Genomic DNA, 57,157 nt, shown 5'->3' on the forward strand with positions numbered 1-57,157 from the left:
GGTGTGCTTGACCCGGGTGTCGACGACCAGGAGCCGCAACCCCTCGGCGGCGAGATCGAAGGGTATCTGCCGCCGGGTCTGCTCACGGGTGTCCAGGTGCAGCACATGGCCCTCGGTGCAGCAGGCGGAGGCCGTCTGGTCCATGATTCCGCAGGGCATGCCCACGAAGTCGTTCTCGGCCCGCTGGCACAGCCGCGCCAACTCCTGCCGGGACAGCTCCAGCCCGTACAGCTCGCTCAGCGCGAGCCCGGTGACCACCTCCAGGGCAGCCGATGAGGAGAGCCCGGCGCCGGTCGGCACGGTGCTGGTCAGGTGCACATCCGCACCGCCGACCGGCAGCCCCGCCTCCCGCAGCGCCCAGCCGACACCGGCCGGATAGCCGGCCCAACCGCCGTCCGCGCCGGGCCGCAGGTCGTCCAGCCGGAGCCGGTGGGCGGGGCCGGGTACATCGGCCGAGTGCAGCCGCAGGACGCCGTCGTCGCGCCGCGCGGCGGCCGCGTGCACGGTGTGCGGGAGGGCGAGCGGCATCACGAAGCCGTCGTTGTAGTCCGTGTGTTCGCCGATGAGGTTGACCCGGCCCGGCGCCGCCCAGGCGCCCTCCGGTGCGGTGCCGTAGATCTCCCGGAACCCGTCCCGCACGTCCCGGGTGTGCTGCCCGGTGTCGTCGCTCACGCCGTGGCCTCCGGGGCGCGCTCCCGCTCGGTGTGCCGCGCGAACCGCCAGGCGTCGGACACGATCTCCGCCAGTCCGGCGCGCCGGGGGCGCCAGCCCAGTTCCCGGTGGGCCCGGTCGGCGGAGGCCACCAGTACGGCCGGGTCTCCGCCGCGGCGCGGCCCGACCTGCTCGGTGACCTCGTGCCCGGTGACTTTGCGGACGGTCTGGACGACCTCGCGGACGGAGAAGCCGCTGCCGTTGCCGAGGTTGCAGATCAGGTGCTCGCCCGAGGCGGCCCGGTCGAGGGCCAGCAGATGCGCGTCGGCGAGGTCGGCGACGTGGATGTAGTCGCGCACGCAGGTGCCGTCGGGGGTGGGGTAGTCGTCGCCGTACACCGAGATCGCCGGGCGCCGCCCCTGCGCGACCTGGAGCACCAGCGGGATCAGATGCGACTCGGGGTCGTGGCGCTCGCCGTAGGCGGTGCCGTCGGCGGCGAAGTAGGCGCCGGCGACGTTGAAGTAGCGCAGCGAGACCGCGGCCAGGCCGTGTGCCCGGCACTCGCCGCCGATCATGTGGTCGACGGCCAGCTTGGACGCGCCGTAGGGGCTGGTGGGTGCCGCGGGGTCGGTCTCGGTGATCGGGGTGCGCTCGGGTTCGCCGTAGACGGCTGCGGTGGAGGAGAAGACGAGGGTGCGCACGCCGGCCGCGCGCATGGCGGCCAGCAGGTCGACGGTGCCGCCGACGTTGTTGCGCCAGTACTTCTCGGGCTGCTCGACCGACTCGCCCACCCGGGAGTGCGCGGCGAAGTGCAGGACGCCGTCGTAGGAGGAGTCCAGCACCCGGGCCGCTTCGCCCAGCCCGCCGCTCACGAACTCGGCGCCGCCGGGGACGGCCCGCGCGAAGCCGGTGTCGAGGTCGTCCAGGACGGTGACGGTGTGGCCCGCCTCCAGCAGGTGCGCCGCCACGACGCTGCCCACATATCCGGCCCCGCCGGTCACCAGGTACTTAGCCATTGCGCCTGTCCTTTGCTCGGGTCGCTTCCGGGCGCACGCGGGCGCCGGGTGCGCCGGGTGCACCGCACACGAAACCACCTCTTGCTGTGCGCTTCACGACGCCACCTCGCGGAGCCGCGCGGCCGCGGACTCCGGCGGCACGTCGTTGATGAACACGTCCATTCCGGACTCGGAACCGGCGAGGAACTTCAGCTTCCCGGGAGCCCGGCGGATGGTGAACAGCTCCAGGTGGAGGGCGAACTCCGCGCGGCTCGCGAGGCCCGGTTCCGGGTCGGTGCCGAACGGTGCCTGATGCCAGGCGGCGATGTAGGGGGTGCGGACCGCGGTTTCGCCGAAGAGGCGGTCGAAGCGGCGCAGCAGTTCCAGGTAGATCCCGGGGAACTCGGCGCGGGCCGGTTCGCTCAGCCCGAGCAGGTCGGGCACCCGGGAGGTGGGGTGCAGGTGCACCTCGTAGGGCCAGCGCGCGGCGTGCGGGACGAAGGCGATCCAGTGCTCGCCCTCCAGGACGATCCGCTCTCCGGCGGCGCGTTCGGCGGCGACCAGGCTCTCGAAGAGGTTGCCGCCGGGGCCCGCGGCGTGTTCGGCCAGGGAGCGCAGCATCCGGGCGGTCCGCGGGGTGGTGAACGGGTAGCCGTAGATCTGGCCGTGCGGGTGGGAGAGGGTCACCCCGATCTCCTCGCCGCGGTTCTCGAAGCAGTACACCTGCTCGACGCCGGGCACATGGGACAGCTCGGCCGTGCGGTCGGTCCACACGTCCAGGACGAGGCGGGCCTGCTCCTCGTCCAGGTCGGCGAAGGAGGCGCGGTGGTCGGAGGTGAAGCTGACGACCTCGCAGCGGCCGGCGCCGGGCATCTGCCGGAAGACCCCGGCGGGGCCGTCGGCCCGCTGCGGGCCGGGTGCCCCGTGGAAGGAGGGGAAGCGGTTCTCGAAGACGGCGACGTCGTAGTCGGACTCCGGGATCTCGCTCATCCGCCCGTCGCGGGAGGGGCACAGCGGGCACTCGTCGGCCGGCGGGTGGTAGGTGCGGGCGTTGCGGTGCGCGGTGACGCCCACCCACTCGTCCAGCAGCGGATCGTGCCGGGCCTGGGCGTGGGCTTCCATGGCGGGCATCGGGCGCCGGTCGGCGGCGGTGCGGACGGCGTCGTCGTGGAGGTCGTAGTAAACGATCTCGCGGCCGTCGGCCAGACGGCCTGAGGTCTTCTTCACCGGGTGGCTCCTCGTTCCTGGACCTCAAACATAATCACACACAAGGAACCACGAGCCAACAGAGTCTTCAACAGGGGGCAGCGCCCGATCCCAGCCCCTACCGGCCGAGAACAGGACAGGCGAAGTGGGGCAAAGTGCCGCCGTCAACCGTCGACATTCATCACAATCAAACAAACTCCCGCAACAGGACCTTTCAAAAACTGAAACCTCGGCGGTACGTTCACGTGCGTTCCGATCGCGCAATGAAGCGAGTGACCCATGTTGCACTTGGCCGAAGGGCTACGGCTCCCCACCAACGGACTCGACTACACACTCCTCGGCATCTACTTCGCCGTCGTGCTCGGGATCGGCTTCGCCGCCCGGCGCAGTGTGAAGACCAGTCTCGACTTCTTCCTCTCCGGCCGGTCGCTCCCCGCGTGGATCACCGGCCTCGCCTTCGTGGCGGCCAACCTCGGCGCCACCGAGATCCTCGGCATGGCCGCCAACGGCGCCCAGTACGGCGTCTACACCGTGCACTGGTACTGGATCGGCGCCATCCCGGCCATGGTCTTCCTCGGCCTGGTGATGATGCCGTTCTACTACGGCTCCAAGGTCCGCTCGGTGCCCGAGTTCCTGCTGCACCGGTTCGGCCCCTCCTCCCACCTGCTCAGCTCGATCATCTTCGCGGTCTCCTCGGTGCTGATCGCGGGCGTGAACCTCTACGCGCTCGCGCTCGTGCTGAAGGCGCTGCTGGGCTGGGAGCTGTGGATCTCCATCGTGGTGGCGGGCTTCTTCGTGCTCGCCTACATCACGCTCGGCGGCCTCTCCTCGGCGATCTACACCGAGGTGCTGCAGTTCTTCGTCATCCTCGCCGCGCTGATCCCGCTCACCGTCGTGGGCCTCAAGCGGGTCGGCGGCTGGGGCGGCATCAGCGACACCCTCTCCGGCGAGAAGGGCGGCGCCTTCATGACCGCCTGGGACGGCACCGGCATCGGCTCGGCCAACCCACTGGGCGCCAACTGGCTGACCATCGTGCTGGGCCTGGGCTTCGTGATGAGCTTCGGCTACTGGACGACCAACTTCGCCGAGGTGCAGCGCGCGCTGTCCGCCAAGAACCTCTCGGCCGCCAAGCGCACCCCGTTGATCGCCGCCTTCCCCAAGATCTTCATACCGGCGGTCGTGGTCATACCCGGCCTGATCGCGCTCGTGATGGAGCCGACCCTGGGCAAGCACGAGGATGGGCTGCAGTACAACGACGCCATCCCGGTGCTGATGCGCGACCTGCTGCCCAACGGGGTGCTGGGCATCGCGGTCACCGGTCTGCTGGCGGCGTTCATGGCCGGTATGGCGGCCAACATCTCCTCCTTCAACACCGTCTTCACCAACGACATCTGGGCGGCGTACCTGAAGAAGGACCAGCCGGACGAGCACTACGTCAAAACGGCCCGCTGGGTCACCGCCGTCGGCGTGCTGATCGGCATGGGGACCGCGTTCATCGCATCCTCGTTCAGCAACATCATGAACTACCTGCAGACGCTGTTCTCCTTCTTCAACGTGCCGCTGTTCGTCGTGTTCATCATCGGCATGTTCTGGAAGAAGACCACGCCGGCCGCCGGCTTCTGGGGCCTGCTGAGCGGCACCGCCGGCGCGATGGTGAACTACTTCTGGTTCTACAAGCACGGCGTCATCGACATCCCCAGCGACCAGGGCGCCAACTTCGTCTCCTCGATCGTCGCCTTCGTGCTGGGCGCCGCGGTGATGGTGGTCGTCACGCTGTTCACCCGGTCCAAGCCGGTCGAGGAGCTCGCGGGGCTGGTGTACGGCACCCGGTCGCCCGGCGCGGAGGAGCCGCCCGGCGAGGGCGACGACGCCTGGTACCGCAGGCCCGCGCTGCTGGGCTGGGGCGCGGTGATCCTCGCGGCCCTCTGCTACATCCCCTTCTCCTTCTGAGCCCCGACGCGAAGGACACTGAAGCGCAATGAACGACAACAGCACCGAAAAGCCCGCCGCCCAGCAGGTGGCCACGAACGTCGAGGAGCTGGAGCGGCGCTCCCGCACCGCGGCCCGCCTCTTCGACGTACGGCGCATCATCGGCGGCCTGTTCGTGGTCTACGGCGTGCTCGTCACCCTCGCGGGGATCTTCGCCTCGGAGGAGGACCTGAAGAAGGCCCAGGACATCAACATCAACCTGTGGACCGGACTCGCCATGCTGGTCCTGGGTCTGGGATTCCTGCTGTGGCTCCGCCTCAGCCCCACGATCCCGCCGCCGGCGCCGGAGGACGAGGAGTAGGCGGCTCCCGCCCCCGTCCGCGGCGCCCGGAGCCGCGGACGACCGGAGCCACCGGCCAACAGAGCGCGGACGGCACCTGCTCCCGGCGTGCGCAGCGCGTGCGCCGGGCTCAGCCGCCCGCGCCGCCGACCCGCTCCAGCAGTCCCGTGCGGGCGGCGAGCGCGGCCGCCTCCAGCCGCGAACCGACTCCCAGCTTCATCAGCACCCGCTGCACATGGGTGCGTGCCGTGCTGGGGGCGATCCGCATCCCGGCCGCGATCAGCCGGGTGTCCTCGCCCTCGGCGACCCGCACCAGCACCTCCACCTCCCGCGGGGTGAGCATCTGCAGCAGCCGGGCACCCTCGTCGTCGGGCTCGGCGGCCGGGTTGAGCAACTCGGCGAACGACTGGCTCAGCAACTGCGGTGCCACGGCCGCCTCACCGGCCCGCGCCTTGACCATGGCCCGCTCGACGCCCTCGATCCGCTCGTCGTGCCGCACATAGCCGGACGCCCCCGCCGCGAAGGCGGAGGCGATCCCGCGCGGGTTCGGCACCGGGCCGAGCACCACCACCGCGATCTGCGGCTTCTCTCTCTTGATCCGCACCACCGGATCGAAGACGCCCGGCTCGGCCGGCGTCGCCGTGCCCAGCAGGCACACCTCCGGTGCCCTGCTGATGACCAGTTCGGCCGCGCCGCCGCTGGGCGCGGCCGCCGCGAGCACGCGGTGCCCGCGCAGCTTCAGTGCCGAGGCAAGGGCCTCGGCGAGCAGGCGGTGATCGTCGACCACCATGAGCCGCACGCTCATCAAGCTCGCTCCCCCCACACACGCTACGGATGGCCCCGCACCCCCCTGCGCAGCCCGTCTCTTGTTCCCCGGGAAGCTACACGCTCACTCGGCGTTCCGCGCCCCTTACGGGCTGAAATCCCCAAGGGAGGGCTTGAAGACGGCCCCCGGAACGGCCGACGGCCCGCCACGGGGTGCCGTGGCGGGCCGTCGGGTGTGGGTCAGAACGGGGACGGTTCCCCGTCCCCGCGCCGCGGCTGCGCCGCCGCGCGGGGGTCCGGCGGGTTCACTGCGGTCCGAAACCGGCCGCCAGCTTGTCGAAGGGGTCGTCGTAGTCGCCGTCGGGCTTGGAGACGGTCGAGGAGTTCAGGAAGAGCCTGCCGCTCTCGAAGCGCAACGGCTCCCGCAGGCTGCTCGCACTGATGTTGAACGCCTGCTCGCCCTCGCCCTGCTCGACCCGCGGCATCTTCAGCAGCAGCGTCTGCTTCCCCTTGCCGGGCTCGATGCTGACGACCTCGCCGCCCGCGTCGTAGTCCGGCAGCTTGTAGGCGAGGAGATTGGGACCGTCCATCCGGATCGGCACGAAGCTGCGCTTCTCCCCGGCCTCGGCCTTCCACTTGGTGTTCCCGCTGTTGAAGTCGAACGCCATGATCTCGTTCGTCCGGCCGTACTCGGCCTTGCCGCTGTGCTCCTCCGTCGCGAGGTAGACGGTGTCCTTGCCCACCGCGATGTTGTAGCAGCTGTCGACCTCGACGCCGCAGGGGCGGACGTAGTTGTCGTCGATCGAGATCCGGGCCTTGAGCTTCTTGTCCTCACCGACCGTCATGACGTCGCTGGTGAGTTCGCTTCCGGCGCCGACCACCAGGACGAGCGGATCGGTGGAGGCGATCCGTACGTTCTTCGCGCCCTTGGGCACGTCGAACTTCCAGGTGGCCTTGCCCTTGTTCTTCGGGTCGAGCCGCTGCACGCTGATCTGCGGCTTGGAGAAGCTGCCGCACTCGGTGACGGCGTACAGCTCCTTGCCGCCCGAGTAGCCCTCGTCCCGGCAGTTGCTCGACTTGCTCTTCCACAGCTGCTTGCCCGAGGGGATGTCGTAGGCGGCGGAGCCGCCGATCCACGCGGAGGCAACGGTGTCGCCGCTGATGGCCACGTTGTCGTTGGACGACTCGTCCTTGGCGCCGGACATCTTCTCGTCCATGACGATCTTCCCGGTGTCCACGTCGACCGCGACCATCCGGTTGCAGGAGGCGTTGCTGGAGATCGTCTCGCGCACGACCATGGCCACCTCGTGGCGCTCCGTCATGCCGTTCGAGGCGCTGCACACCTCGCCCTTCAGCGAGACCGGCGACTTCTGCTCGTTGGTCTTGAGGTCCACGATCAGGAGTTCCTTGACGGAGACCTTGGCGAACACCTTGTCCGTGGCCCAAGCCCCGGGAACCTTGGTGTAGTCCTTGACCTTGGGGTCCTTGATGCTGAACAGCTCGTCGCCCTTGGTGCTCTTGGGCTTGGTCTCCAGACCGTCGCCCTTGGACTTCTGCGAACCGCCCTTGGACTCGTCCTTCTTCCCGCCCTCGTCATCGCCGCGGGTGAACAGGAACACGCCCGCACCGGCGATCAGCACCACCGCGACGGCGGCCGCGATCAGGGCGATGAGCTTGGTGTTCTTCTTGCCGCCCCCCGGGCCTCCGGGAACGGGGCCGCCGGGACCTCCGGGCCCCTGGTATCCGGGCGGCGGCTGCTGACCGTAGGGGCCGGACTGACCGGACTGACCGTAGGGCGCCGCGGGCTGGCCGTAGGCCATCGTCGGGGCGCTGTGCTGGCCGCCGGCCGGCGGACCGGCGGGTCCGGGCGGGCCAGGCGGCGGGCCGGGCGGCCCCGGTGGCGGTCCGGGCGGGCCGGGCGGGCCCGGCTGCTGCGGATAGCCGTAGCCGCCCGGCGGTGGCGACTGCGGGGGCTGCGGCGGCTGCTGAGGCGGCTGTCCGGGCTGCTGCGGATAGCCGTAGGCCGGCTGCCCCTGCGGATCGCGCGGGGGCTCCTGGGGTGTGCCGAAGCCCCCGGACGGCGGCTGGCTCGGTGGCGGAGGCGGCTGCGACATGACATTCCCTTGGTACGGGCAGACCGGGCGCCCGGCGCCTCAAACCCCCGTAGGGCCGAGCGAATCGGACATCATGGCCCACCATCGGCAGACTTCTGAGCGGACATTCTTTCTACCACCGGACTCCCGGGACCCGGATCCCGGTTCCGTCACCGTCCGGTACCGAACCCCATGGCCAGCGGAGCCTTCTCCTTGGCGTCGGTGTCGTTCTTCCCGTACAGCAGGCTCCGTTGCAGGAAGAGCCGGCCGCCCACGTAGAGCGCGGGGGCGCTCCTGCTCATCGTCGGCACCCGGAAGCGGCTCTGCTGCTCGGCGGTCTCGTCCGGCAGCCGCAGCAGCCCGTGCTGCTCCCCGTCCCCCGGGGACACGCTGACGACCTGGCCGCCCTTGTCGTAGGTGGGGGTCACGTACGCGATCGCCTTGTCGCCCCGCGTCCCGATGGGGAAGACCGTGCGGCCCTCGCCCGCACGGGACTTCCACTTCGGCTCACCGCTGTGGAAGCCGAAGCCCATGACCTCGTTGGTGCGGGACAGGGAGTCGTCGCTCTTGCCCGAGTGCTCCTTGGTCGCGATGTAGACCATGTCCTCGGTCGCCACGACGTTGAAGCACGCCTCGCTGCCCAGATCGCCGATGCCGCAGCCCGGTTCGTAGCGGTCGCCGAGACTGAAGGTGGCGGCGATCGAGCCCTTGTCGTCGATCGTCATGACCTCCGACTCCGATGCGTCTCCCGTGCCCAGCACCAGCACGATCGGATCGGTGTCCACGACGCGGACGGCGCGCCCGTCCCGCAGGTTGTGGGGCAGCCGCATGTCCCAGGTGGAGTGGCCGGTCTTCGGGTCGAGTTGGTTGAGCGTGAGCGAATTGTCACACTCCAGGACCACCAGCAGCCGGGCACCGCCGCCGTACCGGCTGTGCTCGCAGGTCTCGCCGGTCTCCTTGCTCTTCCACAGCGGGTCGCCGCCCTCGATGGGGAACGCGGCGAAGCCGCCGATCCAGGAGAGCGCGACCGTGTCCTGGGCGACGGTCAGGTTCACGTCGCCGCCGCCGAAGATGGTGTCGCCTATGGGAATGGGCTGGTCCCACAGCTTCTTGCCACTGTCGACGTCGAAGACGGCGACGGAGTTGCAGCCGCCGCTCCCCTTCTCGAAGGCGACGGCCGTGCGGTGGTCGTCGGTCATGTGCGGCGACGCCGCGCAGACCGGGCCGCCCAGCGGGATGCGCCAGGCGCGTTTGCCGTTCATGCGGTATCCCTCGATCGCGTTGATCGAGGACTTGGCATAGATCTTCTCGGTGACCCAGCTCCCGTCGGCGCCCTGGGCGTCCTTGACATGAGTGTTCGGCTGCTCGAGAGAGAAGAGCTGCTTCGCGTGGCTGCCGCCCGCCACGGCCGGCCCGGAGCCCCCACCGCCCTTGTCGTCCCCGCCACCGGAGGAGAAGAGCCATATGCCGCCCGCGACCAGCACCACGGCGACCACCGCCGCGAGGATGCGCACCGCTTTGGGGCTGCGGCCGCGCGGCGCGAACGGCCCACCGGCTCCCGGCGGCGGAGGCGGCAGTTGCGGGCCGGCCGGGTAACTGCCGTGCGACGGCCGGCCGAAGCCCGGGCCGGACGGCGGCGCCGCGGGCGGCGCGGCGGGAGGTGCCGGCGGCTGCTGCGGTACCGGTGGCTGCTGCTGCGGTGGCGCCGGCTGCTGTGCCGGTGCCTGCGGCGGTGGCGGCTGCGCGGGTGGATTCCAGCCACCCTGGGGAGGCGGACCGGACGGTGGAGGCGGCGGCTGTGTCATCGCGGTTCCTCAGGAAGGAGCAGGGCGCCCCTTTCTACCACCATCACCGAAGCAGTTGTCATGCACCCTCGGTATCGGCCAGTTCCAGCCAGCGCATCTCCAACTCCTCGCGCTTCTCGCGCACCTCGCGCAGTTCGCCGTCCAGCCCCGCCACCCGCTCGAAGTCGGTCGCGTGCTCGGCCATTTCGGCGTGCAGAGCCGCCTCGCGCTGCTCCGCCTTCTCCAGTTGGCGCTCGATCCGCTGCATCTCCTTGTGCGCCGCGCGGGAGAGCGCGGCCGGCTTGGCCGGCTCCTTGGCCGACCGGTCCGACCCGCCCGCGGTCCGGTCCGCCGCGGCGGCGGGCGCCGACGCGGCGGCCGCGGTCTCCATCCGGGCCCGGCGCTCCAGATACTCGTCGATGCCCCGCGGCAGCATCCGCAGGGTGGCGTCGCCCAGCAGCGCGTGGACGCGGTCGGTGGTGCGCTCGACGAAGTACCGGTCGTGCGAGATGACCACCAGCGAGCCGGGCCAGCCGTCCAGCAGGTCCTCGAGCTGGGTGAGGGTCTCGATGTCCAGGTCGTTGGTCGGCTCGTCCAGGAAGAGGACGTTGGGCTCGTCCATCAGCAGCCGCAGGATCTGCAGCCGCCGCCGCTCGCCGCCGGAGAGGTCGCCCACCGGCGTCCACTGCTTCTCCTTGGCGAAGCCGAACCGCTCGCACAGCTGCGAGGCCGTCATCTCCCGCCCCTTGCCCAGGTCGATGCGGGAGCGGACGGCTTCCACGGCCTCCAGGACCCGCAGCGCCGGGTCCAGTTCGGCGACCTCCTGGGAGAGGTAGGCCGGCTTCACCGTCCTGCCGACCTTGATCCGCCCCTCGGTGACCAGCGGCGAGGGCTGTTCACCTCCGGTGGCGGCGGTGTCGGCCAGGGCACGCAGCAGCGAGGTCTTGCCCGCACCGTTCACGCCCACCAGGCCGACCCGGTCGCCGGGGCCCAACTGCCAGGTGAGCTGCTTGAGCAACAGCTTCGGACCGGCCTGCACGGTGACGCCCTCCAGGTCGAAGACCGTCTTGCCCAGCCGGGAGTTGGCGAAGCGCATCAGCTCCTGGCTGTCCCGGGGCGGCGGCTCGCCCTCGATCAGCGCGTTCGCCGCCTCGATCCGGAAGCGCGGCTTGCTGGTGCGGGCCGGGGCGCCGCGCCGCAGCCAGGCGAGCTCCTTGCGCATCAGATTCTGCCGCTTGGACTCCTCCTGCGCGGCGATGCGCTCCCGCTCGGCGCGGGCGAAGACGTAGTCGGAGTAGCCGCCCTCGTACTCGTGAACCGCGCCGCGCTGCACGTCCCACATGCGGGTGGCGACCTGGTCGAGGAACCAGCGGTCGTGGGTGACGCACACCAGCGCGGAGCGGCGGGCACGCAGGTGTCCGGCGAGCCAGGAGATGCCCTCCACGTCGAGGTGGTTGGTCGGCTCGTCCAGCACGATCAGGTCCTGCTCGGCGATGAGCAGCTTGGCAAGCGCGATCCGCCGGCGCTCGCCGCCGGAGAGCGGGCCGATCACGGTGTCCAGGCCCTGCGGGAAGCCGGGCAGGTCCAGGCCGCCGAACAGTCCGGTGAGCACGTCGCGGATCCGCGGGACGCCCGCCCATTCGTGGTCGGCCAGGTCGCCGACCACCTCGTGCCGGACGGTGGCCTGCGGGTCGAGGGAGTCGTGCTGCGTCAGCACGCCGACACGCAGCCCTCCCGCGTGGGTGACCCGGCCCGCGTCCGGTTCCTCCTCGCGGGCCAGCACCTTGATCAGGGTGGTCTTGCCGTCGCCGTTGCGGCCCACGACTCCGATCTTGTCCGCCTCGTTGACGCCCAGCGAGACGCTGTCGAGGAGGGCGCGGGTGCCGTGCACCTTGTCGACGGTTTCCATGTTGACGAGGTTGACGCGGTTGCCAGCCATCTCTCTCCTGTTGGGGGCCGGACCCCAGGGTAGCTCTGTCCCGGCCGCCGCCGGGCAGCGGCCGGGTCCCTCCCGGGCGGCACCGCCGGGCACCGGGCCGCGGGCCGGTACCCGGGGCTTCAGGTGCCGTGCAGCATCAGCGCTATGCCGCCCACCATCAGCACGCTCGCCGCGGTCCTGGGCCAGCCGAAACGCTCCTTGAAGAAGAGGGCGCCGATCGTGGCCCCGGCGATGATCGACGACTCCCGCAGCGCCGCCACCGGTGCCAGCGGTGCCCGGGTCTGCGCCCACAGCACCAGCCCGTAGGCCAGCACCGACAGCGCCCCGCCCAGCAGCCCGCGCAGAGCCACCGGGCGCAGCTCCGCGACCAGGGCGCGGCGGCGGGTGAGCAGGGCCCAGGCCGGGATCGCCAGCCCTTCCAGCAGCATCAGCCAGGCGATGTAGCCCAGCGGGCTGCCCGCGGCACGCACGCCGACCCCGTCCACGACGGTGTACGACGCGATGGCCAGGCCCGTGCACACGGCGGCGGTCAGCGCGGGCCACTGCGGACCGGCACCCGGGCCGGAGGCCGCCTCGCCGGAGCCGGAGGCCGCCTCGCCGGCGTCCGTTTCCGGAGAGCGCCCCGCACCGCGCAGTCCCCACAGCGCCACGCCGACCAGTCCGGCGGAGGCCAGCAGCACCCCGGCGAGCTGCCATCCGTCGGGCATCTCGTGCACGAAGACGGCCGCCAGCACCGTCACCACCAGCGGCGCCGTTCCACGCGCGATGGGGTACATCTGCCCGAACTCGCCCATCCGGAAGGAGCGCATCAGCAGTGCCTGGTAGACGACGTGCAGCGCCGCCGAGACGAGCAGCGGCGGCCAGGCCCCGGCGGCCGGGAGCGGGACGAAGCAGGCCAGCGCGGCACCGCACACCGCGCCGCCGCTGCCGACCAGGGTGAAGGCGAGCAACTGGTCGCGGATGCCGTGTGCCAGCGCGTTCCAGGTGGCGTGGGTGAGCGCCGCGGCCAGCACCGCGGCGACGACTATCGGAGTCACCCCGCGCTGCCGGAGGCAGTGCGGTCACGGAGTCGCTGCGTCATGCCCAGGACGCTACCGTCGCGCTGATCAGTGCTTTTACCGGGGTGTCCGGACCGTCGACGGCGGTGCGGTACGGGTCCGGGCTGCGGAGTGCCCGCCGGCCGGTACGGCGTCGCCGTACCGGCCGGGGCGGACGGCTCGGCCTCAGCCGCGGGCGGCGTCCAGCACCTTGCGGACGATCGGGCCGGCGTTCTCGTTACCGTGCCCGGAGGCGGGCACGACAGCCGCCGCGGCGGCGTCACCGGAGTACGCGGTGAACCAGGCGTTCGGCTTCTTCTGCCCGTCGACCTCCGCGGAGCCGGTCTTCGCTCCGAAGTCCCCGCTCATCCCGGCCATCGGCTGGGCCGCGGTGCCGCCGGTGGCGGTGACCTTCATCAGGGACTTGAGGTCCTTGTGCACGCCCGGCTTCATGGCGCGCGGCGCCTTGGCGAGGGTGCGGTCGTCGACCGACGGGGGCACCACGTACGGCTGCCGGAAGGTGCCGTTCTGCACGGTGGCGGAGACGGACGCCATGTTGAGCGGGTTCATCCGCACGCCGCCCTGGCCCATGAGCGAGGCGGCCATCTGGGCGTCGGACTGGACCGGGACCCGGCCGTCGAACGTGGTGGTGCCGGTCTTCCAGTTGAGGCCGATGCCGAAGACGTCCCGGGCCTCCTTGGTGAGGTCGTCGTCCTTCAGCTCGGGCGCCTGGCTGATGAAGGCGGTGTTGCAGGAGCGGGCGAAGCTCTGCGCGAAGGTGCCGTGCTTGATCTCGAAGTTGTCGTCGTTGTGGAACTTCCAGCCGCCGTACGTGAAGTACTTGGGGCACGGGTGGGTCTTGCCGGGCGAGGCGAGGCCCTTGTCGAGCAGCATGGCGCTGGTGACGACCTTCATGGTGGAGCCGGGGGCCAGCGAGCCCTGCAGCGCGCTGTTGAAGCCCTTGGCGGGGGAGTTGGCGATGGCCAGGATCTCGCCGGTGCTGGGCTTGACGGCGACCACGGAGGCCTTCTTCTTGCCCTTGACGGCGGCCTCGGCCGCACGCTGCGCCCCGGCGTCGATGGTCGTCTTCAGCTTTCCGGGCGTGGGCTCGGAGAGCTGGTGCAGCACGGTGTCGGTCTTGCCCTTGGCGTCGACGATGCGCGTCTGCACGCCCGGGGAGCCCTCGGTCTTGTCGCCGTAGCGCTTGCCGATGTCGCGGATCACCCCGGCGAGGGCGGGGTGGTCCTCGGCACTGAGCGCCGAGCCGTCCCGGTCCACGGCGGTGACGGGCGGGGTGCCCGACTCGTCGGTGACGATGGTCCGGCCGTCCTTGAGCTTGGGGTGCAGCACGGAGGGCTTCCACTCGACCACGGGCTCGCCGGTCTTCGCGGCCCGGACGATCTTCAGCGCCGAGTCGTACTTCCAGGCGGCGTCCTTCTTGCCGTAGGCGACCCGCGCGGTGACGCCGAAGGGCACCTTCTCGCCGTCGGCCGCCTCGGGGGTGGCCGCGACCTTGGAGACGTGGGCCTTGCTGCGGAAGGCGCCGAGTGCCTTGGCGGCCGCTGCGGAGTCGTCGGTCAGCGCGGCGGCCTTCTTGGTGTCGCCCTCGGCCCAGGCGCCCAGGAATTCCTTGGCGGCGGTGCGCACTTCGGCCGCGCTGAGCGGGCCCTTCTTGGCCTCGGCCGCCTTGCTGTCCGCGGCGACGGTGCTCTGGGCCTCCTCGTCGTCGCTGCCGACGAGGGCGTAGACGCCGACGCCGGCGAGCCCGACGACGGCGGCCGCGACCCCGCCGATCACGGCCATCTTCTGTGTGTCGCGCATCCGCGTTCTGCCCCTCCACCCGCCTTGGCCCGGTCTGCCGGCCGAAGTCCTGACGCGTGGCACCCTAGAGCACGTCCATGACAGAACGTGCCCTCGTATGCCCGTTCAGCCCCTTCTGCCGGTGTTCTGCTCCCCCGTGTGGCCCGGATTCCGCCGGTGGCCGGCGGTCCGGACCGAGGAACGGAACCGCCGCCCCTCGGGGCCGCGCTGCCGCGGCCCCTGGGGCAGACGAGCAGCGCGGGGCGATCGGTTCCGTATCACGGCCTTGTGTCCGAATCGCGATCTTCGCTGAGCGTTTTCGTGACCTGCCAGTTCACTTGGCAGGCCCTTCCGGTCGGAGTGCGCCCACTTCAGGTCAGATCCAGGAGTCAAGCCACATCCGGTGCCGCCACTCGCCCAGCGGAATCGTCTGCCCGGTGTAGATCGGCCAGAAATAGACGAAGTTCCAGACGATCAGCAGCCCGACCACGCCCACCCCGACCACGCCCAGGGTGCGCCGCCTGTCATCCGCACCCGGCGGCCCGGTCAGCGCCCCGGCCGCCATCGCCAGGCCGAGGCACAGGAAGGGGAGGAACACCACGGCGTAGAACAGGAAGATGGTGCGCTCCTGATACAGGAACCAGGGCAGATAGCCGGCGGCGACGCCGCACAGGATCGCGCCCGCGCGCCAGTCGCGGCGCAGCAGCCAGCGGTAGCCGACGTACAGGAGCGCCACGCAGGCGGCCCACCACAGCACCGGGGTCCCCAGCGCCAGGACTTCGCGGGCGCAGCCCTCGGCCTTGTCGGTGCAGCCGTCGGAACCCGCCTCGGGCGACTCGTAGAAGTAGGAGACGGGACGGCCCAGGACCAGCCAGCTCCATGGGTTCGACTGGTAGGTGTGCCCGGAGGTGAGGTTGACGTGGAAGTCGTAGACCTCGCTCTCATAGTGCCACAGGCTGCGCAGCGGCCCCGGCAGCCAGCCCCACGGGCCGGCCGCTCCCTGCTCGTCCGCCCAGCTCCGGAAGTAGCCGCCGGAGGTGGCGAACCAGCCCGTCCAGGAGGCGACGTAGGTGGCCACCGCGACGCAGGGCAGGGAGAGGAACGCGGGCACCGCGTCCCGGGTGAGCATGGCCGGCACCGGGCGGGAGGCGCCCGCGGTACGGCGCGCCCCCACGTCCCACAGGACGGTCAGCAGCCCGAAAGCGGCCAGCACGTACAGGCCGTTCCACTTGGTGGCGCAGGCCAGCCCGAGGCACACCCCGGCCGCCAGCCGCCACGGCCGCAGGCCCAGTCGCGTCCGGTCCGCGACGGCCGCGTCGGGCAGCGGAGCGCCGCTGCCGTCACCCGCGTCGCCACCGGCCCGCGGCAACCGGGCCGCGAGCCGTTCCCTGGACCTGTCGCGGTCGACGAGCAGGCAGCCGAACGCGGCCAGCACCCAGAACATCACCACCAGGTCCAGCAGCGCGACCCGGCTCATCACGAAGTGCAGCCCGTCCACGGCCATCAGGGCACCCGCCAGGCAGCCCAGCGTCGTGGAGCGGAACAGCCGGCGCCCGATGCGGCACAGCATCAGCACCGACAGGGTGCCCAGCAGCGCCGTCATGAACCGCCAGCCGAACGGGTCGAGCCCGAAGGCGGCCTCGCCGAGCCCGATCACCCACTTCCCGACGGTCGGGTGGACGACGTAGGAGCCCTCCGGAGAGAGCGGGATGCGCTGCGGATCGCCCAGGATGCGCTCGTTGGCGTTGTCCGGCCAGGTCCCCTCGTACCCGAAGTGGATCAGCGACCAGGCGTCCTTGGCGTAGTACGTCTCATCGAATATGACGGCGTGCGGCGAGCCGAGCTGCCAGAACCGCAGGGCTCCCGCGAGGAGCGCGACCAGCAGCGGTCCGCCCCAGGCCGCCCAGCGCGCCAGCCGCAGCGACACCTCGGGCCCCAGCCCGAAGACGGCGCCCACCCGCGGATCGGGCGCAGGGAACGGCGGGGTGAGGCGTTCGCGGACACCGGCGCGCGGCCGGGCCGCGTAGCCGAAGCGGCGCAGCCGCACCTGCCACGGGGGGAGCGGCGGCGGGCCGCCCTCGTCCCCGGCGCTGCCCTCGCAGCCCGGGCCGCCGGGCCCGTCCTGCCTGCGGTCGGCGTCCCCCACGGTGTCACTGGTCGTCACGCGGGCCATCGTAGGGACCGCGCGGACGGCGTGTGCCGCCGCGTCACCGCTGCGGGATCGGACGGGTGACGCTGCGAGGATGGACGGGTGACTGGAACGCTCGTCCTCGCCGGGACCCCCATCGGTGACCCTTCCGACGCCCCGCCGCGCCTCGCGGCCGAGCTGACCGCCGCCGACATCGTCGCCGCCGAGGACACCCGTCGGCTGCGCAGGCTGACCCAGGCGCTCGGCGTGGCCCCGGGCGGGCGGATCGTCTCCTACTTCGAGGGCAACGAGGCCGCCCGCACGCCGGAGCTGGCCGAGGCGCTGGCGGGCGGCGCCCGGGTGGTGCTGGTGACCGACGCCGGGATGCCCTCGGTGTCCGACCCGGGCTACCGGCTGGTGGCCGCCGCCGTGCAGCACGGGGTGCGGGTGACCGCGGTCCCGGGCCCCTCCGCGGTGCTGACGGCGCTGGCGGTCTCGGGGCTGCCGGTGGACCGGTTCTGTTTCGAGGGGTTCCTGCCGCGCAAGCCCGGCGAGCGGCGCGGCAGGCTGCGCGAGGCGGCCGAGGAGCGCCGCACCCTGGTGTACTTCGAGGCGCCGCACCGGCTGGAGGCCACGCTCACCGCCATGGCCGAGGTGTTCGGCGCGGAGCGGGAGGCCGCGGTGTGCCGGGAGCTGACCAAGACCTACGAGCAGGTGCGGCGCGGCCCGCTGGCGGAGCTGGCCGAGTGGGCCGCCGAGGGCGTGCGCGGGGAGATCACGGTCGTGGTCCGGGGGGCCGAGCCGCCCGCAGCGGGCGAGGCGGACGCGGCGGAGCTGGCGCGCCGGGTCGCGGAGCGCGAGGCCGCGGGCCAGGTGCGCAAGGAGGCCATCGCGGAGGTGGCCCGCGGCGCCGGGGTGCCCAAGCGGGAGGTCTTCGACGCGGTGGTCGCCGTGAAGAACGCCGGGCCGCGCCGATAGCGCGCGAGGGGCGCGGGTGCGCGCGAGGGGCGCGGGTGCGCGCGCCGAGCGCGGGCGCGCGCACCGGCGTGGAAAAGGGTGCCGAATTGCGGATGTGCGCGGCGGAAGCAGTGGTGGGCGCGCGGGTGAGCACAGGAATCCACGCTTGAGCGGTAAATATGAGTAAAGGACTTTTGCGGATACGCAAAGGGAATGCCCATGGAAGCCCTCCACCTTGACGCCCGGCCAAAATCTCCACAAACGAAGAGAAAGGACCGCCGGTCCCGCCTTTCGGACGGCGGTCGCAAGGAGTGCACTGGCAGTGGGCGTATCCGCCCGAAGGAAGGAGCTGCCATGAAGCACGAGAGCGGCAACAGCACGGACCTGGCCGACCAGACTCGGGAGACGGTGCACGAGGCGTACTCGTTCGCCTGCATGAAGTGCGGGCACGGGTGGGAGCAGGACTACGAGATAGAACACCTCGAATACACCGACGGCAGGCCCCTGGTCGTGTATTACGCGGACGGCAAGCGCGTCCCCTCGCCGCTCACCAAGCCCACGTGCCGCTTTTGTGACGGACATGTCGTCCGCATCATGCGCTCGGGGCGGGTCTCCAAGGCCGAGGCGGCGCGGCCGCACCACTGAGGACGTGCGCCGCGGGTCGCGAGCCGGGGCCCCCGCCGGGCTCCGCCTCGGTGCGGACCGGAGGGACGGCGGGTTCTATGATCGCCGGTATGTCCCCCTCCGCGACCCCTGACGACGCAGCGCACTCCGCGGCCGGGACCGCGGCCACGAACGCCGCGAAGGCTCGGGCGGCACAGGCACCTCCGCCGCCGCCCGAGCCGCTCGCGTTCCCGGTCGCGGACTCCCACACCCACCTGGACATGCAGGAGCCGGCCGTCGCCGACGCGCTCGCCGCTGCCGCCGCCGTGGGCGTGACCACGGTCGTGCAGGTCGGCTGCGACCTGGAGCGCTCCCGCTGGGCCGCCGAGACGGCGGCCACGTGGCAGAACGTGTGGGCCGCCGTCGCACTCCACCCGAACGAGGCCCCCCGGCTGAGCGCCGAGGGCGGCGAGGAAGCGCTGGACGAGGCGCTCACCGGGATCGAGAAGCTCGCCGCCCTCCCCCAGGTACTGGCGGTCGGCGAGACTGGCCTGGACTACTTCCGCACCGGCCCGGAAGGCGTCGCCGCCCAGCAGCGCTCCTTCCGCGCCCACATCGAACTCGCCAAGCGGCTGGACAAGGCGCTGGTCATCCACGACCGCGAGGCGCACGCGGACGTACTGCGCATCCTGGAGGAGGAGGGTGCCCCCGAGCGGACCGTCTTCCACTGCTTCTCCGGGGACGCGGAGATGGCGAGGCTGTGCGCCGCCAAGGGCTGGTTCATGTCCTTCGCCGGGAACATCACCTTCAAGAACGCCCAGCCGCTGCGCGACGCCCTCGCGGTGGTCCCGCCCGAACTGCTGCTGGTCGAGACGGACGCACCGTTCCTGACCCCCGCGCCCTACCGCGGCCGCCCCAACGCGCCCTACCTGATCCCGGTGACGCTCCGCGCCATGGCCCGGACCAAGGACCTGGACGAGGAGCGGCTGGCCCGCCACGTGGCCGCGAACACGGCCCGCGCCTTCGGCTACTGAGTCCCCCGCCGGGAGCTGCGGCACCGCCCGGCGGTCCGGCGCACCCCGCACGGCCGTAAACTGGCGCGGTGAGCGCTGCCCCTTCCGACCCGTCCGCCACGCCCGACGCCTCCGGCAGCGGGGTGCTGCTCGGCCCCGCAGAAGTGCGGGAGCTGGCGGAGACCCTCGGAGTGCGGCCCACCAAGCAGCGCGGGCAGAACTTCGTCATCGACCCGAACACGGTGCGCCGCATCGTGCGCACCGCCGGGGTCCGCCCGGACGACGTGGTGCTGGAGATCGGCCCCGGGCTCGGCTCGCTCACCCTGGCGCTGCTGGAGACCGCGGCGGCGGTGACCGCCGTGGAGATCGACGACGCGCTGGCCGCGGCCCTGCCCTCGACCGTGCGGGCCCGGCTGCCCGAGCGGGCCGCGGACTTCCGCCTGGTGCACGAGGACGCACTGCGGATCGGGGAACTGCCCGGCCCGGCGCCGACCTCGCTGGTGGCCAACCTCCCCTACAACGTGGCCGTCCCGGTGCTGCTGCACCTGCTGGCCGCCTTCCCGAGCATCGAGCGGACCCTGGTGATGGTGCAGGCGGAGGTCGCAGACCGGCTCGCCGCGCCGCCCGGCTCCAAGGTGTACGGCGTACCGTCGGTCAAGGCCGCCTGGTACTGCGAGGTCAAACGCGCCGGGGCGATCGGGCGGAACGTCTTCTGGCCCGCGCCCAACGTCGACTCCGGGCTGGTCTCGCTGGTGCGGCGCCCGCACCCGCCGGCGGCCGGCGTACCGCGCGAGGAGGTGTTCGCCGTGGTGGACGCGGCGTTCGCGCAGCGCCGCAAAACGCTGCGGGCCGCGCTCTCCGGGTGGGCGGGCTCCGGCGCCGCGGCCGAGGAGGCGCTCCGCGCGGCCGGGGTGTCCCCGCAGGCCCGCGGCGAGTCGCTGACCGTCACCGAGTTCGCCGCCGTCGCCGCGCACGGCCCGCGCCGCGACCGCCCACCGCAGCGGCCCGCCCGAACCCCCGGCGACCGGAACCCGCACGAGGAGCGCAGCACGTGACCCAGCCAGCAGCCAGCACCGCCGAGACGGTCACCGTCCGCGTCCCGGCCAAGGTCAATGTGCAGCTCGCGGTCGGCGGGGTGCGCCCCGACGGCTTCCACGGCCTGGCCAACGTGTTCCTCGCCGTCGGCCTGTACGACTCGGTCAGCGCCACCCGCGCCGAGGCGCCGCTGCTCACCGTCTCCGGGCCGGACGCAGCGCTGGTGCCGCAGGACCGCACCAATCTGGCGGCCCGCGCGGCGGCACTGCTGGCCGCGCGGCACGGGCTGACCGCCGATGTGCACCTGCACATCGCCAAGGACATCCCCGTCGCGGGCGGAATGGCGGGCGGCAGCGCGGACGCCGCGGGCGCCCTGCTGGCCTGCGACCGGCTGTGGGGGCTGCACAGTCCGCGCGATGAGCTGCTGGAACTCTGCGCCGAGCTGGGCTCGGACGTGCCGTTCAGCTTCGCGGGCGGCGCCGCGCTCGGGGAGGGCCGGGGCGAGGTGCTGACCCCGCTGGAGGTCGGCGGCGTCTTCCACTGGGTGTTCGCGATCGCGGACGGCGGGCTGTCGACTCCGGCCGTCTACCGGGAGTGCGACCGGCTGCGGGAGGCCGCGGGGACGGGTTCCTCGGCCGCGGACGTACCCGAACCGGCCGCCTCCCAGGAGCTGCTGGCGGCACTGCGCGCGGGCGACGCCGCGGCGCTGGCCGCGGCCCTGCGCAACGACCTGCAGCCGGCCGCGCTCTCGCTGCGCCCCGCACTGGCCGAGACCCTGGAGACCGGGCTGGCCGCCGGCGCGCTGGCGGCGCTGGTCTCCGGCTCCGGCCCCACCTGCGCGTTCCTGGTGGCCGACCCCGACGCGGCGACCCGAGTCGCACACGCTCTCACCGCTTCCGGGACCTGCCGCGGGGCGCGCGCCACAACGGGCCCGGCGCCGGGCGCCGGTCTCGTGTGAGCCGGCGGACCCGCCGCTCCTCGGGCCCCGCGCCCTCTCACGTCCGTCCCACCGGTCACGGCTGTGCGATGACCGTGCGCAGCGCGCGGATCAGCGCCTGCGGACGGGGGTCGCTGGTGACCGAGCGGTGCAGGGTACCGGTGGTGTAGCCGAAGGAGGTGGCCGTCTCCGGGTCGGCGAAGCCGAGCGAACCGCCGCGCCCGGGGTGGCCGAAGGAGCCGGCTCCCAGCAGCGGGCAGGCCGAGCCGTGCAGCATGTAGCCCAGCCCGAAGCGGGTGTTGACCACCAGTACCCGGTCCGGCCCGTCCGCGTCCAGGGCGCGGGCCTGGGCCAGCGTCGCGGGCGTGAACAGACCCCGCCGAGCCGTGCGGGAACGCTGCTCGGCGCCTCGGCCGTCGGCCGAGCAGTCGGCGACACCCTCGGCGTTCTCGTCCAGCGGGCCCAGCAGCGCCGCGTAGAAGGCGGACAGGGAGCGGGCCGTGGCGATGCCGTTCGCGGCGGGGAGTTCGGCGGCACGGTAGGCCGGGTCGTTCTCGTCCGGCTTCGGGGCCAGGGCGCCGAAGGCGCGGCGGGTGAGGGAGTCCGGATCGGCGTAGGCGGCGGTGACCGCGCGCTTGGGCCGGGTGCGCAGTGCGCCCGACTCCGGCGCGGGGGCTTCCTGTTCGGCGACCCGGGCCACCCGGCCGTCGGCCGCCACCCGCTCGGGCAGCCCGATCCACAGGTCGAGTCCGAGGGGCGCGGCCACCTCGTCGGCGAACCAGCGTCCCAGGCTGCGGCCGCCGCCGGCGCGCGCCACCAGTTCACCCAGCAGCCAGCCGAAAGTGTGCGGGTGGTAGCCGTGTGCGGCTCCCGGCTCCCACTCGGGGGGCTGCGCGGCGAGCGCGCGCGCCGCGCGGCCCGGCTCCAGCGCCTCCCGGGGGGTGAGCGGAGTGTCGAGCGCGGGCAGCCCGGCGCGGTGCGTCAACAGGTGACGGACCAGGAGCCGTCCCTTGCCGGCCGTCCGGAACTGCGGCCAGTACGCGCCCACCGGCGCGTCCAGATCGAGTTGGCCGCGCTGGTGCAGCAGATGCGGGACGGCTGCCGTCAGCCCCTTGGTGGCCGAGCGGACGAGAACGGCCGTCTCCCGTCCCCAGGGCGCGGCGGCCGGATCGGCCGGGTCGGTGCTGCCGCCCCACAGATCGACGACCTTGCGGCCGTCCCGGTGCACGGCCAGCGCCGCGCCGCGTTCGCCGCGCCGCTCGAAGTTGCGTACGAAGGCGTCCCGGACGGGCTCGTACCCGTCCGCCACCGTGCCGTGCACCGCCACCTCCGCGCCGTGCTCGGCCACCGCTGTGTGAACGACCTCTGCCACGTTTCCTTCGCTCCTGTCGCCTGGGGGCGCTTTTGTGGCGCCGCGCCCCCATGGTCCTACGCGCCGCACGGTGCCGTGCGCCGGGGGCGGCCTCGCCGGTCCGACCCCGCCTCCCCGAGGGCCGGCCGGCTCGGCGGCCTGCGCCGGACCGGCTCAGGCGACCGGCGCCGTCACGGAGCGCGGGTCGAAGCCGAAGGGGAGTTCGAGGCGGTGGGCGCGCATCAGCTCGGCGTCGGAGAGCAGCTCCTGAGTGGTGCCGTCGGCCACCAGCACCCCGTCGCTGAGCACCACCGAACGGGGGCACAGCTCCAGCGCGTAGGGCAGGTCGTGGGTGACCATCAGCACCGTCAGGTCCAGCGAGCGGATCAGGTCGGCCAGCTCGCGGCGGGCCGCCGGGTCGAGGTTGGAGGACGGCTCGTCCAGCACCAGGATCTCCGGGCGGCCGGCCAGCACGGTGGCGACCGCGACGCGACGCCGCTGGCCGAACGAGAGGTGGTGCGGCGCCCGGTGGGCGTGTTCGGCCATCCCGACGCGTTCCAGCGCCTCCTGCACCCGGGCCTCCAGTTCGGCACCGCGCAGGCCCGCGGCGGCCGGGCCGAACGCCACGTCCTCGCGGACCGTCGGCATGAACAGCTGGTCGTCCGGGTCCTGGAAGACGATGCCGACCCGGCGCCGGATCTCCGCGAGATGGGCGCGTTCGGCGCGCAGCCCGGCCACGGTGACCGAGCCGGCACCGGGCGTCAGGATGCCGTTCAGGTGGAGTACCAGCGTGGTCTTGCCGGCGCCGTTGGGACCAAGCAGCGCGACCCGCTGGCCGCGCGGGACGGTCAGATCGACGCCGAACAGCGCCTGGTGGCCGTCGGGGTAGGCGTAGGCCAGGCCGCTCACCTGGAGCGAGGGCACCGGCGCCGCGCCCTCGGCGGCCGCCCCGGAGACCGGGTCCGCGGCCGTCCCGGCAGCGCTCGCGGCGTTCGTGCCGGCGTTCCTGCCGGCGTTCGAGGCGGCGGCGGTGTCGGCGTTCGTGTCGGTGGAGGAAGTCACAGCACCCATCCCAGGAGGCAGATCGCGAGGGCGGTCACCGGCAGTGCGGCCGCGCGGGCCCACTCCGCGCGCGCCGCGGGGCCCGCGCCGAGAGCCGGCGGCATACTGCCGGCGTAGCCGCGGCTGAGCATCGCCAGATGCACCCGTTCGCCCCGCTCGTAGGAGCGGATGAACAGCGCACCGGCCGACTTGGCCAGCACTCCCCAGTGACGGGGCCCGCGGGCCTCGAAGCCGCGCGAGAGGCGCGCGGTGCGCATCCGGCGCATCTCCTCGCTGATGACATCGGCGTACCGCACCATGAACGTGGCGATCTGGCACAGCAGCGCGGGCATCCGCAGCCGCGCGAGGCCCAGCAGCAGGTCGTTCAGCCCGGTCGTGGAGGCGAGCAGGACCGAAGCGGCCACTCCGAGGGTGCCCTTGGCGAGCACGTTCCACGCGCCCCACAGTCCGGGTTCGGACAGCGACAGCCCCCAGACGGTGATCCGCTCGCCCTCCGCGACGAACGGCAGCAGCACCGCGAAGGCCACGAACGGCACCTCGATCGCCATCCGGGTCAGCAGATGGCGCGGCGGCACCCGGGAGACGGCGGCGACCGCGGCCAGCAGCACCGCGTACGCGCCGAACGCCCACACGGCCTCCCGCGGGGTGGCGACGACCAGCAGGACGAAACAGAAGACCGCCGCCAGTTTGCAGTGCGCGGGCAACGCGTGCACGGGCGAGTGCCCGTGCCTGTAGAGCTTGTGCGCGTGTCCGGCACCCATGACGGCTCCCCTAGCGCTCGGTCGCGGGCGGGCCGGACGCGGTGGAGGCACCGGCGTCGAGGGGGGCCGCACTGTTGCGGCGGCGCACGGCGAGGAAGACGCCCGAGCCGACGACGAGGGTGGCACCCACGCCGATGACGCCCGCCAGACCGCCGGACAGCCGGGCGTCGGCGATGTCCTCGACGCCGTAGTCGGCCAGCGGGGAGTCCTCCGCCGCGTGGTCCTCCGCCTGCTTGTCGATGCCGTTGTCGGCGGCGACCTTCTCCAGCCCGTCGGGGTCGGAGGACGCGTAGAAGCTGAGCCCGCCCGCGCAGGCCAGGGTGACGGCGAGCCCGGCGATCCACAGCGGGCGCAGCGAGCGGCGCCGTCCGGCGGCAGCGGCCGGGGCGGTGTCGGCCGGGGCGGCGGCCGGGCGCGGCTCGGCGCCCGGCGCTGCGGGGTCCGACAGCGGTGAGGGCCGCAGTTCCAGCGGTGCGGCCAGCCGGTCGCGCGCCCCGTGGACCAGGTCGGGGCGGACGGCGACGACGGCGCCGACCGTCGCGGCGGTGATCACGGCTTCGCCGATACCGATGAGCACGTGCACACCGACCATCGCGCCGAAGACCTTGCCCAGCGAGACGTCGGTCGTCCCGCCGAGCGCGTAGAGCGCGGTGAAGGCGACCGCGGCCGCCGGTACCGAGACGAGCGCCGCGACGAAGGAGGCGCCGGTCACCACCGAGCGGCGGCGCGGCAGCACCCGCAGCAGCCCGCGGAAGACGGCGTAGGCGACCAGGACGGTCACCACGCCCATGTCCGTGATGTTGGTGCCCAGCGCGGTCAGCCCGCCGTCCGCGAAGAGCACACCTTGCAGGAGCAGTACGACGGAGACGCACAGCACGCCCGTGTACGGCCCCACGAGTATCGCGGCCAGCGCACCGCCCAGCAGATGGCCGCTGGTACCGGCGGCCACCGGGAAGTTGAGCATCTGCACGGCGAAGATGAACGCCGCCACCAGTCCGGCCAGCGGTGCCGTCCGCTCCCCGGCTCCGCCGGGGCCGCCGCCCAACTCGCGTCGTGCGCCGCGCAGCGAGACGGCGAGGGCCGCGGCGGCCACGACTCCCGTACCGGCCGACACGGGGGCATCGATGAATCCATCAGGTACGTGCATCGGGGGCACTCCGCTTTCTCACGGCTTCTCACAACGGCCCGGCAATGGCCTGGCAGCGGCCGTCTCCAGCCTTTTGAGAATAGCGGTCAGATGCAAAGTGTTCGCAAGAGGGCGTCGGAGGTGCCCGGAATGAACGGAGATGCCCCCCTGATCGCCGGCCTGTGGCAGAACTCACCAGCCGGTTCGGGTGTCCGGGCGGCGCCGCCGGGCGTCTGACAGGACGAAGGGGCAACCCGGCCGGAGCGATGAGCGCGCCGGGAACCCCCCGATCCGGAGGAGCAGAAGTGTCGAAGGTCATCACCCGCACCGTGCAGGCCCAGCTGATCGTCCGGCCGCCGGCGGCCCGGCCGCTGAACCCCGCGCTCCGTTACGAGACGGACGACCCGCTGGCGGTGCGGATCGTCTTCCCCGCCGAGATCTCCCTCGACGGCGCGGAGGTCGCCTGGGCCTTCTCCCGCGACCTGCTCGCCGAGGGGCTGCGCGGAGCCGCGGGCGAGGGCGACGTACAGGTCCGTCCCGGCGGGCGGGAGCGGACCGTGGTCGAGCTGCACGCGGGTGAGGGGGTCGCGGTGCTGGACTTCCGCACCTGTGACCTGGAGCGTTTCCTGCGGCACAGCTACGAACTGGTGCCCGCCGGCGCCGAGCGGGCACTCCTGGATCTGGAGGAGGGCTTCGCGGCGCTGCTGCGCGGAGTCTGACGCGCGGGTTCCCGCCCACGAAAGCGCCCGCCCACCCGGTCCCCGGAGGGGGAACGGATGGGCGGGCGAGGTCATGCGCCGGTCCCACGGGAAGCGGGCCCGGGGCGTGCGCCCCGCACGGGGGTCACACGCCGGTGCGCTCCGGCTCGCGGGGCGGGGGAACGGCGGCGGCCGACGCCTTGTCGGGGTTCAGCTCCTTGCGGAGGCCCTCACCCTCGACGTCCACGTTCGGCAGCAGCCGGTCCAGCCAGCGCGGCAGCCACCAGGCCCGCTCCCCCAGCAGGGCGAGCACCGCGGGCACGATGGCCATCCGCACCACGAAGGCGTCGAAGAGGATCGCGATGGCGAGCCCGAAGCCCATCATCTTGATCATGGCTTCGGAGGACCCGATGAACCCGGCGAACACGCTGATCATGATGACGCCCGCGGCGGTCACCACGCGCGCGCCCAGCCGGAAGCCGCTGACGATGGCCTGGCCGGGGCCTTCCCCGTGGACGTGCGCCTCGCGCATCCGCGTCACGAGGAAGACCTCGTAGTCCATCGCGAGACCGAAGATCACGCCGATCATGAAGATCGGCATCATGCTCATGATCGGACCGGTCTGCTCGACCCCGATCAGTCCGGCCAGCCAGCCCCACTGGAAGACGGCCACCACGGAACCCAGCGCCGCCAGCACCGAGAGCAGGAAGCCCAGGGCCGCCTTGAGCGGCACCAGCACCGAGCGGAAGACCAGCATCAGCAGCACGAAGGCCAGGCCCACGACCAGCGCCAGATAGGGCACCAGGGCGTCGTTCATGACCTGCGAGAAGTCGATGGCGACCGCCGTCGCGCCGGTCACCAGCAGCGTGGCCCCGGTCTTCTCCTCGATCGCGTCCGACTGGTCCCGGATGTCGTGCACGATCTTCTCGGTGCGCTCGTCGCTGGGACCGTACTTCGGGACGGCCGTCAGGGTGGCGGTGTCGCCGCTCTTGTTGAGCTGCGGAGGGCTGACGGCGACCACGCCGTCCGTCTTCTGCAGCCGCTTCTGCACCTCGGCGGCCGCGGCCTTCGGGTCGTCGGCGCCCTCGAGGTCGACCACGCCCATCAGCGGGCCGTTGAAGCCCGCGCCGAAACCGTCGGAGAGCAGGTCGTAGGCCTTGCGCTGGGTGGTGGACTCCGGCTGGTTGCCCTCGTCGGGCAGCCCGAGCTGCATGGAGCCGACGGGCAGCGCCAGGGCGCCGAGCGCCAGCACGGCGGTGACCAGCACCAGCACGGGGCGGCGCAGCACGAAGCCCGCCCAGCGGGCACCGGCCTTGGGGCGCTGGCCCTCCGCGTCGGCGGCGGGCGGCACCCCGGTGGCGGGGTTGGCCTTGCGCACCCGGCGGCCGAAGATCCGCTTGCCGACCATGCCGAGCGCGGCGGGCACCAGCGTCAGCGCCACCAGGACGGCGATGACCACCGTGCCCGCGGCCGCCATACCCATCTTGGTGAGGACCGGGATGTTGACGACGGAGAGCCCGACGAGCGCGATCACCACGGTGAGCCCGGCGAAGACCACAGCGGACCCGGCGGTTCCGACCGCGCGTCCGGCCGCCTCCTCGCGCTCCCGGCCCTCGGTCAGCTCCGCGCGGTAGCGGGAGGCGATGAAGAGCGCGTAGTCGATGCCGACCGCCAGGCCGATCATCATCGCGAGCGTCGTGGTGTTGGCCGACAGGCCGAGGGTGGCGCCCAGCGCGGTGATCGAGGAGATGCCGATCATCACCCCGATCAGCGCGGTGATCAGCGGCAGCCCGGCCGCGATCAGCGAGCCGAAGGTGAGGATGAGGACGACGGCCGCGATGCCGATGCCGATGACCTCGGCGTTGCCCATCTCGGGCTCGACCAGCAGTGCGTCACCGCCGGTCTCCACGGTCAGCCCGGTCTTGCGGGCCTCCTTCGCGGTGTCCTCCAGACCCTCCCGGGTCTTGTCGGTGATTTCCTGGGCCGGGACCTTGTACTGGACGGAGGCGTAGGCGATGCTGCCGTCCTTGCTGACGGCGCCGCTGCCCTTGGCGAACGGGTCGGTGACACCGGCCGCCTGCCCGCCGCTCAGCTCCTCGCGGGCCTTCTCGACGGCGGCCCTGTTGGGTCCGGCGGTGATCTTCTCGCCGGTCGGGGCGCGGAAGACCATCCGGGCCGTCGCGCCCTCCGCGTTGGCTTCCGGAACGCGTTCTTCCAGCAGGTCGAAGGCCTTCTGGGCCTGCGTGCCGGGCAGCGCGAAGTCGTCGTCGGGCGGAGTCGATGCGGTGGACGCGCCGACGCCGGCCGCGACCAGCAGCGCCACCCATATCAGGGCGACGATGCGGCGCCGCCGGAAGGCGAGTCTGCCGAGCTTGTACAGGAAGGTGGCCACGAGAGAGGTTCTCCGGTCTCGAGGTCGGACAGTGGGACGGTGCGGTGGAGCAGGGACGGCAGAGCCGACCGAGCCGAAGGAGCACGGCGGGGAGGCGCCGCGAGCCGACTGTGAGAGCTCATGTCAATCGACGCTCGCTCGCACCCGAAGGATGAGCCCGCACCAGGACATGTGGGGCACATCACAACTTGCCCGGCCGCAAAACCCCACGAACCATGGGAAAGGTGACCGACGACGGCGCGTATCTCCGCTACCCGCATCTGCACGGCGAGCTGCTCTGCTTCACCACGGAGGACGACCTGTGGGCGGTCCGGCTCCCGGAGCCGGGGGCACCCTCGGAGCGGGCCCGGCGGCTGACGGTGGACCGCACCCGGATCAGCCACCCCCGTCTCTGCCCGGCCGGGGAGCGCATCGCCTACATCAGCTGGCGCAGCCTGGACCCGGAGATCCACCTGGTCTCCGTCCGCGGAGGTGCCTCCCGGCGGCTGACGTACTGGGGCGCGACCGACACCCGGGTGCGGGGCTGGACCCCGGAGGGCGACGTCCTGGCGGTGGCCTCGCACGGGGAGCCCTTCGCGCACCGGGCCTGGGCCTACCGGGTCCCGGTCGACGGCCCGGACGGACCGCCCGCGGGTCGGCCGGTCTCCTCCTGCCCGGGCAGCAGGCTGCCCTGGGGACCGGTGTCGGACATCGCGGTGGCCGAGCAGCGGGGCGAGCGCCGCACGCTGCTGCTGACCGGGACGCCGCCGCACGAGCCCGCGAGCTGGAAGCGGTACCGGGGCGGCGCCACGGGACGGCTGTGGCTCCAGGGGGAGCGGTTGCTGCCCGACCTCGACGGGCACCTGGACTCGGTGCTGCTCGTCGGGGACCGGATCGCCTTCCTCTCCGACCACGAGGGCGTCGGCAACCTCTACTCCTGCCGCCCGGACGGCACCGACCTGCGGCGGCACACCGATCACGACGCCTGCTACGCCCGGCACGCGGCCACCGACGGACGGCGGGTGGTCTACCAGTGCGCGGGAGAGCTGTGGCTGGTCGACGACTTCGCCCACGCGGCCCGGCCCCGCCGCCTCGACGTCCGCACCGGCAGCCAGCGCGCGGGCCGCCGCCCCTACCAGGTGCCCGCGGGCGCGCACGTCACCTCGCTGGCCGTCGACCCCACCGGCCGGGCGGGCGCGGTCGGGGTACGCGGCAGCCTGTACTGGCTCACCCACCGCGACGGCCCGGCCCGGGCCCTCGCGGACGCTCCCGGGGTGCGGGTGCGGCTGCCCACCATGCTGGGCGACACGGGACGGATCGCCTACGTCACCGACGCGGAGGGCGAGGACGCCATCGAGATCGCCGACCTGCCCCGCGCCTCCCGCCCCCGGCCCGCCTATCGGATCGCGGCCGGACGGCTGGGGCGGGTGCGGGAGCTGGTCGCCGCGCCGTCCGCCGAGCGGCTGGCCGTCGCCACGCACGACGGGCGGCTGCTGCTGGTCGACGTACCCGGCCCGGAGGAGACCCCGGAGGCCGCGGAGGCCGACGCGGAGCCCCCGGAGCCGGCCGGGGACGGCACGTCAGCCGCGGGCGCGGCCGCGGGGGTCCCGGCCGCGGGGGTCCCGGAGCCCGCGATCAGCGAGGTCGTGCGATCCGCCAACGGCCCGGTGCACGATCCGGCCTTCTCCCCCGACTCCCGCTGGCTGGCCTGGGCGCACCCGGGGGTGGGCCGCTCGCTGTCCTGCATCCGGCTCGCGAAGGTCGCCGAACGGGACGGCGCCGCCGCGGGCGAATGCCCGATCCTGGACGTCACGGACGGGCGGTTCGAGGACGAGCAGCCCGTCTTCACCCGCGACGGCCGCTACCTGGCGTTCCTGTCCTGGCGCGGCTTCGACCCGGTCTACGACGTGCACACCGGCGACCTCTCCTTCCCGCTGGGCTGCCGCCCGTACCTGGTGCCGCTCTCCTCCGCCACGCTCTCCCCGTTCGCGCTGACCCCGGAAGGGCGGCCGGCCGCGGGCGGGCTGGACCCGCAGGACCGGCAGGACGGCGAGGAGGAGACCGGCGGGACCCCCGTACTGGTGGAGGCGGAGGGGCTGGCCAACCGCGTCACGCCGTTCCCGGTGACGGCCTCGAAGTACGGCGCGCTGTGCCCGGTGGCCGGGGGCGGGCTGATCTGGCTGCGCTACCCGATCTCCGGCGCACTCGGCGAGACCTTCGCCAACCCGGCCGACACCTCCGGCCGCCCGACGCTGGAGCACTTCGACCTGACCACCGCCAAGCGCACCGAACTCACCAGTGACATCGACTGGTTCGCACCCAGCGGCGACGGCACCCGGCTGGTCGTCAACGACGAGGGGCTGCTGCGCGTGATCCCCGCCGACCAGCGGGCCGACGCGGACACCACCACCTTCATCGACCTGCGCCGCATCCTGCACGACGTCGACCCCGCGGCCGAGTGGCGGCAGGCGTACGCGGAGGCGGGACGGCTGGTGCGGGCCTACTTCTGGGACCCGGGGATGAGCGGCGTCGACTGGACGGCCGTCCTGGAGCAGTACCGGCCGCTGGTCGAACGCGTCGCCACTCCGGACGAGTTCGCCGACCTGCTGCGCGAGGTACTCGGCGAACTGGGCACCTCGCACGCCTATGTCACCCCGGCGCGGCGCGACGAGGGGCCGCCGCACTACCAGCGCCCCCTCGGCTTCCTGGGCGCCGATCTGATCCGCACCCCCGAGGGCGAGTGGCAGCTCGCCCGGATCCTGCCCGGCGACTCCTCCGACTCCCGGGCCCGCTCCCCGCTGGCCGGCTCCCCGGTGCGGGAGGGCGCGGTGCTCACCCACGTCGACGCGCGCCCCGTCGACCCGGTCGCCGGCCCCGCGCCGCTGCTGGCCGCGGCGGGCGGCACCACCGTCGAGCTGACGCTCCGGCAGGCGGGGCCGCGACGGGTCGCGGCCGTCCCGCTGATCGACGAACGCCCGCTGCGCTACCAGGACTGGGTGGCCCGGCGCCGGGACGTCGTCCGCGAGCTGAGCGACGGCGCCTGCGGCTATCTGCACATCCCCGACATGGGCGGCTCGGGCTGGGCGCAGTTCAACCGGGATCTGCGGCTGGAGGTCTCCCGGCCCGCGCTCATCGTGGACGTCCGGGGCAACGCGGGCGGGCACATCAGCGAACTCGTGCTGGAGAAGCTCACCCGCACCATCCTGGGCTGGGATCTCACCCGCGACGCGCAGCCGGTCACCTACACCGGCGACGCGCCGCGCGGACCGGTGGTCGCCGTCGCGGACGCGGCGACCGCCTCCGACGGCGACATGATCATCGCCGCGTTCCGGCTGCTGGGCCTGGGCCCGGTCGTCGGGGCCCGGACCTGGGGCGGCGTCGTCGGGATGACGGGGCGGCACCGGCTCGGCGACGGCACCGTGATCACGGTGCCGATGAACGCCGCGTGGTTCGAGGGGTACGGATGGTCGGTGGAGAACCGCGGGGTCGAGCCGGACATCGAGGTGCTGCGCACTCCGCTGGACTGGGCCGAGGGCCGCAGCTCCGTGCTGGGCACCGCCGTACGCACCGCCCTCGACCTGCTGGAGAGGCACCCCGCCCGGACTCCGCCCGGATACGGGGACGCCCCGGACCGCTCTCGTCCGCCGCTGCCGCCGCGCCCCTGACCGAAGACAGGAATTTTCATGCCGTTTTTGTACGTCATGCGGCATAGGGGATGGCGTGGCAGGGTGGAAAGTGCCCGTGCGTACACATGTCCGAAGGAGTGACGATGGGTCTCGCAGACCAGTTCAAGTCCAAGGCCGAGCAGCTCCGGCACAAGGGCGGCAAGTCCTCGTCCGGCGACCGCAAGCACGGCGGCGAACGCAAGCAGAGCGGCGGCCAGGACGCCACCGACAAGGCGCAGGAGCTGAAGGACAAGGCCCAGCAGCGCGCCCAGGAGTGGAAGGACAAGAACCACTGAGACCGCGGGCCCACCCTCGGCCCGCGGGGAGACTCGCGGACCCGCTGGTGCGGGTCCCGCCTCCGCCACAGCGTGCCGCGGCTTCCTACCTCCGCGACAGCGGCAGGAAGCCGCGGCACGTCGCTGTGCCGGGACGGCCCCTCCCGTCGGCCTCACGCCGACGAGCCGCCCGCGTGAGCGCGCCCGGCCCCGGGGGGCCGGGGCTCGGCTCGCCTCAGCGCGCCGCGCGAGCCTTCTCGTCCGCCTCCCCGCCCGCGCCGACGAGCCCGGTGGCCACCCCGCCGGAGGACTCCAGCCGGGCGGCGACGGCCTTCATCTCGCGCTGTCCGAGCGGGCCGCCGATCAGCGGGGCGAGATAGCCGCGGATGCCCTGCATCCCGCGCAACCACCACTGCCCGTACACGTGCGGGGAGCGGCGCTCGATGCCCGCGACGAGCCGGTCGACGGCCGGGCCCAGCGGGTAGGTCTTGTTGGTGGGCCACGGCAGCCGCTGTCGTACGTCGCGCATCACCTCGTCCGCGTCCGCGCCACGCACCATGTCGGTGTCGGTCCAGCTCAGATAGCCGACGCCGACCCCCACTCCCTTGTGCCCGACCTCGGCGCGCAGACTGTGCGCGAAGGCCTCCACGCCGGACTTGGAGGCGCAGTACGCCGTCATCATCGGCGCCGGGGTGATCGCCGCGAGCGAGGCGATCTGCAGGAAATAGCCGCGCGACTCCTGCAGTACGGGCAGGAAGGCCCGGCCGGTGACGGCGCCGCCGATGAGGTTCACCTCGATGACCCGGCGCCAGGCGACCGGGTCGGAGTCCATGAACGGCCCGCCCGCGGCCACCCCGGCGTTGGCGACGGCGATGTCGACCTTCCCGAAGTGCGCCTTGACCTCGCGTGCGACCCGGGCCATCGCCTCGTGGTCGGTGACGTCGGCGTGCCAGTGCGCCGATTCGGTGTGCAGGGACGCGCTCACCCGCTCCAGCTCGTCCGGCTCCAGCCCGACGAGGGCGATCCGGGCGCCGCGTGCCGCCATCTTCCGCGCGAGCAGCGCCCCCACGCCGCGCGCCGCGCCCGTGATGACGGCGACCTGCCCCTCCAGTGCGACCCTGCTCATGCGCTCTTCTCCTTCTTCTTCGGCGGCTTCGCCGTGCGCCCGGCGGTGGCGAGGTGGTCCCGGACGAGCCCGGCGAGGACCGCGGCGACCGTCTCGGGCTCCTCCAGCGGCGTCATGTGCCCGCGCCCCTCGAGCTGGTGCACGCCCGTGCAGTCCGGGAGCAGGGCGGCCATCCGGTGGGCGTGCGGGAGCGGGGTGAGGCGGTCGTGGGTGCCGGCGACGACGGCGGTGGGCGCGTCCAGGTGCGGCACCTTGGCCGACAGGTCGAGCCCGGCCAGCACCCCGCCCCACGCCGACCGCACCCGGGTGGGGCAGGCGTGCACGATGCGGGCGGTCGCCTCGACGGCGTCCCGCTCGGGCCGGGGCCCGAGCGTGCCGTAGGCGAGGGCCTTGCGGGTGAGCGGGGTGACGGGACCCAGCGGCGCGGACGAGCCCAGCAGCGCGCGGTGCGCGACCGCGCGCACCCGCTCCGAGCGGAACGGCAGCACGCGGGCCTGCCCGGTCAGATGCTGCGCTCCGGTGCTGCACAGCAGCAGCGCGGCACCGTGCTCGCGCAGCCGTTGCCGGCCCGCCGCTGCCATGATCGTCATGCCGCCCATCGAGTGACCGCCGATGACGGCGCGCTCCCCCGGCTCCAGCGCCGCCTCCAGGACGGCGCACAGGTCGTCGGCGAGCATGGCGGTGCTGCACGCCATCGGGGTCGCGGGGGCCGGGCTGCGGCCGTGCCCGCGCTGGTCGTAGACCACGACGCGGTGGCCGCTCGCGGTCAGGTCCCGGATGACCGGCGCCCAGAACAAGGTGGAGCAGGTCCAGCCGTGGGCGAGGACGACCGCGGGGTCACCGGCCCGGCCGTGCACCTCGACGGGGAGGCGCACCCCGTCCCCGGAGCGTGCCGTCAGCTCGCGCGCCGGCGCGGGCGGCGCGTAGCGCCCGGTGAGTCCCTTCGGAATGCGGCTCATCGCACGTCCTCCGCGGTGTCGCGGCGGGCCGCGGCTGCATTGCCGCTCCGCGCCGGGGTGGGCATGTCCTCCGCCGCGTGGAAGGCGCCGGTGGCCGCGCCCCGGCTCGTGCTCCCCGCGAGCAGCGGCGCCTTGCGGCGGGCCGCTCCCCCGCCGCCGGGCCGCAGCACTTCGTACTCCTCCAGCCACACCTCCCGGGTGGCCTTGCGGAACTCGGCCGTGGTGCCGGGCCACACCGCCACCGGGCGGCCCTGCGCGTCCAGATACCAGCTCGTGCAGCCGGTCTCCCACACGCTGGAGGCGATCCGTTCGCGCAGCTTGGCGTTGTAGGTGTGCTGCGCGATCGGCCGGACGTCCAGTGCGGCCTTGTCGCCGCCGCCGAGGGTGTCCAGCTTCCGCACGTAGTCGACCAGATAGTTGAGCTGCGCCTCGATGATCAGCACCATCGAGCTGGTGCCCAGACCGGTGTTCGGCCCGATGACGAAGAGGAAGTTGGGGAAGCCGGCCACGGTCGTCCCGCGCAGCGCGTTCATCCCGTCCTCGGCCCAGGCCTCGGCCAGCGTCTCCCCGTCGGCGCCCTTGACCAGGTGGGCGAGCGGCATGTCGGAGACGTGGAAGCCGCTGCAGAAGACCACCGCGTCGACCTCCACCTCGCGGCCGTCCGCGGAGACCAGCGTGTTGCCGCGGACCTCCTTGAGGCCGGAGTCGACGACGTGCGTGTTGTGCTGCGCGAGCGCCGGGTAATAGTCGTCGGACAGCAGCGTGCGCTTGCAGCCGACGCGGTAGTCCGGCGACAGCTTGCGGCGCAGCTCGGGGTCCTTGACGGCGCGCCTCATGTGCAGCTTGGAGATCTTCTCCACTGCGGGCAGCAGGTTCGGGTAGTTGGCGAAGACCTGCGTCTCCAGCTCCCGTACGCCCCACAGCGCGAAGCGGCGCAGCTTCTGGGTGGCCGGGAAGCGGGCGTGCAGCTTCCGCTCGGTGCTGCTGATACGGCGGTCGTTGCGCGGCAGTACCCAGGCCGGGGTGCGCTGGAAGACGGTCAGCTCGCCGACGACCGGCTGGATGGCGGGGATGATCTGGATCGCCGAGGCGCCGGTGCCGATCACCGCCACCCGCTTGCCCCGCAGGTCGTAGTCGTGGTCCCAGGTGGCCGAGTGGAAGACCTTCCCCTCGAAGGAGTCCAGGCCGGGGATGTCGGGCAGCTTGGGCTCGGAGAGCGGGCCGGTGGCGGAGACGACCAGGTCGGCCGTCAGCGTGCCGGCGGAGGTCTCCACCCGCCAGTGCAGCTCCTCCGCGTCCCAGCTCAGCTGCTGCACCTCGGTGTTGAAGCGGATGTGCTGGCGTAGCCCGAAGGTGTCGGCGACCTGCTCCAGGTAGGCGCGGATGTCCGGTTGGGGCGAGAAGCTGCGCGGCCAGTCCGCGTTGGGCGCGAAGGAGAAGGAGTACAGGTGCGAGGGGATGTCGCACGCGCACCCCGGATAGGTGTTGTCGTGCCAGGTGCCGCCGACGGCTTCCCGGCGCTCCAGGACGACGAAGTCCGTCATCCCCGCGCGGCGCAACCGCACAGCGGCTCCCAGGCCGCCGAACCCGGTGCCGATCACCGCCACCCGTACGTGCTCCTGCTCGTGCTCGGCCGCCATGCCGCCGCCTCCCGGATCTGTCGCGTGCCGCATCGTGGGTGTCGCGTCCTGCCGCGCTCGCGCACCGCGGACTCCGAATCATGCCAGTAATCACTGGCATGGTCACGAGAGTAGGGCAGTCGCATACTCATGGGTAGGGGTCGGCGCGAGGAAAGTTACCGACGGTCGCACCGAGGCGGACGCCCCCGGCGTCCGCCTAGGCTGGGGGCGTGGCGAGCGCGAACGAGCAACACACGACGGACGGAGCCGGTCCACCCGCCGAGGACCCGGCCGGTGGGCCGACCACCGGGCAGCGGGAGTTCCGCGCGCACCAACTGGCGGAAGCCGCCGGAATCACCACCCGCACCCTGCGCTTCTACCGCGAACGCAAACTCCTCCCACCACCCCGCCGCGAGGGCCGCATCGCCTGGTACGACGAGCACCACCTCGCGCGGCTGCGCAGCATCACCGCGCTGCTGGCCCGCGGCCACACCCTCGGCGGCATCGCCGACCTCCTCGACGCCTTCGAGAAGGGCCGCGACGTCCGCACCGCCGCCGAGGTCATGGGCCTGGACAGTACGGTGGTCACCCCCTTCTCCGAGGAGATCCCCGTCCGGCTCACCCCGGAGGAACTCGCCGACCGCTTCCAGGGCGAGGTCACCCCCGAGAACCTGGCCGACTCGCTGGACCTCGGCTACGTCGCCGTCGACGGCGACGAATTCGTCCACACCAGCCGCCGCCTGCTGGACGGCTCAGCCGAACTGGTCGCCAAGGGCATCCCGCTGGCCGACGTACTGGCCGCGGCCCGCGAACTGCGCCCCCAGACCGACGAGATCGCCGCCACCTTCGCCCGCCTCTTCCGCACCCACCTGCTGCCCCGGCAGCAGTCCACCGACCCGGCCGAGCTGAACGACCTGCTGACCCAGTTGGCACCGACCGCCAAACAGATCGTCGAGGCGGAACTGGGCCTGGCCCTGGACCGACGGGTGCGCGCCGAGCTGGAGGACTGGCTAGGCACCGGACAGCCGGACCGGCAGCGCCTTGACCCCGTGGATGAAGTTGGAGACTAGCCGGCGCACCTCCCCGGCCCCCTCCCCCTGCGGCAGCAGCTCGTACGGCGGCAGCAGCCGCGCCGCCTCCTGGTGCAGCACGCGCAACTGGAGGCGCGCGAAATGGGCACCCATGCACACGTGCGGACCCGCACCGAAAGCCATGTGCGGATTGTGCGCCCGGGCCAGATCCAGCGTGTGCGGCGCTTCGAAGACCCGCTCGTCGTAGTCGGCGGACGCATGGAAGACCACCACCTTCTCGCCCGCACCGATCCGCCGCCCCGACAGTTCGAGATCCCGGACCGCGGTGCGCCGGAAACTGAGCACCGGGGTGTGCCAGCGCAACAGCTCTTCCACCGCCACGGCCTGCGCCTGCACCCGCCCGGCCCGCACCAGCTCCCGCAGGGTGCGCTGGGCGTGCGGGTGCCGCGCCAGTGCGAGCAATCCGCCCGGGGCGGCACTGCGCACCGTGTCGTTGCCCGCGACCGTCAGCAGGAAGAAGAACATCTCCAGCTCGGCACCCGTCAACTCGTGTGCCAGCGCGGTCATGACATCGTCCGCCGGATGCGCCCGCTTGTGCGCCGCCAACCCGCGCGCGTAGTCGAACATCTCCTGGAGCATGGCCGGCGACCGCGGATCGGCCGGACGGCCGTCCGGACCGAGCACGGTACGGGCCTGATCCGGGTCCTGGTAGCCGATGATCCGCTCAGTCCACTCCAGCAGCAGCCCCCGGTCCCCGGCGGGCACCCCCAGCAGATCCGCGAGGTTCAGCAGCGCGAAATCGTCGGTCACCGCAGCCACCAGATCGCAGCTCCCCCGCTCCCGCGCCTGCCGCAGCGCCCCCGCCAGCAGTCCCCGCGCCCGCTGCCGCACCCGGGCCTCGAACCGCTCCACGCGACGCCGGGTGAAGGCGCGGCTGACCAGAGTGCGCAGCCGGTTGTGGGCCGGCGGGTCCTGGTTGAGCATCATCCGGCGGATGAACGGGAGATCCTCCGGCGCCGGATCGCGGATCTGGGTGGCGCCCTCGTACGAGGAGAAGTCACCGGGCGAACGCAGCACCCGCAGAACGTCCGCGTGCCGCGTCACGGCCCAGAAGCCCGGCCCCGCGGGCCAGCCCAGCACCTCGTACTCCTCCTGCCAGGCCACGGGCTCGTCGTCCCGCAGCGCACGGAACACCTCGTGCGGCAGCCCGCGCGCGTAGCGGCGCGGATCGAACACGTCCCGGTCGGAGGCCGGTACGCCGGGGTCCGGGGCGGGGTCCGGGACGCCGGGGGCCGGTACGGCGGGGTCCGGGGCGCCGCCGCTCACGCGCCCTCCCGCCCGCGCGGGACGCGGTCCCCGCCGGGACCGCCGTCCGGGCCGCCCCCGGGCCGTCCGTCCGCACGCAGAAAGTCCTCCACCGCCCGGACGGTCTCCAGCGGCGTCTCGTCGAGCGGATAGTGACCGGCGGCGGGCAGCTCCACGAGTTCGGCGGCCGTGTACCAGCGCAGCCATGTGGTGCGGACCACCTCGGCCGACAGCACCGGATCGCCGTCCCCGACCACCAGCCGCACCGGCACCCGGCACCCCCGCACCTCCCCGTGGAAATCCTCCAGGGCCCAGGAGTCCAGCCAGCGGCGGAACGCGGCCGGATCGGTGCACGAGACCGACCGCTCGACCATCAGATCCAGCCAGGCGTCCGGGCGGCGGTTGCCGGTGGTGTAGTCGATGATCGCCCTGCGGTTGGCCGGGCGTTGTGCGGCCTCGGCGAACAGCTCCCACTGCTCGCCCCGCAGCGGCACCCCGCTCGCGGGCACCGGCGCGATCCCGACCATCCGCCGCACCCGCTCGGGCGCCGCCAGCACGACGCGCTGCATCACGGCCGCGCCCATCGAGTGCCCGACCAGGGAGAACCGCTCCCAGCCGAGCGCGTCCGCCAGCGCCAGCACGTCCCAGGCGGCCTCACCCGCCGTACAGGCACCCGGCACGTCCCGCGCCTCGCCGTAGCCGCGCAGATCCGGAACGGCGTAGCTGAACGTGGCGCGGTCGAGCACCTCGAGCACCGGCGCATAGGCACGCCGGTCCGCGAACCAGCCGTGCACGGCGATCACATGGTGCGCACCGTCGCCGATCCGGGTGGCGGGCAAGGTGACGGCACCGGCGCCCGTCCCGTCCGCTCCTGTGCCGTCCGTTCCCGTTCCGTCCTCGGCTCCGCACTCCGCGGCAGCGTCCATGGCGGCCTCCCCTGGGGACGGCGGGGCCCTCGCCCCACCGGCTCCACGGTGGCCCGGCCCGCACCGGCCGCACAAGACCACGGCACCCGCCTACGTCCCGGCCACGCCGCGGTGTCACGAGCACCCCGCGACGGCCGCGGAGAGACGCGGCCCGGTTCGGAAGCAGCCGGGCTCAGGCCCCGGTCCGGAAGCAGCCGGGCTCAGGCCCCGTAGTCGACGGTCACCGGCGCGTGGTCGCTCCACCGCTCGGCGTGCGTGGCCGCCCGCTCCACGTACGCCTTCACCGCACGCCCTGCCAGGCCTTCGACGTGATCATCTGGTGGCGGCTGGGGGTAGGGCTCAGCCGTGTGCTGAACCGCCCCGCACGGCGGTGACCAGCCAGGAACTGCTCCGCAGCCACACGCCGTCGTCCGCCTCGTGGCGCTGCAGGACGGCCGTCAGCGCCTGACGCGCCGCCGCCTGCGCAGGCGGGGTCACCTGGTCGAGCAAGTGACGGCCAGGGCCGGAGTCCAGCAGGAATGCCGCAGCGTCCGCCGCGTCGGCACCCCACCTGCCCGCGGCCTCGATGCGCTGCACGTCCAGGCGGTCGAACCCGCCAGCGGCGACCAGGTCGCGGATGCGGCCGGGATCCGTCAGGGAGAACATGCCGGGGCTTCCGGCCTTCCCGAACCCGCCGAGCGGCAGGATGTCATTGAGTGAGGCCAACGCGGCAAGCCACTCGTTGGTCTCGGCCTCAGCCGCGCAGATAAAGGCCAGCCGGCCGTCGGGGCGCAGCGCGCGGTGAAGGTTGGCGAACGCGGCGGCGGGGTCGGTGAAGAAGGTCATCCCGTACCGGCTGATGACCGCATCGAACGCCCCGTCGTCCAGGGGGTGGACCTGGGCGTCGCCCTGCACGAAGGCCACGTTCTCGACGCCCTCGCGTACGGCGCTTGCCCGCGCCCTGTCCAGCATCGGCCCCGAGATGTCCAGGCCGAGCGCCCGGCCGCGTGCGGCACGCCGGGCCGCGAGGCGGGTGGTGCGGCCGACTCCGCAGCCGATGTCCAGCACGGTGTCGGACTCGCGGACGGCCGCGGCGTCCAGCAAGGGCTGGTTGAAGCCGTCGTTGACGGCGTCCCAGCGCTCCTGGTTGCGGGCCCACTGCGCGCCCTCGTATCCGTTCCACGCCTCGGCCTGCGCGGTGTTGGCGAACTGCCCCATGGGTGAACTCCCTCCCGCCGGGACGCGACAGGGCGCCCCGGCCCTAGAATGGGCAAGTGCCCAAATAGTATGGGCGAGCGCCCATACTTGCAACGGGTCGAGGGAAAGGGGCTGTTGTGTCACCTCGTGGAGTGACGATTCCGGACCTGCGCGAGCGGCTGTTCGCGGCCGCGGAACGGGTGGTGGCCCGTGACGGCGCCGCGGCCCTGACCAGCCGCGGGGTCACAGCGGAGGCCGACTGCGCCAAGGGCGTCCTGCACACCCACTTCGCCGGCCTGGACGAGTTCGTCGCCGAGCTGGTCCTGGACCGCTTCGCGCGCAGCGCCCGCCACGCCGAGGCCCTGGAGGCCAAAGTGGGGCAGGCCACGGTCGCCGAGAACCTCCAAGAGGTCGTCGGGGCCCTGCTGGACTCCCTTCCGCCCGCGGTGGTGGGCCTGGCGATGACCCGCCCCGGGGCCGTGTCGCACACCCGCGACGGCTTCCAGTCCGGCGCACCGGCGTTCGATGCGATCCAGCACGCCGTCTCCGACTACCTCCAAGCGGAACAGGATGCCGGCCGGTTTGCTGCCGACAGCGACGTCGGTGCCATTGCGCTCGCGCTCGTCGGCACGACCCACCACCTGTTGATGATCCGCAACTTCGCACCGGCCACGGACACCGCGGAGACCGTGAAGCGGCTGCTGGCTGTCCTTACCGGCAGCTGAGCGCCGGTCGCCGCCTTCGATTCCCTGTGCTGTCCGGTTCCAGGGTCCTTGGGCACGCTTGCCAGGGGCACAGCCGTGTGGTCGGGACTCACGGCCCGGTTGCGCCGTGAGAGGGCGGTTCGTGATCTGATGTCCGTTCCCCGATGAGACCAGGGCATGAGATCAGGGCAGGTCTGCTGGTCACGGGGCTCGGTCGATTACTGCTTCCTGGAGAAGCTGTCCGTGTCGATCTCGGCGAGGACGCCGAGATCGACCAGGCGTTTCAGCTTGCGGCCGGGCCCTGCTTGCGGCCCGGCCTCCACCTCGCCGGATCCCGGCCGGTCGTGGAGGCTGGGGCCCCGGCGGCCGACCGGCAACCACCCGCGCCACCAGTCGTCGACCACGCTGTACCGGGCGGTGCGCCGGGCCCTGTCCCCCGGCCAGCAGGCCGGGCTGGCGGGCACGGCGGGCCTTCGACGTGTTCGTCCAGCGCCTGGCGCGGCACTGCAATGCCGCCTGGGAGGGCGACCACAGTTGCGTGCCGGCGCGGGTGTGTGTGGAGGATCAGCCCGCTCAGCCTTGGGTGACCAGGTACATCAGCTGCGCTACCCAAGTCATCATGGGGACGACGGTGACGCCCCATACTCCCCGGGAACGCGGTGCTGGCGGCGCCGCGCACGGCAGTGGACCGCACCTGGCTCTTCGGCCCGGCTGGCGGCCTGCCGCGCCTGATCCGCGTGGACCGCAGCAAGGATTTCTTGTGCACCACCGTGGCCTCGGCCCTGGCTGCCTTCGAGGCAGGCGTCGAGTGCCTGATCGTCGATCATGGTCGTGTGGTGGAGAACGCGTCTCGTTCAGCGATCATCAGCGACCGGGCCACCCTCCCGCCATGACCGATCCCACCCGATACAGCACTCCACCGATCGAACTGCCGCTGCATCTGGACAGGGAGCCGGACCCCATCGACGGGTGCGGGTTGCGTCGAACTCTCCGCCGTATGGGATCGCGCTCGCATCGTGGTCGACTGGACCACCGTGAGTGACTGCAATGTCTGCATGCGGCGCCACCCCGAGGGGCACTGATGGTCACCTGCGCGGACATCGGCAAACCGGTCAGAGACGATGCCGGTCGGATCGGCATGGTGCGCCGACGTGATCCGGAACTACGAAAGCCCCTCCGAGTCACCCGGAGAGCACCGCCGGCGCCCCACGGCGTTCTTGCGGCCTGAGGGTGGGGGTAGGGGTGGGCTGGTCCGCCCAGCAGTGTCCGGCGCGCGACGCCCACCAGGCGGCCTCGTCCAGCGACGGCGAGCAACACACCCGGACCAGGCTTTCCGCTGCCGCTCCCTACAGGTCGAAGACAGCGGTCACGGGCGCGTGATCACTCCACCGTTCGGCATGGCTCGCAGCCCGCTCCACATACGCCTTCACGGCACGTGAGGCCAGGCCCGGCGTACTGCAAACTAGGTCGATGCGCCATCCCGTGTCGTTGTCGAAGGCACGGCCCCGGTACGACCACCACGAGTACGGGCCCGCGACATCCGGATGGAGCGCCCGGACGACATCCGTGCAGCCGCCGTCCTGCGGGTCGAGGACGCGGGAGAGCCAGGCGCGCTCCTCGGGCAGGAACCCGGAGCTCTTCTTGTTGCCGCGCCAGTTCTTCAGGTCGGCCTCCTGGTGGGCGATGTTCCAGTCGCCGCAGACCAGCACCTCACGCCCGGCCGCCGCCGCCCGCTCCCGCAGATCGCGCAGGTAGGGCAGGAAGGCCGCCATGAAGCGCTCCTTCTCGTCCTGCCGCTCGGTGCCGACCTCCCCCGAGGGCAGATAGAGGCTCGCGACGGTCAGACCGGGCAGGTCCGCCTCCAGGTACCGGCCGGACTCCTCGAACTCGGGTGCGCCGAAGCCGACCCGCACGCTGTCGGGCTCGCGGCGGGTGAGCAGCGCCACACCGGCCCTGCCCTTCGCGGAGGACGGTGCCCAGAAGGCGTGCCACCCCTCCGGGTACCGCACCGCCTCGGGCAGTTGCTCGGGCTCTGCGCGGACTTCCTGGAGGCAGACCACGTCCGCGTCGGTGGCCGCCAGCCAGTCCGCGTACCCCTTCTTCGCCGCGGCCCGCAATCCGTTCACGTTGACCGTGCTCACCTTGTGCACAACATGCTCCTCATCGGTACGCGCATCCGTCGCACCCTATGCCGGAGCAGCCTGCGGTCGACCGCGCCGCTGACGCCGTCCCGCGTCTCCGGTGCCTGTCCTCGGCGCACGGGCGGCTCGGTCTGTGACTGACGACACGGAGCAGCGGTGATCGGGACATGACCAGCCGATGCCACCGCACCGACCGCACAGCGAGCGGCTCCCGCCGCGGGCTGCGGCCGGGACGGGGGCGTCCTGTCGGTGCGCTACCGGCGAGCCGGCCGTCGGCCACGCCCGCCACGAACGCGGCCCGCTGCTCGGCGCCGAAGGTGAGCGGCGGGCCGGTCGTCCTTGCTGCCGCGGGCGAGGGTCCCGTACGTCCGCCCGGCTGCTCGCCCGCGCGTCCGTCCGCTCTACCATGCCCGCATGCAGATCGTTCCCGTCGGTTACGACCACCCGGACGCGCGGAAGCTCAGCGACCTGGTGCTCCAGGAGTACGCGCTGCGCTACGGCGACCCGGAGGGCGACGCGACGCCGCTGGACCCGTCGATGTTCCAGCCGCCGCGCGGGCTGTATCTGCTGGCCTACGACGCGCAGCAGCGGCCGGTCGCCACCGGCGCCTGGCGCGCGCGGGACGCCGCGCACGGGCCGGACGAGGAGGACGAGAACTACGCGGACGGCGACGCCGAGCTCAAGCGGATGTTCGTCGTGCCCGAGGTGCGCGGCGAGGGCCTCGCACGTCGGATCCTGGCGCTGCTGGAGGACGACGCCCGGGAGGCGGGCCGTACCCGGGTGGTGTTGGAGACCGGGTTGCAGCAGCCGGAAGCCATCGCGCTGTACACGTCATCGGGCTATGTGCCGGCCCCCGCGAAGTTCGGCCACTATCGGTTCCACACGGAAAGCCGCTGCTTCGTCAAACCGCTGCGCGGAGCCGGCTGACGGTACCGGAGCCCGCAGGGCCGTCCGACAGCCCGGTCAGCAGACGGGCGTGGTGCCCTCTCCGCTCACATCCTCCAACCCGGTCACGTCCCCGGTCCCCCCTCTGGCGAAGTCGGCGGCCTGCGCGATGCCGATCTCCTCGACCGAGACGACCCGCACCCCGGGTTCCGCGGCGTCGGGGCCGCCCCCGGCCAGACGCGCGGTCAGTGCCCGGCCGGGCGGCAGTTCGATCCACCGGTCCGCGCCGGTCCCCCGCAGGGCCGCCGTGACGGCCTCGTACCGGACCGGGAGCGCGACGGAGCGGGCCAGGTCGTCGAAGACGGCGTTGGCGTCGCCGTGCAGGCACAGACCGCTGGTGCCGGCCACGTAGGGCAGCGCGTGGTGACGGCGCGGCACCGTGGCCAGGTGCTGTGCCATCCGGATGCCCAGATCGTGCGGAGGCTCCTCCGCCCGCTCCACGAGTTCGGCACGCAGCCGCACCGCCCGCAGGGCCTCCGGGAAGGTGAGCAGTCCTGCGACGACGGCCGCCGCGTAGCCGCCGAGCCCGTGGCCCGCCACGGCGGCCGGAAGGACCTCCTCGTCCTCGACCAGCGCTCTGGCGCCGGCCACGCCGGCGACCAGCAGGCTCACGTGCCGTGCCACCTCGGACCCGGCCAGCGCCTCGGCGGTGTCCAGCTCCGCGACGCCTCCCGGATGGCCCCACTCGGCCTCGGCCAGCACGGTCGCCGAGCCGGCCGTGTCCGGCAGCCGGTGCAGCATGCCGGCCCGCAGCGAGTCCGGGCCGGGAAAGAGGAACGCGACGCTCATGGGACAAGCCTCACCCGCCGCACCCCGCCGGTGCCAGTCGCAGCACCGTACGGATCGCGCGGCGGAGGGCGGCCCCGGGCGAGATCGGCCGGAGAATCCCGCCGCAGCAGCCGTCGCCGGGGCGAATCCGCAGGTCACACGGGTACTGCCGGACTGGGGATGCCGGAGCCCGCGAGAGCGCGGATCGTGGGTCGTATGACGGAATACATCGTGTGCGCCGATTTCACCGCCCGGGGAACCGAAGCGGCACAGCACGCGCTGGAGAAGCTGGAGCGCGCGCACAGCCGGGGCGCGCTCGACCTGCGGGAGGCCCGGGTGATCAGCCGGGACCCGAACGGGCACGCCGAGATCGTCGGCGAGGTGGACCACATCAGCGCCGCCGCGGGGTTCGCCGTCGGCAGCCTGGTCGGTGCGCTGGTGGGCCTGGTGGGCGGGCCGCGGGGTGCCCTGCTCGGCTTCACCACCGGGGGGCTGATCGGCGGCGGCCACGACGCCCGCCGGGTCGTGGAGACGAATGAGGGGCTGGAGGAGCTCACCGCGGAGATCCCGCCCGCGAGCACGGTGGTGGTGGCCGATGTGAAGGAGACCTCCACCGGTGCCGTGCGGGAGGCGCTGGGACCGGGCGTCAGCCACTATCTCGCGGCCGCGGTGCGGCAGGAGGTCGAGGACATCCTCTCGAAACCCCAGTCGTGTCCCAATGCCTCCGACGCGCCCACCGGCTCCGCGACCACCGGCCACGAGACGGGGCGCTTCGGCGAGGGCGAGAAGGAGCGCGCGAGCGGCCGCGAGACGCACTGGTGGCGGCGCTAGCGGAGGCCGGCCGGGGGCGACGGGGACGAACGACGGGGCAGCGGACGACGGCTGGGCCACCGGCGGCCCCGGACGGAAGGCCGGGGCCGGACGCCGGGTCCTCGGTGCCATCGGGGCGCGCGGAGCGAAGGAGTACCGGAGGGGCCTGGCGTGGGGCGTGCTGATCGTCTCCGGGTGCCTGGAGACGCTGTGGGCGACCGCTCTGGAGGTCGTCGGACACCTTCCACCGGCTGTGGACCTCGGTGCTCTTCCTGGTCGCGCTCGCGGCCGGCATGGCGGGTCTGTCGTATGCCGTCTCGCAGATTTCGCTGGATACCGCGTACGCGGTGTGGGCCCTGAGCGTCAATGGCCGGACCACTCGGGGACATTGTTTACATGCCCCTGCCATGCCGCTACGTTGACGCCCGACCACCGCCCCGACACTCCGCGAGTCGTGCACCCCCCACCCCGCCCCTCGGGAAGGCAGGCACCCATGAGACCCACTCGCCACGCTCTGACCGGACTCCTCGGCGCCGCCGCGGCCGCCGCGCTGGCGCTGACCGCGCCGGTGAACGCGCAGGCGGCACAGGCGTCCCCCGCGGCATCCCAGAGCTCCGCGCAAGCCGCCGGGAGCCCGCAGCTCCTCGCGAAGCTGACACACTCCCAGGCGACGTCCATCTTCCGGTCCGCCGGGATCACCTGGACGTCCAGCGGGGGCTGTTCGGACCGGAACAACCCCACCTGCACCTCCTTCCAGGGCCTCCGGTCACAGACCGCGGACGGCGCCGTCACGCTCAAGAGGGCGTCCGGCTGTGCCGTCCGGCTGACCGGCGGCACGGAGACCGGGCACGCCTCGGGCACCTACAGTCACTGGAACGGCTACAAGCTCGACATGTCCCTCTCGAGCTGCCTGGACAACTACATCACCGGTGCCTTCACCTCCATCGGCGGCTCCAAGTGGAAGTCGGCCTCGGGCAACATCTATTACCGCGAGGGCAACCACTGGGACGTCACCTACTACAACTGCGGGGGCTGCTGAGCGGCCCGCCCGGCGGCCTCCGGCAGCCCGGCGAGGAACTCCCGCACGTGCCCGAGCCATACCTTTCGGTCCTGCTCGCCCAGGACGTGGGCGCCGCCCGGAATCTCCACCAGGGCGGCGTCCGGGAGGGCGGCGGCGAGCCTGCGGGAGCTGTCGGGGAGGACGAGGCGGTCACCCGTGGGTACCGCCACCAGAGCGGGCACCCGGATGCCCGCGAGGTCGGCGCGCACGTCGACCCTGCGCACCAGGTCGAAGTGGTCCACCATGCCCGGCGGCATCGCCTCACGGGCCGCCGCGACGGTGTCCTCCAGCGCCTCGGCGGTGAGTTCGCCGGTGTCCTCGGCCAGCAGCGCGGAGTGGGTGGCGACCCGCGCCACCGCGTCCCACTCCCCGTCCCGGCCCAGCCGGGTGACGAGGGCGGCGGCGAACTCCAGGAGCGGGTCGGCCACCGCGAACCCGGCGGTCAGCACGAGCCCGGTCACCCGCTCCGGGTGCCGCGCCGCGGCCCGCAGCGCGACCACCGTCCCCAGGGACTCCCCCAGCACGGTGAAGCGCTCGTGCCCCCGCGAGACCGCGGCCTCCACGACGGCGTCCACCAGCACGTCCAGATCGAGCGGCCCCGCCGCCCGGGGTGAGCCGCCGGCGCCCGGGTAGTGCGGTCCGATCAGCGTGTGGTCGGACGCCAGATCGTCCAGTACCTGTCCGAAGTTGGCTTCGATTCCTCCGCCCGCGCCGTGTGCGAGCAGCAGCGCGGGACCGCTGCCGTGTACGTGGACGTCCAGGGACGGGAATGCGGCCGCAGCCGCGGTGTGCTTCTCGGTCATACGCCAGAAGCTAAACTCCGACATCAGTGTCAGAGTCAAGCCGCGTCCGGAGCGGGATGCTTCCGGCCGCTCCGAGGAGGCGAACAGGCCGTGCGGATGAAGGAGATGGTGCGCCGTACCGGCGTCCACGAGCGGCTGCTGCGCTACTACGAGAAGCAGGGCCTGCTGAGCCCACAGCGGCTGCCCAGCGGCTACCGCGAGTACAGCGAGGCGGATGTCGACATCGTGCGGCGGGTGCGCTGTCTGCTGACGGCGGGACTGTCGACCTCGGCGATCGCGCAGATCCTGCCGTGCCTGCGGGACGAAGATGATCGCCTCGTGCCGACCTGCCCCGATCTGGTGGGGCAGTTGCTCGCCCAGCGCGACCGGATGAGCGCGGAGATCGAGGCCCTGATCACCTCACGCGGCCTGCTCGACGAGGTCCTGGACGCCACCCCCGACCGCCTCAAGCAGGCCGCGGCGGCGAACGCCCCCGGAGCAGCGGGAGCGTCGCGAGCCGCGTAGCGGAGCGCCACCGCGCGACGACCGGGCAGGGGCCGGACCGGGACGCGGCGACGGGAGCGCGACGCCCCGGGAGGCGACACACCGGGGCACGGCAGACCAAGGCGCGATGTCGACCACCGGCGGCGCCGGGTCGGGCAGTGCGCGCGACCGGATCACCCGGCGGGAACCGGCCGGTACGCCGAGATACCGAACGACGCGGTGGCCCGCACCCGTTCCCCCAGTGCGGCGGCCCGCTCCCGCAGTTCCTCCGGCTCGACGTGCCGCGCGGCCGGCCCCATGCCGGCGAGGTTCGCCACGTCCGCGGAGGTCAGTGCGAGGGGGTACTCCAGAGCCTCGGTCCACTCCCGCACGAAGTGCCCGGACAGGGTGCGTTCCAGGCGCTCAGCCTTGTCCGGGTCGACCTCCAGCAGGCCCAGCGCGCCGCGCAGTTCCCCCAGATGCCGCTCGGTCGGCGTGACCACCAGCAGCGCCCCGCGGGGCTTCAGCACCCTGCGGAACTCCGCGCCGTTGCGCGGTGCGAAGACGTTCAGCACGATGTCCGCGCAGCCGTCCCGCACCGGGAACGGCCGCCAGACGTCCCAACTGGCCGCGCCCGCACGCGGGTGCGCCCGCGCGGCTCGGCGCAGCGCGTAGCCGGACGCGTCGAGCGCCAGTCCGACCGCGCCGGGCAGCGCCTCCAGGACGGCGGCGAGGTAGTGCCCGGTGCCGGCACCGGCGTCCAGCACCATGCCCCCTCCCTCTTCCGCGGGGAGGCCGAGCGTGGCGGCGATCCGTGCCAGCGCTCCGGTCAGCGGCGCGTAGTGCCCCGCCCCCAGAAAGGCCGTACGGGCCTGCACCATCGCCGCGCTGTCGGCGTTCGCGGTGCGCTTGGCCCCGGAGAGCAGGCTGACGTACCCCTGGCGGGCGATGTCGAAGGTGTGCCGGTTCGGGCAGCGCAGCGATCGTTCCGCCACCCCCAGGCAGTCCCCGCAGACGGGGCACCGCACCGACTCGACCAGTGCCTCCCAGGGGTCGCGGGTCGTCGGATCGCACCGCTCGGACTGGTCGCGCACATGACCGTCGTCGCGGCCGTCGTGCGCTCGCTCTTCGCGCGTGTACGCGTCACGCGCGGCGGACGGTTCGGTCATGGGGCGGCAGCTCTCTCGGACGGCGAGGCCCCAGGCTACCGGCGTTCGGGAGAACCGCCGCCGACTCCTCCTCCGGCCGACGGAATCGCGCACCCGCCGCAGCGGACGGGGCCATGCGCCGCATGACGCAGTCGAAAATCCGGTGGACCGACATCCTGCACATCTCACCGTCGTCCGGCTGCTCCCCGCAGGAGTGACATACGTGCGGAAAACCGCATACTCATAAGTCTGAGTACTGCACACAGGGGTTTCCGCCGGCTGGGGTATTCGTTGACCGGGATGTACCCGAGACGGTCAACCCCGTCGTCCGCCCTCGCTGGTCAGCGCGGACGGCCGGGGCGACGCGGCGTCGGTCACCACCAAGGGCGTCATGCGCGTGCGGACCGGTCTCGACACAGTCGTCTGAACCTGCCCGCAGAGAAGAGAGTTCAGTCTTGACCGAGACGTCGCACTCGTACACGTCCTACGTACCCCCTGATCCGGACGCCGACTTCCCCGGGCAGCGAAATCCGGCTGAACCGGATGTGCGCCCGGCCCACACCTGGGGGGCCGCGCCGGTCAGGAACGACAATGCCGTGCGACTGGACCCCACCGACACCGGGACCCTCGGACTGACCCGCTTCGGCTCGCCGCACCCCGAGCGCGGCGAGCAGACCGAGCATCACACGGACCTGGACGCCGAACTCGCCCGGTTCCTCGACACCGTCGAGCAGGAGCGCCTCGCGGACTCCTCCGGCGCTGCCACTCGGGCCCGGCACCGCAAGGAACGCCCCTTGGAGCGGGCGAAACAGCAGCAACAGCGGGGGGAACTGAGCTGGCGGCGGATCCTGAGCGCCTTCTCGGTCACGCTCACCGCCATGATCGTGCTCCTGGTCAGCTTCCTGGGTGCCAAGGCGTCCTACCCGTCGCTCTACGACCTCGCCCAGGAGTCGGCACCCCCGGGCGTCGCGCACGCCTGGCCGCTGCTGATCTACGCACCCTGGGTCGCGGCCACGCTCTCGATTCTGCGCACCCGGGCCTACCGCCGCCGCACGGTGCACTCCTGGCTCGTCGTCCTCTTCTTCGCCGCCGTCGCGTCCCTGCTGTGCGTCGCCGACGCCCCGCCGACCCCGGCGGGTATCGCCGTGGCCGGCCTGCCGCCCATCACGGCGCTGCTCTGCTTCCACCAGCTCGTCCGACAGCTCGACCTTCCCCCGGTCCCCACAAACCCCTCCCGGCACGCCCGCCCCGCGCGCGGCACCCATCGCCACCGCTCGGCGGGCTGACCTCGGCCCGCCGACCGGTGGTCGCGCCCTGCCGACCCCGGCGGCGGACCGCCGCCCGGCCCCGCCCCCCGCGCCTCCATGCCCCCGTGGTTCGTGTCCGCTCGTCCATCAGGTATCTGCCCGCCCGCTCGCAGGCCGATCGGGGCTCCCGACCGTCACACCGGCGCACACTATCGAAACGCCAGTTCCTTTAAATCCTTCGCCGTGCTACCTTCGCAGGCATAACGGAACCGAAGTCCCGTTACCTGATTTCACTTTCCCGCTCCGGACGCGCCGCACACCCGCCTCGCACACACCGCAGCGGCCACCTGGAAGGCAGTACTGTCATGTCCACGACGCAAGCGCGGTCGACCACACCTGCATCCGAAGCCCAGCTGGTGTCAAAGCCGGAGGCCACGCCCCGGCAGCTCACCGGGCGGTTGAAGGTGATCCTGGCCGTACTGCTGGTCGCGCAGTTCATGCTGGCCGTCGACTTCTCCATCCTGAACGTCGCGCTGCCCGCGATCGGCGACGGACTCGGCTTCCCCCTCGCCGACCTGCAGTGGGTAGCCACCGCGTTCGCACTCGCCGCCGCCGGTTTCACCCTCTTCTTCGGGCGGATCAGCGACCTGATCGGTCGCAAGAAGATCTTCATAGCCGGCCTCGCACTGCTGGGCCTGTCCTCCCTCGTCGGCGGCCTGGCCAACAGCCCGGAGGTACTCCTGGCCGCCCGTGTCGCCCAGGGACTGGCCACGGCCGCCGCAACACCGGCGGGGCTCTCCCTGCTCACCACAGCGTTCCCCGAAGGCCCGCTGCGGCAGAAGGCACTGGGCATCAACGGCGCGCTCATGTCCGCGGGGTTCACCACCGGAGCCGTCCTCGGCGGAGTGCTGACCGACCTGCTCTCCTGGCGCTGGGCGTTCTTCCTCAACGTGCCCGTCGCGCTCGCCGTCGTCCTCGTCGCGCCCGTCGTCCTCCGGGAGCCCGCACCTGCCGCCCGGCCCCGGCTCGACCTGCCCGGCGCCCTCACGGTCACCGGCGGTCTGCTCGCCCTGGTCCACGGCCTCACCCAGGCCGGCGAGCACGGCTGGACCGCCCCGCACGCCGTGGCCGGCCTCGCCGCCGGCGCCGTGCTGCTGGCCGCGTTCTTCATGATCGAGCGCAGAGTGGCCCAACCGCTGGTCCCGCTCACGGTCCTGGGGCGGCGCAACGTCGCCTGGGGGAACGTGCTCGGGCTCCTCGCCTTCGCCACCGAGACCTCACTGGTCTACCTGCTCACCCTCTACCTGCAGAAGACCCTCGACTTCACGCCGCTCGCCGCAGGCGTCACCTTCGGCGTGCTGGGCGTCGGCACCGTCCTCGGCGGACTCGTCGCGCCCAAGGTCATCGCCCGGACCTCCACCCTGGCCGCCCTGGTCGGCGGCGGCCTGCTGCAGGCGGTCGCCACCGCCGCCCTCCTCTTCCTGGGCACCACCACCGGCGCCGCGCTGGGCCTGCTGCTGCCCGCCACGTTCCTCGGAGGCGTCGGCAACATGCTCGTCATCGTCGGCTTCATGGTCACCGCCACCAGCGGCCTCCCGGATGCCGAACAGGGGCTGGCCACCGGTCTCGCCTCGATGTCCCAGCAGGTCGGCATCACCATGGGCACGCCGATCATGTCCGCCGTCGTCTCCGCCGGCACCGCGGGCGCGACCACCGCCACCGCGATCCACCACGGCGTCACCACCGCCATCGCGGTCAACACCGCACTCGTCCTCCTCGGCACCGTCCTGGCCGCGCTCTTCCTCCGCACCCGCACCCGCACGCCGCAGGATGGGACGAGTGCCTGACCCCGCCCCCGTTGAGCCCGCACCCCTGACCGGGCCTCCCGCAGGCCGGGCCCTCCAGACCCCGGACGGTCCGGGTCCCGGCACCTCGGCGGGCCCGGGCTGCCGCACACACGGGGGAGGACCCGGATGGGCCGGCACACAGCAACCCCCGCCCCGCTGTCCGCACTTCCGCGCCACTTCGCCGATCTGCGCGACGGCACCCCGCCGGACATCGACCGGTCGCCTCCTCTGAACGACGGCCCGGCCCGCGCCTCACCGCCGACTGATCACATAGGCGGGTCGGGAGTGAAGGCGTACACGCGGATCGCATCGAGGTGCAGTTCGTGGGGACCTATGCAGTCCGCCGCGAGGGTGGCCAGGAGCGTTCCGCAAGCACATGCCATGTTGCGGCCGCCGGTTCCGATCGGTCCACAACACCCCCAGTGGACGCTTGAGGCCCCCGTCAACTGGACGGTGGACACGTCATCTGGATGAACGACCACGGAATTTCTGGGCCCTGCGGACACTGTGTGAGTCATGTCGGGTGGAATAGGGAGGGCGCGGCTTCCGGAAGGCTTCGGGTGCCGGGGGCCCGGAGCCACGAAGGGGGCTCCCCACGGCTCGGGGTCGATGGCGTAGTGGCCGCGCGGGACGGTCGAGGGCGCGAGCCAGGTCTTGCGGTCACGGTCCCGGTCGCTCACGGAAGCGTCGGGAACAGCGGGAAGCTCCTGAAGGTCCTGCGTGAGTTGGGCACCGCACTTCGCGCAGTAGAAGACCGTCATGCCGGCCGTTCTACCCCACCGGCCCGGTCGGCCACGACCGCGTTTCCCCCGCTCCGGGAGCGGCACCACCCTTCGCTGCCGCACAACGCGAAGAGCCCCTGTCGGATGACTCCGACAGGGGCTCTGACGTGCTGTGGACCTGAGGGGATTTGAACCCCTGACCCTCTCGTTGCGAACGAGATGCGCTACCGGACTGCGCCACAGGCCCTTGCGACAGATGAAACATTAGCATCCTCGCCAGGGCGGGAGGAAATCCGTTCCCGCTCCGGCCGCGGGGCGGTCGCGGCGGTCGTCACTCGTTGGCGGCGCGGGGCCGCTGTTCGCTTTCGTACTGGTCGAAGAGGGGTGTGCGGTCGCGGTCGGCGGTGGTTCCGTCCTCGGCCGCGGGGTGCGGCTCGGCGGCGGGGACGGTGCTGGAGCGGGCCGAACTCCAGGCGTCGGGGGCCTCCAGGTCGACACCGCGCGTCGTACGGGGAGCGACCGGGGCGCTGACGTACGTGGGCAGCGGTACGGGCACCGGATCCCAGCCCTCGCCTTCGGAGGAGTCCCTGTCCCGGGCACGCTGCTGGTCGACCCACTCGGCGTGGTCGGTCTGCTCGACCAGTGCGCGCCGCTCTGCCGCCTCCTGCTGCTCGGCCCGGGTCCATGCCTCCGGCTGCGCATCCGCGCCGTCGGCAGCGGAGGCTTCCGGGCGTGCGCTGCCGGGCTCGCGTTCGCGCCGGGGCGCCGCCGCCGCAGGAGCGCTGCCGGCACGGGCGCGACGCTCCTCACGGGAGAGCTGATCTTCGCCGGGGCGCCGCTCCTCCCGGCCGCTACCGGTGCTCTCCGTACGCACCGGGAGGCCCGGCTCGGTGTCCGTGTGCAGCGCCTCGGCCCGGCGCCGGTCGGACGGTCCGGCGTCCTCGTCGTAGGGCCGCTGGGCGCGCAGACTGCGCGCCGCCGCTTCGGCGCGGCGCCGGTCCATGGTGAAGGCGAAGCGGCGCCGCTCCTGGACGCGGAGGTGGACGATGTAGACGCTCAGCAGGACGGCGGGGACAGCGGGCACCCACAGCAGGGCGAGCCCGCGGACGGCCGCCACGACCGTGCCCACGGTGAACGCGAGGAAGAGCAGCATCGTCGTGCGCCGCCGCCGCGCGAGCAGCTTGGCGCGCTTGGCCTGCTTGGCCCGTCGTCCCTCTCTCTGCGCGGTCCGGGAGTCGGCCGTCTGCGGGCGCGCCGTCCCCGCCCGCTCGGCCGCGCTCGCGCGGGAGCGATCCGGACCGGGCCGGTCGGGGCCCTGCTGGTCGTACCCGGGCTCCCCCGGTCGCCCCTGGGGGCGGCCGGCCGGCCCCGCCGGAGCCGGACCGGGCCCTGCCGCCCCTGCCGCGTCCTCCGGAACGCCGTGGCCGCCGTGCGCGGCGGTGCCCGGACGGCCACTCCGGCTGCCGGGGCGGCCCGTTCCGGCGGGAGGGCCCTGACCACGGTGAACATGCACCTCGGTCAGCGCTTCAGCGCCAGGAGCACCGACCATGGTCTTGGGGTCGGCGAAGGCCCGGACGTCCACCGCTTGCTCGGTGGCGGCGTCCGGGTCGCTCCGGTACGCGTCACCGTCGTAGCCGTCGGAGCCGTACGCGGCGGAGGGGCCGGGCTCGTGCTCGGCGCCGGCTCTCCGTGCGTACGGGTCGTCGGCCGCCCACCCCTCGCGGATGCGGCGCCGTTCCGCCTCTCTGGCGTAGCGGCGCTCCATCCCGGCCTTGCCGGACAGCAGCCGGATGGCGGTGCTGAAGCGTTCCGTCGGACGGGCTTCGTTCAACTCGTCCTGGCGACGAAGCCACATCGGCACCAAGTAGGCGGCCCAGGCCCCGACGATGACTGCGTAGATGAGGCCACTGCTGCTCACCCTCACACGGTAGAGGGGATTACGTGAGCCCATCTGCCAAACAGCCCGGCGTGTTGCACGATCTGGCCGATCCGTCGAACTTTTTTTGTGACCGACGGCCCGGGACTCTGCGGAATCAGCCGAGAAATGGCCGGAACGAGCATGCGCGGGAAACACATCTCCCCGACCGACCCCACAAATCGAACGTCTATTTTATTTCGGTGGAGTGGCCGGGCCTCGACCGGTGCCAGCGGGTCAGCAGACCCTCCGGGACCTCCTCCACTGTCAGGGCGAACACCAGGTGGTCGCGCCAGGCGCCGTCGATGTGCAGATAGCGCGGCCGGATTCCTTCCTCCCGGAAGCCGAGCTTTTCCACCACGCGGCGGCTGGGGAGGTTCTCCGGGCGGATGCAGACTTCGACCCGGTGCAATCCGACAGTACGGAAGCAGTGGTCCACGGCCAGCGCCACTGCCGTGGGCATGACGCCCCGCCCCGCCACCGCGCGGTCCACCCAGTAGCCGATATGGCCGGAGCACATCGAGCCCCAGGTGATGCCCGCCACGGTCAACTGCCCGGCGAGCCTTTCTTCGTGCTCCACCACGAACGGCAGCATCCGGCCGGACTGCGCCTCGGTGCGCAGATGCCGCACCATCTGGCGGAAAGTGGGGCGGCGCGGCGGCAGATGGCCGGGCGGCGCGGGCGGGATCGTGGCCTCCCAGGGACGCAGCCAGTCCCGGTTGCGCTGGTTGACCTCCCGCCAGGCGCGCTGGTCGCGCAACTTTATGGGGCGGAGGGTCGTGGAACCGTCCGCCAGCTCGACCGGCCATGGGGCGTTCAGCGGGCGCCGTCCCCTCTGTGCCCGCCGGGGTGGTCGCCGCCGTGGATCTGGTCCACGGCATGCGGCAGCAGCCGGGCCAGAACGGCCAACCCGTCCTTGACGCCGCCTGTCGAGCCCGGAAGGTTGACGACGAGGGTGCGGTCGGCCACTCCCGCGACGCCGCGGGAGAGCGCCGCCGTGGGAACCTTCGCCGACCCCTCGGCACGGATGGCCTCGGGGATACCGGGGATCTCACGCTCCAGGACGGAACGCGTCACCTCAGGGGTCCGGTCGGTCGGGGAGATGCCGGTGCCCCCGGTCGTCAGGACGACGGCGTAGCCCGCCGCCACCGCCTCCCGGAGCACCTCGCGGACGGGCTCGCCGTCCGGCACCACCCGCGGCCCGTCCACGGCGAATCCCATGGCCTCCAGGGCCGCGACGAGCAGCGGCCCGCCCTTGTCCTCGTAGACGCCCGCCGAAGCACGGTTGGACGCCGTCACCGCGAGGGCGCGATACGGCCGCGCAGGGGCGGAAGCACCCGCAGCGGGGTCGTGAGAAGCGCGGTGGCCGTGCGACGGGGCCTCGCCCACGAGGCCGTGCGGAGCGGTCCGGTCCGCGTCGCGGTGGGCGGCGGTCTCCGCCCCGCGGCCGGGGGTCTCGCGGTGCTCGGGCCCGCTCACGCGCCCTCCTCGCCGGTCTCGTCGGAGCGCGGCTGCCGCGCCCAGTCCCCCGACGCTCCGCCCGCCTTCTCCTCGACTCCGACGTCCGTGATGACCGCGGACTTGTCCACGGCCTTCACCATGTCCACGACTGTCAGCGCGGCGACCGTGACCGCTGTGAGCGCTTCCATCTCGACACCGGTGCGGTCCGTGGTCCGTACCCTCGCCGCGATCTCCACGGCGTCGTCGGCGACCGCCAGGTCGACCTCGACCCCGGAGACGGCGAGCGGGTGGCACAGGGGGATGAGTTCCGGGGTCTTCTTGGCGCCCATGATCCCGGCGATGCGGGCGGTCGCCAGAGCGTCTCCCTTGGGCACGCCCTCGCCCCGCAGCAGTGCGACCACCTGCGGTGCGACGAGCACCCGTCCGGTGGCACGGGCGGAGCGCGCGGTGACGTCCTTCTC

The 57,157-nt window shown here is 72.9% G+C and carries 49 protein-coding genes, 1 tRNA gene and 2 pseudogenes (2 of these 52 cut by a window edge); 20 read left to right on the plus strand and 32 right to left on the minus strand.

The genetic code is table 11. The features are described from left to right. From galK to galT, 3 genes are all read right to left on the minus strand, one after another. Nucleotides 1-672 carry the 5' portion of a galactokinase gene (gene galK / locus P2424_RS12350; protein WP_276475803.1) on the minus strand. The gene continues 495 nt to the left of window position 1, outside the view, so the window shows 672 of its 1,167 coding nt (coding positions 1-672); it begins with the start codon at nt 670-672; its stop codon lies off the left edge, out of view. Beyond that, nucleotides 669-1,667 (minus strand): UDP-glucose 4-epimerase GalE, encoded by a 999-nt coding sequence (galE, locus tag P2424_RS12355; protein ID WP_276475804.1) that lies wholly within the window; start codon nt 1,665-1,667, stop codon nt 669-671. Before galE ends, galK begins: the two co-directional genes overlap by 4 nt. Nucleotides 1,668-1,760: 93 nt before the next feature. Then, a complete protein-coding gene (gene galT, locus P2424_RS12360) occupies nt 1,761-2,873 on the minus strand; it encodes a galactose-1-phosphate uridylyltransferase (RefSeq protein ID WP_276475805.1) in 1,113 nt (370 codons plus the stop codon). Nucleotides 2,874-3,131: 258 nt separating this feature from the next. Between galT and P2424_RS12365 the strand changes: the two genes are divergently transcribed. Both P2424_RS12365 and P2424_RS12370 read left to right on the plus strand, forming a co-directional pair. After that, nucleotides 3,132-4,802 carry a sodium:solute symporter family protein gene (locus P2424_RS12365; RefSeq protein WP_276475806.1) on the plus strand — a complete coding sequence of 557 codons (1,671 nt, stop codon included), beginning with the start codon at nt 3,132-3,134 and terminating at the stop codon, nt 4,800-4,802. Nucleotides 4,803-4,830: 28 nt separating this feature from the next. After that, nucleotides 4,831-5,142, plus strand: coding sequence for a hypothetical protein (locus P2424_RS12370; protein ID WP_276475807.1), 312 nt, complete (start codon nt 4,831-4,833; stop codon nt 5,140-5,142). Nucleotides 5,143-5,251: 109 nt separating this feature from the next. Here P2424_RS12370 and P2424_RS12375 read toward each other — a convergent pair whose 3' ends face one another. The 7 genes from P2424_RS12375 to P2424_RS12405 all read right to left on the minus strand — a co-directional run bounded on the left by P2424_RS12375 (nt 5,252) and on the right by P2424_RS12405 (nt 16,712). Beyond that, a complete protein-coding gene (locus P2424_RS12375) occupies nt 5,252-5,926 on the minus strand; it encodes a LuxR C-terminal-related transcriptional regulator (RefSeq protein WP_276475808.1) in 675 nt (224 codons plus the stop codon). A gap of 265 nt (nt 5,927-6,191) precedes the next feature. After that, a complete protein-coding gene (locus P2424_RS12380; RefSeq protein ID WP_276475809.1) occupies nt 6,192-8,000 on the minus strand; it encodes a hypothetical protein in 1,809 nt (602 codons plus the stop codon). A gap of 149 nt (nt 8,001-8,149) precedes the next feature. Then, the gene (locus P2424_RS12385) at nt 8,150-9,493 is read right to left on the minus strand and encodes a PQQ-binding-like beta-propeller repeat protein (RefSeq protein WP_276475810.1); all 1,344 of its coding nucleotides are present in this window, start codon (nt 9,491-9,493) and stop codon (nt 8,150-8,152) included. Between the two features lie 349 nt (nt 9,494-9,842). Next, a complete protein-coding gene (locus P2424_RS12390) occupies nt 9,843-11,702 on the minus strand; it encodes an ABC-F family ATP-binding cassette domain-containing protein (RefSeq protein WP_276475811.1) in 1,860 nt (619 codons plus the stop codon). A gap of 119 nt (nt 11,703-11,821) precedes the next feature. Beyond that, nucleotides 11,822-12,739 carry a DMT family transporter gene (locus P2424_RS12395; RefSeq protein ID WP_276475812.1) on the minus strand — a complete coding sequence of 306 codons (918 nt, stop codon included), beginning with the start codon at nt 12,737-12,739 and terminating at the stop codon, nt 11,822-11,824. Nucleotides 12,740-12,925: 186 nt separating this feature from the next. Next, the gene (locus tag P2424_RS12400; RefSeq protein ID WP_276475813.1) at nt 12,926-14,560 is read right to left on the minus strand and encodes a penicillin-binding transpeptidase domain-containing protein; all 1,635 of its coding nucleotides are present in this window, start codon (nt 14,558-14,560) and stop codon (nt 12,926-12,928) included. A gap of 355 nt (nt 14,561-14,915) precedes the next feature. Beyond that, nucleotides 14,916-16,712 carry a phospholipid carrier-dependent glycosyltransferase gene (locus P2424_RS12405; RefSeq protein ID WP_276475814.1) on the minus strand — a complete coding sequence of 599 codons (1,797 nt, stop codon included), beginning with the start codon at nt 16,710-16,712 and terminating at the stop codon, nt 14,916-14,918. A 78-nt stretch (nt 16,713-16,790) separates the two neighbouring features. On the opposite strand from P2424_RS12405, the gene rsmI reads away from it, so the two are divergent. From rsmI to P2424_RS12430, 5 genes and pseudogenes are all read left to right on the plus strand, one after another. Beyond that, a complete protein-coding gene (gene rsmI, locus P2424_RS12410) occupies nt 16,791-17,645 on the plus strand; it encodes a 16S rRNA (cytidine(1402)-2'-O)-methyltransferase (protein ID WP_276475815.1) in 855 nt (284 codons plus the stop codon). A gap of 333 nt (nt 17,646-17,978) precedes the next feature. Next, nucleotides 17,979-18,239, plus strand: a pseudogene (locus P2424_RS12415) (hypothetical protein); the annotation flags it as partial. Between the two features lie 119 nt (nt 18,240-18,358). Next, nucleotides 18,359-19,261, plus strand: coding sequence for a TatD family hydrolase (locus P2424_RS12420; protein ID WP_276475816.1), 903 nt, complete (start codon nt 18,359-18,361; stop codon nt 19,259-19,261). Between the two features lie 68 nt (nt 19,262-19,329). Further along, nucleotides 19,330-20,295 (plus strand): 16S rRNA (adenine(1518)-N(6)/adenine(1519)-N(6))-dimethyltransferase RsmA, encoded by a 966-nt coding sequence (gene rsmA, locus P2424_RS12425; RefSeq protein ID WP_276475817.1) that lies wholly within the window; start codon nt 19,330-19,332, stop codon nt 20,293-20,295. Further along, on the plus strand, nt 20,292-21,233 hold the full coding sequence (locus P2424_RS12430; RefSeq protein WP_276475818.1) for a 4-(cytidine 5'-diphospho)-2-C-methyl-D-erythritol kinase: 942 nt from the start codon (nt 20,292-20,294) through the stop codon (nt 21,231-21,233). The genes rsmA and P2424_RS12430 overlap by 4 nt, the downstream gene beginning before the upstream one ends. Before the next feature lie 55 nt (nt 21,234-21,288). On the opposite strand, the gene P2424_RS12435 is transcribed toward P2424_RS12430, so the two are convergent. From P2424_RS12435 to P2424_RS12450, 4 genes are all read right to left on the minus strand, one after another. Next, nucleotides 21,289-22,584 (minus strand): serine hydrolase domain-containing protein, encoded by a 1,296-nt coding sequence (locus tag P2424_RS12435; RefSeq protein WP_276475819.1) that lies wholly within the window; start codon nt 22,582-22,584, stop codon nt 21,289-21,291. Between the two features lie 153 nt (nt 22,585-22,737). Beyond that, nucleotides 22,738-23,487: an ATP-binding cassette domain-containing protein gene (locus tag P2424_RS12440; RefSeq protein ID WP_075002422.1), complete on the minus strand. Its 750-nt coding sequence runs from the start codon at nt 23,485-23,487 to the stop codon at nt 22,738-22,740. Between the two features lie 134 nt (nt 23,488-23,621). Further along, nucleotides 23,622-24,386 (minus strand): cobalt ECF transporter T component CbiQ, encoded by a 765-nt coding sequence (gene cbiQ / locus P2424_RS12445; protein ID WP_276475820.1) that lies wholly within the window; start codon nt 24,384-24,386, stop codon nt 23,622-23,624. A 10-nt stretch (nt 24,387-24,396) separates the two neighbouring features. Beyond that, nucleotides 24,397-25,533 carry an energy-coupling factor ABC transporter permease gene (locus P2424_RS12450; protein ID WP_276475821.1) on the minus strand — a complete coding sequence of 379 codons (1,137 nt, stop codon included), beginning with the start codon at nt 25,531-25,533 and terminating at the stop codon, nt 24,397-24,399. Between the two features lie 284 nt (nt 25,534-25,817). Between P2424_RS12450 and P2424_RS12455 the strand changes: the two genes are divergently transcribed. Beyond that, nucleotides 25,818-26,231 carry an SsgA family sporulation/cell division regulator gene (locus P2424_RS12455; RefSeq protein WP_276475822.1) on the plus strand — a complete coding sequence of 138 codons (414 nt, stop codon included), beginning with the start codon at nt 25,818-25,820 and terminating at the stop codon, nt 26,229-26,231. A 124-nt stretch (nt 26,232-26,355) separates the two neighbouring features. Here the strand turns inward: P2424_RS12455 and P2424_RS12460 are convergent, their stop codons facing one another. Further along, nucleotides 26,356-28,602, minus strand: coding sequence for an MMPL family transporter (locus P2424_RS12460; protein ID WP_276475823.1), 2,247 nt, complete (start codon nt 28,600-28,602; stop codon nt 26,356-26,358). 215 nt (nt 28,603-28,817) lie between these two features. On the opposite strand from P2424_RS12460, the gene P2424_RS12465 reads away from it, so the two are divergent. Next, complete coding sequence (locus P2424_RS12465) at nt 28,818-32,246, plus strand: S41 family peptidase (RefSeq protein ID WP_276475824.1); 3,429 nt, start codon at nt 28,818-28,820, stop codon at nt 32,244-32,246. Nucleotides 32,247-32,350: 104 nt separating this feature from the next. Then, nucleotides 32,351-32,542: a hypothetical protein gene (locus tag P2424_RS12470; RefSeq protein WP_276475825.1), complete on the plus strand. Its 192-nt coding sequence runs from the start codon at nt 32,351-32,353 to the stop codon at nt 32,540-32,542. A gap of 214 nt (nt 32,543-32,756) precedes the next feature. On the opposite strand, the gene P2424_RS12475 is transcribed toward P2424_RS12470, so the two are convergent. The 3 genes from P2424_RS12475 to P2424_RS12485 are packed head-to-tail and all read right to left on the minus strand — an operon-like array spanning nt 32,757 to nt 36,246. After that, entirely contained in the window at nt 32,757-33,647 is an 891-nt protein-coding gene (locus P2424_RS12475) for an SDR family oxidoreductase (protein ID WP_276475826.1), read from the minus strand. Continuing rightward, nucleotides 33,644-34,606, minus strand: coding sequence for an alpha/beta hydrolase (locus P2424_RS12480; RefSeq protein WP_276475827.1), 963 nt, complete (start codon nt 34,604-34,606; stop codon nt 33,644-33,646). Before P2424_RS12480 ends, P2424_RS12475 begins: the two co-directional genes overlap by 4 nt. Further along, nucleotides 34,603-36,246 carry an NAD(P)/FAD-dependent oxidoreductase gene (locus tag P2424_RS12485; protein ID WP_276475828.1) on the minus strand — a complete coding sequence of 548 codons (1,644 nt, stop codon included), beginning with the start codon at nt 36,244-36,246 and terminating at the stop codon, nt 34,603-34,605. Before P2424_RS12485 ends, P2424_RS12480 begins: the two co-directional genes overlap by 4 nt. Before the next feature lie 209 nt (nt 36,247-36,455). Between P2424_RS12485 and P2424_RS12490 the strand changes: the two genes are divergently transcribed. Then, on the plus strand, nt 36,456-37,295 hold the full coding sequence (locus P2424_RS12490; RefSeq protein ID WP_276475829.1) for a MerR family transcriptional regulator: 840 nt from the start codon (nt 36,456-36,458) through the stop codon (nt 37,293-37,295). Here P2424_RS12490 and P2424_RS12495 read toward each other — a convergent pair. The 4 genes and pseudogenes from P2424_RS12495 to P2424_RS12510 all read right to left on the minus strand — a co-directional run bounded on the left by P2424_RS12495 (nt 37,236) and on the right by P2424_RS12510 (nt 40,684). Further along, nucleotides 37,236-38,492, minus strand: coding sequence for a cytochrome P450 (locus tag P2424_RS12495; RefSeq protein WP_276478946.1), 1,257 nt, complete (start codon nt 38,490-38,492; stop codon nt 37,236-37,238). The genes P2424_RS12490 and P2424_RS12495 overlap by 60 nt on opposite strands. 86 nt (nt 38,493-38,578) lie before the next feature. Then, nucleotides 38,579-39,487 (minus strand): alpha/beta hydrolase, encoded by a 909-nt coding sequence (locus P2424_RS12500; protein WP_276475830.1) that lies wholly within the window; start codon nt 39,485-39,487, stop codon nt 38,579-38,581. A gap of 200 nt (nt 39,488-39,687) precedes the next feature. Next, nucleotides 39,688-39,789 (minus strand): annotated as a pseudogene (locus P2424_RS12505) (exodeoxyribonuclease III); the annotation flags it as partial. 37 nt (nt 39,790-39,826) lie between these two features. Then, nucleotides 39,827-40,684, minus strand: a complete 858-nt coding sequence (locus tag P2424_RS12510) for a class I SAM-dependent methyltransferase (protein ID WP_276475831.1) — start codon at nt 40,682-40,684, stop codon at nt 39,827-39,829. A 116-nt stretch (nt 40,685-40,800) separates the two neighbouring features. Between P2424_RS12510 and P2424_RS12515 the strand changes: the two genes are divergently transcribed. Further along, nucleotides 40,801-41,388: a TetR/AcrR family transcriptional regulator gene (locus tag P2424_RS12515; protein WP_276475832.1), complete on the plus strand. Its 588-nt coding sequence runs from the start codon at nt 40,801-40,803 to the stop codon at nt 41,386-41,388. Nucleotides 41,389-41,585: 197 nt separating this feature from the next. Here P2424_RS12515 and P2424_RS12520 read toward each other — a convergent pair whose 3' ends face one another. Then, the gene (locus tag P2424_RS12520) at nt 41,586-41,831 is read right to left on the minus strand and encodes a hypothetical protein (protein ID WP_276475833.1); all 246 of its coding nucleotides are present in this window, start codon (nt 41,829-41,831) and stop codon (nt 41,586-41,588) included. A gap of 195 nt (nt 41,832-42,026) precedes the next feature. Between P2424_RS12520 and P2424_RS12525 the strand changes: the two genes are divergently transcribed. Then, entirely contained in the window at nt 42,027-42,260 is a 234-nt protein-coding gene (locus tag P2424_RS12525; protein WP_276475834.1) for a hypothetical protein, read from the plus strand. A 453-nt stretch (nt 42,261-42,713) separates the two neighbouring features. Here P2424_RS12525 and P2424_RS12530 read toward each other — a convergent pair whose 3' ends face one another. Beyond that, the gene (locus P2424_RS12530) at nt 42,714-43,517 is read right to left on the minus strand and encodes an exodeoxyribonuclease III (RefSeq protein WP_276475835.1); all 804 of its coding nucleotides are present in this window, start codon (nt 43,515-43,517) and stop codon (nt 42,714-42,716) included. 405 nt (nt 43,518-43,922) lie between these two features. Here P2424_RS12530 and P2424_RS12535 point away from each other — a divergent pair, with 405 nt between their 5' ends. Next, a complete protein-coding gene (locus tag P2424_RS12535; protein WP_276475836.1) occupies nt 43,923-44,435 on the plus strand; it encodes a GNAT family N-acetyltransferase in 513 nt (170 codons plus the stop codon). 36 nt (nt 44,436-44,471) lie between these two features. Here the strand turns inward: P2424_RS12535 and P2424_RS12540 are convergent, their stop codons facing one another. Then, entirely contained in the window at nt 44,472-45,242 is a 771-nt protein-coding gene (locus P2424_RS12540; RefSeq protein ID WP_276475837.1) for a hypothetical protein, read from the minus strand. 195 nt (nt 45,243-45,437) lie between these two features. Here P2424_RS12540 and P2424_RS12545 point away from each other — a divergent pair, with 195 nt between their 5' ends. The 3 genes from P2424_RS12545 (at nt 45,438) to P2424_RS12555 (ending at nt 47,070) form a co-directional block, all read left to right on the plus strand. Further along, nucleotides 45,438-46,052, plus strand: a complete 615-nt coding sequence (locus tag P2424_RS12545) for a DUF1269 domain-containing protein (RefSeq protein ID WP_276475838.1) — start codon at nt 45,438-45,440, stop codon at nt 46,050-46,052. 242 nt (nt 46,053-46,294) lie between these two features. Then, nucleotides 46,295-46,453 carry a hypothetical protein gene (locus tag P2424_RS12550; RefSeq protein ID WP_276475839.1) on the plus strand — a complete coding sequence of 53 codons (159 nt, stop codon included), beginning with the start codon at nt 46,295-46,297 and terminating at the stop codon, nt 46,451-46,453. 71 nt (nt 46,454-46,524) lie between these two features. Beyond that, nucleotides 46,525-47,070, plus strand: a complete 546-nt coding sequence (locus tag P2424_RS12555; protein WP_276475840.1) for a hypothetical protein — start codon at nt 46,525-46,527, stop codon at nt 47,068-47,070. Here the strand turns inward: P2424_RS12555 and P2424_RS12560 are convergent. Continuing rightward, a complete protein-coding gene (locus P2424_RS12560) occupies nt 47,049-47,894 on the minus strand; it encodes an alpha/beta fold hydrolase (protein WP_276475841.1) in 846 nt (281 codons plus the stop codon). The two genes, P2424_RS12555 and P2424_RS12560, sit on opposite strands and share 22 nt — an antisense overlap. A gap of 90 nt (nt 47,895-47,984) precedes the next feature. Between P2424_RS12560 and P2424_RS12565 the strand changes: the two genes are divergently transcribed. Next, a complete protein-coding gene (locus P2424_RS12565; protein WP_276475842.1) occupies nt 47,985-48,398 on the plus strand; it encodes a MerR family transcriptional regulator in 414 nt (137 codons plus the stop codon). 152 nt (nt 48,399-48,550) lie between these two features. Here the strand turns inward: P2424_RS12565 and P2424_RS12570 are convergent, their stop codons facing one another. Beyond that, on the minus strand, nt 48,551-49,525 hold the full coding sequence (locus P2424_RS12570) for a putative RNA methyltransferase (protein ID WP_276475843.1): 975 nt from the start codon (nt 49,523-49,525) through the stop codon (nt 48,551-48,553). A gap of 434 nt (nt 49,526-49,959) precedes the next feature. Here P2424_RS12570 and P2424_RS12575 point away from each other — a divergent pair, with 434 nt between their 5' ends. Beyond that, nucleotides 49,960-50,790, plus strand: a complete 831-nt coding sequence (locus tag P2424_RS12575; protein ID WP_276475844.1) for a DUF2637 domain-containing protein — start codon at nt 49,960-49,962, stop codon at nt 50,788-50,790. Between the two features lie 326 nt (nt 50,791-51,116). Further along, nucleotides 51,117-52,598, plus strand: coding sequence for an MFS transporter (locus P2424_RS12580; RefSeq protein ID WP_276475845.1), 1,482 nt, complete (start codon nt 51,117-51,119; stop codon nt 52,596-52,598). An 895-nt stretch (nt 52,599-53,493) separates the two neighbouring features. Here P2424_RS12580 and P2424_RS12585 read toward each other — a convergent pair. The 5 genes from P2424_RS12585 to moaC form a co-directional block, all read right to left on the minus strand. After that, a tRNA-Ala gene (locus P2424_RS12585) sits at nt 53,494-53,567 on the minus strand. Nucleotides 53,568-53,651: 84 nt separating this feature from the next. Beyond that, nucleotides 53,652-55,271 (minus strand): gephyrin-like molybdotransferase receptor GlpR, encoded by a 1,620-nt coding sequence (glpR, locus tag P2424_RS12590; RefSeq protein ID WP_276475846.1) that lies wholly within the window; start codon nt 55,269-55,271, stop codon nt 53,652-53,654. A gap of 154 nt (nt 55,272-55,425) precedes the next feature. Next, on the minus strand, nt 55,426-56,055 hold the full coding sequence (locus P2424_RS12595; RefSeq protein ID WP_276478947.1) for a GNAT family protein: 630 nt from the start codon (nt 56,053-56,055) through the stop codon (nt 55,426-55,428). Further along, nucleotides 56,052-56,714 (minus strand): MogA/MoaB family molybdenum cofactor biosynthesis protein, encoded by a 663-nt coding sequence (locus tag P2424_RS12600; protein WP_276475847.1) that lies wholly within the window; start codon nt 56,712-56,714, stop codon nt 56,052-56,054. The genes P2424_RS12595 and P2424_RS12600 overlap by 4 nt, the downstream gene beginning before the upstream one ends. Continuing rightward, on the minus strand, nt 56,711-57,157 hold the 3' portion of the coding sequence (moaC, locus tag P2424_RS12605; protein WP_276475848.1) for a cyclic pyranopterin monophosphate synthase MoaC. The gene runs 69 nt beyond the window's last position; the window shows 447 of its 516 coding nt (coding positions 70-516); the start codon falls outside the window, past its right edge; it ends in the stop codon at nt 56,711-56,713. Before moaC ends, P2424_RS12600 begins: the two co-directional genes overlap by 4 nt.

This window comes from Streptomyces sp. WMMB303 (assembly GCF_029351045.1).
In the GTDB taxonomy this organism is placed as follows: Bacteria; Actinomycetota; Actinomycetes; order Streptomycetales; family Streptomycetaceae; genus Streptomyces.

Coding starts and splice junctions, on each gene's coding strand:
- galE (WP_276475804.1), bottom strand. CDS start 1,667: ATGGCTAAGTACCTGGTGACCGGCGGGGCCGGATATGTGGGCAGCGTC.
- P2424_RS12365 (WP_276475806.1), top strand. CDS start 3,132: ATGTTGCACTTGGCCGAAGGGCTACGGCTCCCCACCAACGGACTCGAC.
- P2424_RS12370 (WP_276475807.1), top strand. CDS start 4,831: ATGAACGACAACAGCACCGAAAAGCCCGCCGCCCAGCAGGTGGCCACG.
- P2424_RS12375 (WP_276475808.1), bottom strand. CDS start 5,926: ATGAGCGTGCGGCTCATGGTGGTCGACGATCACCGCCTGCTCGCCGAG.
- P2424_RS12380 (WP_276475809.1), bottom strand. CDS start 8,000: ATGTCGCAGCCGCCTCCGCCACCGAGCCAGCCGCCGTCCGGGGGCTTC.
- P2424_RS12390 (WP_276475811.1), bottom strand. CDS start 11,702: ATGGCTGGCAACCGCGTCAACCTCGTCAACATGGAAACCGTCGACAAG.
- P2424_RS12400 (WP_276475813.1), bottom strand. CDS start 14,560: ATGCGCGACACACAGAAGATGGCCGTGATCGGCGGGGTCGCGGCCGCC.
- P2424_RS12405 (WP_276475814.1), bottom strand. CDS start 16,712: ATGGCCCGCGTGACGACCAGTGACACCGTGGGGGACGCCGACCGCAGG.
- P2424_RS12420 (WP_276475816.1), top strand. CDS start 18,359: ATGTCCCCCTCCGCGACCCCTGACGACGCAGCGCACTCCGCGGCCGGG.
- cbiQ (WP_276475820.1), bottom strand. CDS start 24,386: ATGGGTGCCGGACACGCGCACAAGCTCTACAGGCACGGGCACTCGCCC.
- P2424_RS12450 (WP_276475821.1), bottom strand. CDS start 25,533: ATGCACGTACCTGATGGATTCATCGATGCCCCCGTGTCGGCCGGTACG.
- P2424_RS12465 (WP_276475824.1), top strand. CDS start 28,818: ATGGGAAAGGTGACCGACGACGGCGCGTATCTCCGCTACCCGCATCTG.
- P2424_RS12470 (WP_276475825.1), top strand. CDS start 32,351: ATGGGTCTCGCAGACCAGTTCAAGTCCAAGGCCGAGCAGCTCCGGCAC.
- P2424_RS12475 (WP_276475826.1), bottom strand. CDS start 33,647: ATGAGCAGGGTCGCACTGGAGGGGCAGGTCGCCGTCATCACGGGCGCG.
- P2424_RS12480 (WP_276475827.1), bottom strand. CDS start 34,606: ATGAGCCGCATTCCGAAGGGACTCACCGGGCGCTACGCGCCGCCCGCG.
- P2424_RS12485 (WP_276475828.1), bottom strand. CDS start 36,246: ATGGCGGCCGAGCACGAGCAGGAGCACGTACGGGTGGCGGTGATCGGC.
- P2424_RS12500 (WP_276475830.1), bottom strand. CDS start 39,487: ATGGACGCTGCCGCGGAGTGCGGAGCCGAGGACGGAACGGGAACGGAC.
- P2424_RS12510 (WP_276475831.1), bottom strand. CDS start 40,684: ATGGGGCAGTTCGCCAACACCGCGCAGGCCGAGGCGTGGAACGGATAC.
- P2424_RS12535 (WP_276475836.1), top strand. CDS start 43,923: ATGCAGATCGTTCCCGTCGGTTACGACCACCCGGACGCGCGGAAGCTC.
- P2424_RS12540 (WP_276475837.1), bottom strand. CDS start 45,242: ATGAGCGTCGCGTTCCTCTTTCCCGGCCCGGACTCGCTGCGGGCCGGC.
- P2424_RS12545 (WP_276475838.1), top strand. CDS start 45,438: ATGACGGAATACATCGTGTGCGCCGATTTCACCGCCCGGGGAACCGAA.
- P2424_RS12555 (WP_276475840.1), top strand. CDS start 46,525: ATGAGACCCACTCGCCACGCTCTGACCGGACTCCTCGGCGCCGCCGCG.
- P2424_RS12560 (WP_276475841.1), bottom strand. CDS start 47,894: ATGACCGAGAAGCACACCGCGGCTGCGGCCGCATTCCCGTCCCTGGAC.
- P2424_RS12570 (WP_276475843.1), bottom strand. CDS start 49,525: ATGACCGAACCGTCCGCCGCGCGTGACGCGTACACGCGCGAAGAGCGA.
- P2424_RS12580 (WP_276475845.1), top strand. CDS start 51,117: ATGTCCACGACGCAAGCGCGGTCGACCACACCTGCATCCGAAGCCCAG.
- glpR (WP_276475846.1), bottom strand. CDS start 55,271: ATGGGCTCACGTAATCCCCTCTACCGTGTGAGGGTGAGCAGCAGTGGC.